We start from the raw sequence: 54,090 nt of genomic DNA, 5'->3' as shown, positions 1-54,090 counted from the left end.
AAGAAGTGGCGGACGCACAAATTCCGTCTTCGGATTACATCCCGATGGGAACCCACGTGGCTCCCAACGTGATCAAGCTGAAGCGGAACGGCGACTACATGGCGACCTGGCGTCTCGAAGGAATTTCCTTCGAGACATCAGACCCGACGGAAATCGCAATCCGCAAGGAAGGACTCAATAACTTCCTGAAGGCTCTCGGCGGCGGCCATTATTCCGTTTGGACCCACAAGGTGCGCCGTGTGGTTCGCGAGCGTCTGGGTGGCACTTTCGAAAATGAATTTTGCCGTGACTTCAACGAACGGTATTACAAGTCTTTCGATAATCATCGGCAAATGGCGACGGAGCTGTATTTGACGGTGATTTATCGGCCAACCACGTCGCGGGCTGGTAGCTGGTTCAATCGGATGACCGTCCGTTCGATCAATCAAATTCGTGAAAAGGAACAAGAAGACCTCGACGCGCTCGACGACATTTCCAAGCAAGTCGAATCAAGCTTGAAGCGCTACGACCCAGAGCGCCTTGGCACCTTTGAAAAAGGTGGAAAGGTGTATTCCGAAATGCTGGGTTTCCTCGGCTTTCTGGTCAATGGCGTGTGGGAAGACATTCCGATGCAGCGCGCAGACATCGGCGAATACCTCCCCACGTCTCGCCTGCATTTCGGCGACAAGAACGGCATGCTTGAAATCTGGCATCCGAAAGAGCACAAGTTCGTCGGGTTCATGGATTTTCAGGATTACCCGAAGCAATCCGAGCCGGGTATGAATAACGGCATCCTGTACGGTGATTACGAATACATTGAATCGCAAAGCTTTTCGATCAAGAACAAGCGCGATGCAATGGATGGGCTGGAACGGCAGCAAGGTCAATTGCGCGCATCGGAAGACGCTGGAACCGATGACGTTGAGCAATTGACGCAGGCCATGAAGGACGTGAAGAGCGGGGAGTACGACATGGGCGAGTACCACTACACGCTCGCGATCTTCGGCCAGTCCCTGGGCGAGGTCGCCAAGAACATGTCGGCCGCGCGCACGATCCTTCAGGACGACGCTGGGTTCAAGCTCTCTGTGATCGACGCGATCCCCGAGTGCGCCTGGTTTGCCCAATTGCCGGGCAATTGGACGATGCGGCCTCGGGAAGCACAAATCACGAGCCGCAATTTCGCGGCATTGAGCCCGCTTCACAATTTCGCGCGTGGCAAGCGCAATGGCAACCCTTGGGGGGAGGCATTGGCGCTGCTGAAGACGCCGAGCGGCCAGCCGTTTTATTTGAATTTTCACGTCTCGCCGGAAGACAAGGATTCGGTCGATGAAAAGTACGCGGGCAACACATTCATTTGCGGCACGACGGGCTCGGGTAAGACGACGCTGCAAATGGGCCTCATCATGTTCGCGACGAAGTATTACGGCCTTCGGGTTGTCGCCTTCGATAAAGATCGCGGTATGGAAATCGGCATTCGCGCAATAGGCGGCAAATATTTTGCCCTCAAACGCGGCGAGCCGACCGGCTTCAACCCATTCCAATTCGATCTGACGGAAGACAACATTTCCTTTTGCGAGCGACTGGTCAAACAGCTCCTGAAGGGCGACGACGGCGTGGGCCTGACGGCTCGGGAACAAATCGTCGTCAGCAATGCCGTTCGCACAGTGATGAGCGATCAAGTCACGCACCGCGTGCGATCGCTTTCGGCTGTCTATCAAGTGCTGACAGGGACGGGCGACAACAGCCTCCGGGATCGCCTCCAAAAATGGACACGCGGCCAACCTCTCGGCTGGGTGTTTGACAACGAAATCGACAATCAGGATTTCACGACGGCGAAGATTTTCGGATACGACTACACCGATTTTCTCGACGACCCGGAAGTGCGCACGCCAATCATGGCGTACCTGCTGCACATCACTGAGTCGCTAATCAATGGTCAGCCATTGATTTACATCATGGAGGAATTCTGGAAGCCGCTGATGGACGAAATGTTCAGCGATTTTGCGCTGAACAAGCAGAAAACCATTCGCAAGCAATCTGGCCTCGGTGTATTCGTCACACAGTCGCCCTCGGACGTACTAACGCACCGTATCGGCAAAACGATGGTCGAACAGAGCGTGACACAGATCTATTTGCCTAATCCTCGCGCGGACCGCGACGACTACGTTGAAGGCTTCAAGGTCACTGAAGCGGAATTTGACATTATCAAGAATCTCGGCGAAACGAGCCGCATGTTCTTGGTCAAGCAAGGCCACCGCTCGGCGATCGTGCAATACGACCTGGGCGGCATGGACGACATCCTGAACGTCATTTCCGGCACGGTCGAGAACGTCGAATTGCTCGACGACATCCGGGAAAAGGTCGGCGATGACCCGCAGGACTGGATTCCCATTTTCCACCGTCGTGTCAGCGAGCGCCGTGCGCTCGCAAAGTCGTAGGAGGCTACATGCTGAACAAACGCTTTTCGGGCGTCTTCGTCATTTCGGCGTTGGTTGCAGTCGCAGGCTGCACCAAGGTCGATTCCGAGGTCGTGCGGCGCACCGAAACCACCAACGAAAAATTCGAGTTCAAACCGCCTGTCGAGGCACCAGCCGCAGCGGCGTCAGCGCCGGCTGCGCCGGTGCCCGCTGCGTCATCGGCCAAGGGCAAGAACAAGGAATTTGAGTACAAGCCGAATCCGAAATATTTCCCGGACGCGGCAAAAAAGGCTGGAGGCAATTAAATGGGCATCGCTACCAAGCTTGAAGCCGCAATTGACCTGCTTCTCAACAATTATGTGACCAGCAAAAGCGGGGCGCTGATTGGCATTCTGACGCCCGTCGTGCTGACGTGCGTCACGGTCTACGTCCTGATGATGGGCTACGCAATCATGCGCGGCGAAGCGAACGACTCGCTCCACACCTTCTTGTGGAAGTCTTTCAAGATCGCGTTCGTTGCGGGAATTGCGCTGAGCGCTGGTGAATACCAGGGCACGGCAATTCAGATGATTCAGGGTCTGCAAGAGGGCATGACACAGGCCGTTGGCGGCGTGACCTCGATAGGGCAGCTCGTGGACAACATGTCGCAGCCTTACGAGGAATTGGGGCAGTCGCTGTGGAGTCAAGCCACGACTGGGTTTTGGCCCAACTTCAGTCTGATTGCTGCCGCTGCTTTGGTCGCAGTCGCCCAGGCGTTTCTCTTCGTTGTCGGCCTGGGCATGTATTTGCTCGCGAAGGTCGTGCTGGCATTGGTGCTGGCCGTCGGCCCGATTTTCATCGTGTGCGCGATGTTTCCAGCAACTCAGAAATACACCGAAAGCTGGATTGGGCAGTGCCTGCACTACGTGCTGCTCAATGTCCTGATCGCGGCAAGTATTTCGATGCTGACGGATTTCGCGAGCCAGTACGCGAATTCCATGAAGGGCAACGTAGACACGACCAACGTTATCCGCGATGCGGTTTCGCTGCTGCTCGTTTCCGCATCGCTGGCGGTCGTCATGTTGAACCTTAATCAACTGGCGAGTGCTTTGTCGGGTGGCGTAGCAATAGGCGGTATCGGTCGCGAAATCGGCAGAAAGCTGATGGACATGCTCTCGCGTGACAAGAAGCCTCAGCCCCCCCAACCACCAGGCGGCGGCGGACAAATCAGCGATGCGGGCGGGAGCGGCGGCGGCGGCTCTGGCGGTAGTGGTGGAAGTCGCTCAGGGAACGAGAGCGGCACTGGTGGTTCGGGAGGCTCCGGCCGCCCCCTCTACCAGCGCAATGTCGTTTCAAACATCCGTAGGTCATCAACACAGAGAGGTTAAGCATGAAAGTAGTCAAGCATTTCAAGAAGCTGATCGCGTCGATCGCGATCGCAACCGGCATGGTCGGTGTCACGGCGCCGGCGCATGCCGGCATCCCCGTGCTCGATGCGGCCAACCTGGCGCAGGCGATTCAGGAAGTGATCGCGTGGGGTGAGCAGTACAGCCAGATGGCTGAACAGATCACCACTATGAAGAGCCAGTTGGACCAGATGAAGCAGCAGTACCAGGCTCTGACGGGTAATCGCAACCTTGGTGACATCGCGAACAACCCGTTGCTGAAGCAAGCGGTGCCCGACGCGGCCTCGCTCATGGCTGCCTACAAGACGATCCAGTCGGGCGGGCTGAATGGGTTGTCGAGTGCCGGGCAGGCGCAGCGCCAATCGAGCCTGATCTACAACTGCGAAGGCCGCACGGGCAGCGATCTCACCTCGTGCCAATCGTTCCTGAACAACACGTCGCAGCTCTTGGCCAACGCGCAAAACGCGTTGGACCTTATCTCGCAGCGGACGGGCCAGATTCAGACGCTGCAAAGCCAAATCAACTCCACCAGTGATCCCAAGGCCATTGCCGAGCTGCAAGCACGTATCGCTGCTGAGAACACGCAGGTCGGCAACGACCAGAACCGCGTGCAGTTGATGAACCAGATGGCGATCGCACAGGACCGCCAGGCACAGCAGGCCATCAAGGAACGCGAACTGAAGACCCTTTCGCGCACCAACACGACGGCAGACACCTTTACCTACACGCCGCGCTGATCCGCGTGGCATTTGCAATCCGGGGAGTTCACATGGTTGACAAGAACACAGTCCAGGCGGGGGAGGAATCCCGCTTCTACAAGGCCGGCAGCGATTGGGAAGCCGATCGCCAGTCCCGCAGCGAGAAGTCTGAGCGCCGCGCTTGGATTGTTGCTGGAGCCTGTTTGCTGCTTGCCCTAGTGGCAGTCGGCGGTATGGCCACGATGGCGCCTTTCAAGCGCGTTGTGCCGTACATCTTTGCGGTCGACAAGGCGACTGGCAATGTCGAAATGGTGAGCGCCACGGATGATCGCGCAGCCGTCGGTTATCAGGAGCTGACGGACAAGCACTGGGCGCAGACCTACGTCGTCGCCCGTGAGTCGTATAGCTGGAAGCTGCTCCAGAACGACTACGACACAGTGCTTGCCCTCAGCTCTGACGAAGTTGGCCGCGAGTACGCGAAGCTGTACGAAGGCGGCAACGCGCGCGACAAGAAGTTCGGCCAGTCGGTCGAAATGCGCGTGAAGGTCCTGAGCGTCACGCTCTCGCGCGACGACGTGAGCACGAAGGCGGTGGTTCGCTTCGAGAAGGTCGCGAAGCGGCAGGAGGCCGACGTGGCCGATCCGCCGCAGTACTTCGTCTCGACGATGGCTTTTGAATACAAGCCGTCAATGTTCGGCAAGGAGAAGGATCTCATTGCCAATCCGCTGGGCTACCGCGTGGTGGCATATCGCGTCGACGCTGAAGCCGCAACGCCTCTGCCGACGGTCAAGCCCGCGGCGGTGCCGCAGTGAGGTCCGCCATGAAGAAGCTCTTTGCAAGCCTGTTGATGGCTCTGACCGCTGGCGCTGCGGTGCATGCCGCCGATCTGCCGGTGGCGAGTGACCTTGACCCGCGCGTGCGTTACGTCACCTTCAAGAAGGATGACGTGACGGTCGTGTCGACACGCCGTGGTGCTGTCACCCGCTTGATCCTCGCCGATGACGAAAAGATCGAGGTGGCCGCGACCGGCTTTCCGGCCGATTGCGCGAATCCGCAATCGGAGTGGTGCGTGCGTGCCGACGTTGGCACGAACCAGATTTGGGTGAAGCCCAAGGACAACGCGACGGCCAACAACCTTGAGCTGAAGTCGAACAAGCGCGACTACAGCTTCGAGTTCAAGGTGCTGAAGGATTCGCCAGCTGGTCGGGCCGGCAAGCTCGCTGCGGAACCCATGTTCCGCGTGATCTTCCGGTATCCGCTCGATCTGCCTCCGCTGGCGTCTGTGCTTGCATTGGCGGGTGCTCCTGCACCGGTCAATGACAAGGCTGTGGTCGACGAGCTGGTGAAGACAGCGAAGCCGGTGCCGCGCAACTGGAAGTACTCGATGCAGGTGCTCAAGGGCAGCGATGAAATCGCGCCGACGCTCGTTTTCGACGACGGCCGATTCACCTACTTCCAGTTCCCAGCGAACAGGGAAGTCCCCTCCATCTACTTCATCTCGCCGTCGGAAGAAGAGGGCCGCGTCAACTTCCACATGGAAGGTGATCTCGCGGTCGTTGAGCGGACGGGCCGGCGCTTCGTCCTGCGCCTCGGCGAGGCAACTGTGGGCGTCTGGAATGACGCATACGACCCGTTCGGCGTCGCACCGAAAGACGGTGTGACGGTCGAAGGCTTGAAGCGCGAAATCCGGTAAGGGAGAGAACATGGCAACAGACAACAACAACAGCGTGGGCGCGTCGAATGGCTCGCCAGGCGCGACCGGACAACAGGCTGACCTTGGCATCGTCTCGGTCAACTCGCGCGGCGGTTCATCGAGCAACATCCTGCCGAAGGTCATCTTCGTGGTGCTCTTGCTCGCAATCGTTCTGGTGGGCGGCTTGTTCGCGGTCAACAAGTGGCGGGCATTCGCCAATGCCCGCGATGCGGCAGCGTCGAAGGACGACAAGAACGAGAACCGCCCGGCACTGGTGGGCCTGCGCCGCAAGTTCGACAGTGATCCGCAGTTCGCGGAGAACGCGCCGAAGATCGACGCGAAGGGCGGTCCATGCGACGACGGCACGCCAGGCGTGGTGCTGGTCGGGCCCGACGGCAACGCCATGCTCGCGCCTTCTGGCCAGGCCATGCGGGTGTGCAAGGACGGTCGCGTAATTTCGCCTGGTGGCCCCGCGAAGGTGGTGCCAGATGTCAAGGGCGGGCAGCAAACGCAGGCGCAGGGCCAGACAGCGCCTCCGCCGAGTCGTTACGCCGGTGACGTGATCGTCCCAGCGCCAACCAAGGCGCTGCCTGGATCGGCGGCTGGCGGCCCGTCGGAACGGTCGATGCAAACGCTTGCGATGGTGCAGGACATCCTAGGCAAGACGACGGGCCAGCAGGCCGCAGGCGGCTTGGGTGGTGCGCCAGGCAGCACGGTGAACCTGGGCGGCGCCGGCGCCAGCAACGGCGGTGGCGCGGCGTCGAGCCCGCAAGGGTCCATCGGCAGCCTCCTGACGCCCTCGTCGACACCTATGGTGCAGGCAGGAATGCTTGGCGATCGCAGCATGATCTTGCCGAAGGGGCGCACGATCGACTGCGGTCTGTCGATGCGCCTCGTGAACGAGGTGGCTGGCATGGCCACCTGCGTCATCAGCTCGGACGTGTACAGCGACAACGGCCGCGTGCTGCTGCTGGAGCGCGGGTCGGAAGCGACGGGCGAATACATGTCCGCGATGCAGCAGGGTCAGAAACGCATCTTCGTGCTGTGGTCGCGGGTAAAGACGCCCCACGGCGTCGTGATGAACCTGAATTCGCCGGCCGCAGACAGCCTCGGCACGTCTGGCCTGGATGGCTACATCGACAACCACTGGTTCGAGCGCATTGGTGCGGCCGTGATGCTGTCGCTGGTGCAAGACGCGATCGCGTACAAGACAGCGGAAGCCAGCGGCACGAGCGGTACTGGTAACACCCAGGCGCAAGGCGGCACGGTGGTTCTCCAGAACAGCCAGCAGACCGGCAGCAGCTTGGCCGAGAAGATTCTGGCCAGCACGATCAACATCAAGCCGACGCTCTACAAGAACCAGGGCGACCGGGCCTCGATCTTCGTCGCGCGTGACCTTGACTTCGGGACCGTGTATGCGCTTCGACCCCGTTGAAGTGGGCAAGCCCGGCCAAGGTACTGCGTCTGAGCGGGTCGTTCAGGCGCTTCAGTCAGGCCTCATCAGCCGTTCGGCCGATGAGGTAATGCCGGTCAATGCCGCGCCGGCCTCTTCGCGCAGCAACGGCCTCCTAGGCCGTGATGCGATGGTGCGGGAGCTGATGCGGCCATTCCGGCAGTTCCTCGACCTGCCGGGCGCAACCGACGTTTTCGTCAATGAGCCTGGCAAGGTGATCGTGGTGGCTGGGGCGGCACGTCATCGCCTTGATGCTCCTGACCTGACCCTGAAGCGACTGGTAGCCCTCGCGCACACGATCGCGACCTTCACAGATCAGGAAATCGGTCCTATGAAGCCGATCATGTCGGCGCGGTTGCCCGACGGCGAACGGATTCAGGTCGTGCTCTCGCCGGCGGTCGAGCCGGAAACCATTTCGATCTCGATCCGCATTCCCGGTGAGACGATCAAGCCGCTTTCGGAGTACCAGGCCGAAGGCGCGTTCAATCGATTCCTCTGGGGGCGCTCGAAACAGCTTGACGCTCGGCGCGGCGACCTCTCGGCAATGGATCGACGGCTCATCGAGCACCTTGAAGGCAATCGACTGATGGAATTCTTCAAGCTCGCGGTCCGCGAGCGGAAGAACATCGCCGTAGTCGGCGATACCGGATCTGGCAAGACCACCTTGATGAAGGCGATGTGCCAGAGCATCCCGGCAATGCAGCGCATCGTCACGATCGAGGACGTGCGGGAGCTTTTCCTGCCCGGCCACGACGACAGGGTGCACCTTCTGTACTCGAAGGGCGGGCAGGGCGTGGCGAAGGTCACGCCCACCGACCTCATCGCCGCGAACATGCGGATGATGCCGGACCGCGTGCTGCTGGCCGAGCTGCGCGGAGGCGAAGCCTTCGACTTCCTGAAGCTGCTGACCACCGGGCACAGCGGCTCCATCACCTCGTATCACGCCGAGTCGTGCGCACTGGCCACGGAGCGCTACGTGTTCATGTGCAAAGAGCATGAGCAAGCCACGATCTACGACGCCGACGCATTGAAACGGTTGGTGGCGCTGACCATCGACGTGATCGTGCACATGGTGGCGCACGTCGAGTTCGACGACAACGACAAGCCGATCAGCAAGGAACGGTACGTTGCCGAAGTTCACTTCGACCCGGTTGCGAAGCTCGCGGCGCGGTTCGGCGATGCCACCGTGCATCGCGCCTGAAAGGCCAGCATGAACGGCAAAAAGATTGCGATCGCGTTTGCGGTGCTCGTGTACATCGTGCTGGGCTTCTTCCTGGCCCAGTACATCGCCGGCGCCATCTACTTCCTGCTCAACAAGACCGCACCAGAGGATCTATCGCTCGACACCTGGTGGACCTACTGGGGTTGGTACAAGGACGATCCTGTGCAGCACAAGAGGCTGCAACTGGCGGCCGGCGTGGCATTCGTGGCGGTGTATCTGGTGCCGCTTTTTGTCCTCGGTGCGGTTCGCAATGGCGCCCGTTCGCTGCACGGCGATGCGCGTTTTGCGACCTCAGGCGAGGTCCGGACGGCTGGTCTGTACGGTGAGGCGGGGATCATCGTCGGCAAGTATCAGGGTCAGTACCTGATGTTCGGTGGCCAGCAATTCGTGTTGCTGGCGGCACCGACCCGCTCAGGGAAGGGTGTCGCGATCGTGCTGCCGAACCTGCTGAATTACAACGGCTCGGTGGTGGTGCTCGACGTGAAGCTGGAAAACTTCAAGTTCACGTCGGGTTTTCGGGCGAAGCACGGGCATGAGGTCTTCCTGTTCAGTCCATTCGCTGAGGATTGCAAGAGCCATCGGTGGAACCCGCTCGACGGCATCAACCGGAACCGCAATTTCCGCGTGGGCGACATCCTGGCGATCGGACAGGCGCTCTATCCGGGCGACAACGCGAAGGATTCCTTCTGGAATGACCAGGCGCGCAGCCTGTTCCTTGGGCTCGTGCTGTACCTAATGGACACGCCCGAGCTGCCCTGCACGCTCGGCGAAGTGCTGCGTCAGTCTTCGGGCAAGGGCCGGCCGATCAAGGACCACCTGGGTGACATCGTGGCCGCTCGGTCGACCGGCGATGACGCATTGACCGAAGAGTGCCTGAACGCACTGAATCGCTTCTGCAACACCTCGGAAAACACGATGGCCAGCATCCTGGCCACTTTGAACGCCCCACTGACGATCTTCGAGAACCCGATCGTTGATGCAGCGACCAGCTATTCCGACATCGACCTGACGATGGTGCGCAAGAAGAAGATGTCGATCTACATCGGCATCCAGCCCAAGCGCCTGGCCGATGCCTCGCTGCTCATCAATCTGTTTTTCTCGCAGCTCGTGAACCTCAACACGGGCGAGCTGCCCGGCGACAACCCCGAGTTGAAGCACCAATGCCTGCTGATCCTCGATGAGTTCACCGCGATCGGGAAGGTTGGCATCTTGGCCAAGGCGGTGTCGTACATCGCCGGCTACAACCTGCGGCTGCTGCCGATCGTGCAGAGCATCGCGCAGCTCGAATCGGTTTACGGCCGCGAGGACACGCGGACCTTCGTCACGAACCATGCCCTGCAAATCGTGTATCCGCCGCGCGAGCAAAAGGATGCAAACGAGTATTCGGAAATGCTCGGCTATCAGACGGAGAAGGCGACTTCGACGGGTGTCAGCAGGCCCCGCGCTTGGGGCGGCAACGGCGCTTCTACGAGCGAGAACGTGTCCGACCAGCGCAGGGCGCTGCTGCTGCCTCAAGAGCTGAAGGAGCTTGGCCAAAGCAAGGAAATTGTGATGGTCGAGAACTGCAAGCCGATCCTTTGCGAGAAGGCCAGGTATTTCAATGACGACAACTTCCTTGACCGGCTGAAGTCGGTCAGCCCATCGCTTGCAGCGCTGGGGAAGAAGCGGCCGACCCAGCAGCAGCTCGAAACGGCCGCGTTGGTCAAAGGTGAACTGGCCGTCGCGATTCCACTGCTCGACATCGACCTGCACAAAGCAAAGATGGAGCAGCGCGTGCGGGTCGCAGCGCCCGGCGAACGCATCGACTTGGCGAAGCTGGCGATCGATGTCGATGCGCTGCCGACCTTCTCCGACCCGGAGAACCCTTCCGCCGACGAGGTGGAGAACCTGGTCGACGCCTTCTTCGGCGAGTTGGATTTCGCAGACGCCGAAGGCGTCGAGGTCGACCCGAGCGAAGGGGCCGACGGCGAGCAGGTGGAGCCCGTCGATGTCTCTCATCTGACTGTCATCGAAGACGACGAGGGCGCGTCGACATCAGGCGGCGGTGGGAACGAGCTGGCCCCGGCCAGCTCGGCACCAGGCGATGACGAACCGCCAGACGACTACTTCGACGGACCGGGCGACGTGATCGCAGCCCGATCGGCGCCAGCGGCTGCTCGCCGCAAAGCGTCGGTGAAGCGCGGCGCAATTGACTTGTCGGTTCTCGACAAGTGACCTGTAACTAGCCCGACTAGACGTTTGGGCACTGAAGGGAGCTAACGATGTACATGGACGAAAAGAACCAAGACGACAAGGACATGAAGCCTGCCAAGACGCCGCGCAAGCCCTCGGCACGGCTTCAGGCTGCTTCCGCGGCGGCCGACAGGGCCTCACCCGCCAGCTCGGCCGGCAGAGCACCTGAAGCCGCGCCGGCATCTGCGCCGGAGCAAGCACCGCGTGCGCAAGCGCAGCAGCAGTCTCCTGGCCAGCAAGGCCAGGAACCCGGCAAGCGCCGGCTGCACGACGTGCGCGAGGTGCCGCATGCCTTGCGTCAAGAAGCGCAGGCGAAGTGGGGCACCAGCGTGGAAATCAGCGCATCGCGTGAGAACGGCCGCTACACCGGGCCGGTCTTCACGAGCGGCGACTACCTCGCGCAGAAGGTCGGCGAGCGCAGCGTGGTGGTGCACGAGGTCAGCGCCGTCGACTTCACCACCAGCGACAACATGAAGCGTCGAGCCGATGAGAAGCGGCTGACCGACGTGAACATGCAAATCAACTACCAGGGCGAGAAGGGCGCGGCGCAGTTCCACGACCCGAAGCGCGCTGCGATCGAAGAGATGTTCAGTCGCATCCATCGCACAGCGAAGGAAACGCTGGGTCAGGACTACACGCCTTTCGCACGCGACCTCGATGTCGTCAAGACGCGAATGGTCGAGCAATACCGCGAGTCGAAGCAACGCCAGTTCGACGCACGCACCCAACAGCACGCGCCCCAGCGCGGCCATGACCAACAGCGCAGCGAACGACCCGCAGCGCAACACGATCGATAAGGAGCGAAAGAGCATGAAAAAGACACTTATTGCATTGACGGTGGCCGCGACTCTCGCGGGTTGCGGTGGTCCGCCGAAGGTGGCGATGCCCAGCGGCAGCGACCGCACGCCGGTCAACAGCGAAGCCCGCATCGAGGACTACAAGGCGAGAAATGCCGAGGAACAGACTGCGTATCGCGAGCGCAGTGCGCTCGCTCGTCAGGTCGAGAGCATGAAGGCCGAGCTGGCCGCTCTGAAGTCGTATCTCGTTCTTCAGAGCATGGAGGCGGCGACAAACCGCCCAAAAGCGATGCCGGTGCCGCAGCCCTCGCAGGGCCGGGCACCGGTGGAAGCGCCGGCAACCTCGCCGGCGCCGGCGATGCTGCAGGTTTCGACGGCAAAGCCCGTCGCGCTCAATGAAACCGAATCGGTCGAGGTCCGTGGCCAAGCGGTTGTTTTTCGCGTGAGCCATCCCTTCGCCAAGACGGATTTCAAACCGTCGGACGTGATGCAAGAAGAACTGCTCAAGGCGGCTCGCAGTGGGAAGCGCGTGGAAATTCGTGGCCGCACGGACGCCGAGTTCGACAACCCGATCGACCGCGACATCGCAATGCTGCGTGCCTTGAAGGCTCGGCGTTTTCTGGTCAGCAACGGCGTGCCGCTCTCCAAGATCCACATGACCTACCTGGCGGCAGGCGGCTTTGCCGTCGACAACAGCACGCCAGAAGGCAAATCCATCAACCGTCGCGTCGAAATCGAAGCGATGGACCTCGATACCGCAGCGTTCGCTTCAACCGGCGCCGCACTCAAAGTTGGGAGCACGCAATGAGCGACAAACCGGAAGGCACCTCGCGCGATCCGTTGACGGCCGAACTCGACTTCGGCGGGACAGAGCCCGGCCCTGCCGGGCTCGGGAAAAGCGGCGTCGTTGACGCCGCACTGCCTGGCACGGACAAGACCGTGGGCGGCCCTGCCGCCGAGTTGGGGGTGGATGACCCATTGGCGTCCTTGCGGACTGGACGTGAACAAGCCCTTGCGTGGCCGAAGGACCACTTGAAGACCGAGCCCGCGGCGGAGCTGGCGAAGGTCGACATCGAATTTCTCAGCAAGATCGACGACCCCGTAAAGCGGGCGGAAGGCGCCGCTGCGATTGCAGCGGTCGCGGAGACGCAGGGTGCATACAAGGAAGCGCTGATTGCAAATCATCGTGCCGAGGCCCTAGAGGTCGCGGCGCATGCACGGTTCACCGTCCAACTGGAGGCGGCGGGAAAAGGGGCGGAGGTGCTTCACTTCTCCAACGATCCGGCCGAGTCGATGGAGCGCTTTGCGCAGGAGGCGAAGCGTGATTTCATCAGCGCGCAGCCGGCCGGCACGTCGGTTTCCCTCACTGACTCGGCATCGAAGCTGGATGCAGCACGCACCAGCGAAGGCAACGGCGCGTTTCGAGAGCAGTTCGGCAAGGACGAAGGCCGCGAGGCCTTCGCCGCAGCGCAAGTGTCGATCGAGGCTCGCACGTTGGCCGAAAAGGCGCAGCCTGCCGTGCCCGACCTGGTGATCGAAGATCGGGACATGGCGCGGGTGGCGTCGACGCGGGAGCGGGACAGCGCGGCTGCGCGCAAAGACCTCGGCGTCGGCGAGTCCGAAGCGAACGAGCGGTTTGTGCAGGAGCTGGATTCGCGCATGGCGAAGTCGGAGCTGGAGGAACTGGGCTGGCGCGATCGCACGGACCTTTCCGACGTGATGCGTGACCTTGAAACCCTGGCCGGCCGGGACTGGCAGACGGCGGCGAAGCTCTGGGACAAGTACCGTCCGGGCGACATCGACAAGCCTATCTTCATCGACGGGGATGATGTCGATGTGGTGAAGCCGTCGGCGAAAACGCCGCAGCAGGTGACGGATGAGCGTGCCAACACCGTCGATCGCGAACGCAGTCCGAAGGACCAGGACGACGAGAAGAAGGAGTTCGTGACGCCCGAGTCATTGCGCAAGCGCTACTTGCAGGCGGACACGAAGTTCTACTTTCGTGATGACGAGAACCGCCTGGCGTTCGAGGACAAGGGAAAGCGCCTGGCCACGGATCACAACGACCCGGCGATCGCGTTGTCGATGGTGGAGCTGGCTCAGGCGAAGGGCTGGAAAGCCCTGAAGCTGAAGGGCGACGACGAATTCATGCGCGCCGCTTGGTTGCAAGCCTCGCTGCGTGGCATGGAGGTTTCGGGCTACGAGCCTCGCGACGTTGACCGGGCGAAGCTGGCCGACATGCGCAAGGAACCGGCGTATGCGGCATACGCCGCGGACAAGCCGGCCGACAAGGCGCTCAACACCATCGAGCAGGGCACTGCCAAGGCAAAGGCTGTGGAACAGCCGGAGCGGGCTGTGGCAGCGCCAGAACGGGCCGCAGTGCCCGAGAAGGCGGCGGTGATTGACGAGCATCACCGCACGCTCAGTGAGCCGCAGCGCATGGCGGTCGAAACCCTGAAGGGTCTGCTGCGGGCACGGGGCGACTCGGAGAAGGCCGTGGACATGGCCGCCGAGCTGGCGGCCGAGCGCTTCCAGAACAACCGCGTCCACGTCGGCAAGGTGTTGGAGCACGGTGCTGCGCCGTACGAGCACAACAAGGACAACGAACAGAGCTACTACGTCAAGCTCCAGACGCCAGCAGGCGACAAGACCGTGTGGGGCGTCGACCTTCAGCGCGCCATGTCTGAAAGCAAGTCTGTCGCCGGCGACGAGGTGGCGCTGGCGTACCAGGGCAAGCAGGCTGTGACCGTTCAGGTCAAGCAGCGCGACAGCACGGGCAAGGTGACGGGCACCACTGACCTGGTGACGAACCGCAACGCGTGGGACGTGAACCGCCTCGAGAACGTGCGCGAAGAGGTCAAGCAGCGCTTGACCGAAGCAGCACAGGCGACGGAGCGGCAACCGCTGGTGAAGGTCTACGACCGGAACGCGCAGCGGGCCGAACCGAGGGTGGAAGTGGTGCGCGAGCCGGTGCGCGACCCCGAGCGGGCGAGGGGGTAAGCACGCATGACGAAGTTCCTTTGGATTGCGGAGAAGAAAACTCTCGCCGAAGCGGTGGCCAAGGTTCTTCCGGGAACCTTGGCCGACCACGGCACGTACCTGGTGAAAGGCGATCACGCCTTCGTGGCCCTCTCCGGCCACGCCTTCGAGCAGGCTAAACCTGACCATTACCTGGGCGACGACGTGCCGATTTCTGCTGCGACGGGGCGGAAGGTCTGGCGCATGGTCGATCTGCCAGTCGTGCCGGATCAATGGGTCATCTTCCCGATGGAGAAGAACAAGGCCCGTCTCGGCAAGCTGGCCGAGTTGCTGCGCTCTTGCGAAGTCGTCTACCACCTCGGCGACCCTGGCGCCGAAGGGCAGCTGCTGGTCGACGAAGCATTGCATTTCTACGGGAACACCAAGCCCGTGAAGCGAGTGCTGGTCAACGACTACAACGAGTCGAAGGTCAAGCAGGCGGTGGCCAACGCACGCGCCAACGACGAGGCCAAATTTCAGGGGTGGTATCGCTGGGCGCTGGCTCGCAGTCACTATGACTGGCTAGTCGGGTTGAACGGTACGCGTGCGATGACCATGCGCGGTCGTGAGCTGGGCTACGACGGTCTTCTGCCTGTCGGCAGCGTGCAGACGCCACTGCTCTACATCTGGGTGGAGCGCGACAAGCTTATCGAGTCATTCAAGCCGATCCCGTACTTCACCCTATCGGCGGCCGTTGCGCATGCCAACGGAGTCTTCCGGGCGAACTGGAAACCGTCGGAGGACCAGGCCGGCCTCGACGAAGAGGGCAGGCTGACGAATGCGGCCGTGGCGGAGTCTTTGACATCCCGGCTGACCGGCAAGCCTGGCCGGATCACGGCCTACGCGAAGACCAAGAAGCAGGAGCGTGCGCCGCTTCCCATGTCCCTGAACGAGCTGCAAATCGAAGGGTTCAAGCACTTCGGCTATTCCGGCGCTGAAGTGCTCAAGGCCGCGCAGGAGCTGTATTCGACCTACCAGGTCACGACGTATCCGCGCAGCGAAAACCGCTTCCTGTCGCTGGCAGCGCATGCGGATGCGCCGCGCGTCATGGCTGCTGTGTTCAAGGTTCGGCCGGACCTGTCTGGCCTGTCCAGCGTGCTCGACGCGTCGCGAAAGTCAGCGGCTTTCGATGACGCAAAGATGGACGGGCAAGACCACCACGGCGTGATCCCAGCGGTGCCGGAAGGCGCGGTCGACCCGAAGGGCTGGACCGATGCCGAGCGCAACGTGTACGACCTGATTGTGCGTAGCTACCTGGCGCAGTTCGCGGCACCTTACGAGTTCATGCACACGGTCATCGGCGTCGATGTCGATGGCGAGAAGTTTTCCGCGACCGGCAAGACGCCCGTGGCCGAGGGCTGGAAGGCGGTGTATGCCGAGGTGGTCGATGAGGATGCCGCGGCGGCCGACACGAAGGGCGACGACAAGCAGACGCTGCCGACGATGACACAGGGGGATGGGGTGACATGCACGAAGTGCGAGTCGACCAGCCGGAACACGACGCCGCCACCGCGCTTTGATGAAGCGCTGGCGCTGGCGGCGATGGCGAACATCTACAAATTCGTGGATGACCCTGAAGCCAAGCTGCGCCTCAAGCTCGGGACGGTCGAAGACAGCGACGATGCTGGCGAGGGCGTGGGTGTCGGTATCGGCACGCCAGCGACACGCGCCAGCATCACGGCCGATCTGCGCAAGCGCAACCTCGTGATCCCAGTGAAAGAGGGCAGCAAGAAGGAGATGACCTCGCCGGCCGCGCGCACCCTCATCGAAGCGTTGCCGATGTCGGTGAAGGACCCGGCACGCGCTGGCATCTTCAAAGCCACGTTGGACAAGGTTGCCTCGGGCGAGCTGTCCTATGAAGACTTCATGCGGCAGACCGTCGAATGGGTCACTGACGTGGTGGCGCAGGCACGGACAGCGACGATGAAGCTGCCGCTGGCGGCCGGTGCGACGCTGTGCCCGAAGTGCAAGTCGGGTGTGCTGAGGCGCAAAGAAGGCGAGAAGGGCGCGTACTGGTACTGCGGCAACTGGAACCACGCGACGGACAAGTGCGATGCGCGGTATCAGGACGCCAACGGCAAGCCGCTGACGGCGGAGATCAAGTGTCCGACGTGCAAGGACGGACACCTCCGACGCAAGGTCGGCGCCAATGGCGCGTACTGGTTCTGCTCGAACTGGAATCGTGATCCGAACAAGTGCGAAGCGAAGTTCGAAGACAAAGCAGGGCGGCCGGACACGGCGCCGAAGCCTGTCTACAGATGCCCGACCTGCAAGGAAGGCGCGTTGCGCAGCCTGAAGGGGAAAACGGGTTTGTTCTGGGGTTGCAGTCGATACGAGCAGGGGTGCAAGGCCACGTTCCCCGACAAGGCGGGCAAGCCCGACACAGCGCCGAAGCCTGTCTACAAGTGCACGAAGTGCAAGGTGGGCGAACTGCGATCGATCCCTGGCCCGAAGGGAGCGTTCTGGGGTTGCACGCGGTTCAAAGAGGGTTGCAAAGCGACCTTTCCGGACAAGGCTGGCAAGCCTGATCTAGCGGCCAAACCACGAACGCCTGCCTAGCGCAGCCATCCCATGAAAACTCAAATTTCGACCGCGGCTGCGGGGCCGCGAAGCTTTGCTGTTGCCGACGGAACGCTGGAAGCCCTGAAATGGAGCGCTTTGGTGCTCATGACGGGCGACCACGTGAACAAGTATTTGCTCGGGGACCGGGTGCATTTGCTGTTCATTTTGGGCCGCCTGGTCATGCCGATCTTCGCCTTCGTGCTGGCCTACAACCTGGCGCGGCCGGGGGTGCTCGAAGCCGGTGCCGCACGTCGAACTGGCGTCCGGCTGCTGGCTGTCGGCGTGCTTTCGACGCCGGCCTTTCTGGCGCTGAACACGCTGCTAGGTGGCTGGTGGCCACTGAACATCATGTTCATGTTGCTGGTGGCGGTCCTCGCGATCGCGCTGCTCCACAGGGGCGGTGCGATCGGCATCGCCAGCGCTGCGTTCGTGGTTGCGATCGGCGGCAGCTCGGTCGAATTCTGGTGGCCCGCCGTCCTGCTTTGCGTGGGCTTCTGGCTCTATGCGCGTCGACCTGGTGCAGGTTCCCTCGTACTCATCGTGGTGTCGTGCGCTGCCCTCTGGGTCATCAACCGCAACCACTGGGCGCTTGCTGCGCTGCCGCTGGTCCTGCTTTCCCACAAGGTGACGCTGCACGTCCCTCGCGTTCGGTGGGCCTTCTACGCCTTCTATCCGCTTCACCTCTCGGTGATCTGGCTTCTCAGTAGGTACCTCCATGGGTGACGCCTTTGCCATGACGCACGGCTATGCCGTGTGCACGTCACCAGCCAATTCCGCGACAGCGTTTTCCGACGCCCTGCTTTCGCGGCCTTACGCAATGGGCGTCGGATCTTGTCTCCAGGTGCATCACGCGTTCAACGGCAGCACCAAAAACTTCAACTCAGGGATCAACAAATGAAATTCAAACTCTCTCACCTCGCCGCTGCGATCGCGGTTATCTCGATGCACGGCGTGTCTTTCGCGCAGGTCGTCGGAAGCACTACAACTCTCGGTACCACTGTCGGCGTGGGTGCCACCGCAGACATCAATGGAACCTCTGTCGGCGTTTCGGCTTCTGCTGGACTCCAGGCTGTGGCCGTCGGTGGTGCAGCGACCGCCAGCGCGAAGGGTTCTGTTGCGGTTGGTGGTTGCTCCAACACCACTTGCCAAGATGCGGCAGGGAATTTCGTCGTCATCCCCCTGCCGGTCGGCGAGCAATCTACTGCACTGGGTGCGGCGACCAGAACGTCCGGCACCGCGGCGACGGCGGTTGGCTTTGGGGCGAATGCCTCCAATGCCAATTCTGTGGCTCTGGGTGCCGGCACGCAGACAACGCGCGACAACAGCGTGGAAGTCGGCGGCCGTCAACTGACCGGGCTTGGGGCAGGCACGGCGGGCACGGATGCGGTCAATGTCGACCAGTTGAACGGCGGCTTGGCATCGACGTTGAGCCAGGCGAATGCGTACACGGATTCCAAGACGGGGCAGGCAGTGAATCAGGCCGTGACGCAAGCGAATTCGTACACCGATGCGAAGTCCACCACGACGCTGAACCAAGCCAATTCCTATACCGATGCGTCGTCGGCGAACACACTGAACCAGTCGAAGGCGTACACCGACGCCACGGCCATCACGACGCTGAACCAAGCCAATTCCTATACCGATGCGTCATCGGCGAACACGCTGAACCAGTCGAAGGCGTACACCGATGCCACGGCCATCACCACCCTGAACCAGGCCAACACCTACACCGACGGCAAGACGAAGTACTTTCAGGCGAACTCCACGGGCGCGGCCTCGGTGGCGAGTGGCACGGATTCGGTGGCCGTTGGACCCGGCACCGTCGTCTCCGGAAACAATGCAATTGGTGGCGGCAAGGGTGCGGTTGCCAGCGCCGACGACACCGTGGCTTTCGGCTCTGGCGCCCAAAGCTCGGCCGCCGGCGCGGTGGCGGTAGGAGCTGGCTCCAACGCCAGCGGTGCGTCTTCGTCTGCATTCGGTCAGGGCGCCAGCGCGGCCGGCGAAAAGAGCACCGCGCTGGGCTATCAAGCCACGGCGACGAACGCTGGCGACGTGGCGATCGGTTCAGGTGCGACGGCAACAGGTCAAGCCGGCGTCGGCTCTGCGGTGGCCATTGGTGCTGGCAACAAGGCGACTGGCGCCGGCGCGGTAGCCATCGGTGATCCGAGCGTGGCGAACGGCACTGGCGCCGTTGCAGCCGGCTTCAATTCGATCGCCACATCGGATGGCACAGCAACAGGTGGCGCGGCCAATGGCGCCATTGCCATGGGCAATGCGTCAATCGCGACAGGGCAGGGCTCTGTTGCCCTCGGCAACACGTCAACGACTGGTGGTGCTGGTGGTGTGGCCATCGGCGACACCGCCAAGGCGGCACAGACGAACGGCATTGCACTGGGTTCGGGCGCGTCAGCAGCCAATGCCAACGATGTCGCCCTGGGCGCTGGCTCGACCACTGCAACGGCGGTCGGCACCACGGGGACCACGCTCAACACCATCGCGTACAGCTTCGCCGGAACTGCGCCTACGAGCACAGTCAGCGTGGGTGCCGCAGGCAGCGAGCGGACCATCACGAATGTGGCGGCCGGGCGGCTTTCCTCCACCAGCACCGATGCGGTGAATGGAAGCCAGCTCAACGCGACGAACACGGCGCTCAACGCGCTCGGGAACAACGTGAACACGCTTGGTGCATCGACGGCCGCAAACTTCGGCGGCGGGTCGACCTACGACTCGAAGACTGGCACTGTCTCCGCGCCGGGTTACACCATCAACGGCGTCACCTACAACAACGTTGGCGGTGCTTTCGGCGCGATCGGCAATACGCTCGCATCGACGAACCCGAACAATTTGCCGCCCGCATCGGCCACGGGGTCGAACTCGGTTGCCGTTGGCGCGGGTTCGGTGGCTGATCGCGACAACACTGTCTCGGTCGGAAGTGCTGGTGCTGAGCGGCAGATCACCAACGTTGCACCTGGTGTGGCGCCGACTGACGCGACAAACCTTGGCCAAGTCACCTCGATGGTAGATCGCAGCTCGAATGCTGGCCGGGCCTACACGGACATGCGCATCAACGCGCTCGACGCCAAGACGCAACGGCATATCGCTGGCGTCGGTGCTATGGCCATGGCGGCCTCGGCGTTGGTGCCGAACGCGAGGGCTGATGGCGATTCGAGCGTCAGCGCTGCCGTTGGCACATATGGTGGTGAGAACGCGATCGCGGTCGGTGTGAATCACTACGTAAGCAACAACGTTTTGGTAAACGCCCGCATTTCGTGGACCAGCTCGGGCAGCTCGCGGGTTGGCGCGGCCGTCGGTGTGACTTGGGGATTCCGGTGAACGGGGCCGCACGCATTCTTCATAGGCCTGGCCTGTCTCTGCTGTTCGTCCTTGCTGCGGCGAATGCTGGGTGCGGCGGTGGTGGAGGCGGCGGAGGCGGAAGCCCGGCGATGGGTATGCTGCCGGTTGCGAACGCCCCGGCGCCGGCATCTACGCCTTCGGCCGCGGCCACGTCGACGCCGGCCGAAGCGCTGCCCAGCTCGGACACCGGACCTGCCGATTGTTCGGTGACGCTATACGGGGATTCGGTCCTGAATGGCGGCACGAACATCGACGGCGTTGGACCTGCCCATATCAAAGAACCGCCAGCCATGGGTTTGGTGCGACTGCGCCCCTTGGTGACGGTCACGGATCGGTCTGTGCCAGGTGATTTCGCGCTGAAACGGCTTCCCTTCCTCCTGAGCGATCCGATCACGACGCGCTTTGTTGTGATCGAGCATGGCCTGAACGACGCTGGCAACGGCTTCGAGTACGAAAAGCCGTTGCGATCGATGGTGCAGCGGGTCAAGGCATTGGGAAAGGTGCCGATCGTCACAGGCCTGTCCCGAGTGAAAGAGGGGTGGGTCGATCAGCGTGATGCCTATGACGCCATTGCAAGCCGCGTAGCGAAAGAAGAAGGAGCAACCTTTGCGAACTGGGGAGCCGTCCCTTTCAGCCCTGATGACATGGCTGATGCTGTCCATCCTGCGCAGCCTTACTCCACACGGCTGACAGAACAGCTCGCACGCACGGTCGATGGCCTCGCGCCGGAGTGCAACCGGTAGGGTAGGGCGGCCAAGCGCGATGCCAAAGGCCAAGCCGGCTTCCTTCGGGAAGTCGGCTTTTTTCGTCGACCATCGCTGGTGATGGCGATGCTGCAGGTGGATTTTCGACCGGAACGTGACGGCATGAACGAGCCACCAGGCGCAGAGACTCGCCAGAAATGGCGGTACTCGAGCAGGGTGGCCACCATCGCCAGGTCGAGCGATGCTTGCCGGCGCATCGTCGGAAATGGCGTTGCAAGATCCTGCGCGGTTTTATCCACGGGCTGCACCTGTGGGAAACCCACTGCAACCTCGCGGATTGCACGAGGTGGGTTTTCCACAGGCGCCGCAGTCAGCGGCGGGCGGTGGATAAGGCCGTCATTGGGAAGAGGGGGCCGATCCCGCGTGATGCTGCATGGCGATTAAGCCGAGCCGACATCAGGAGAAGCTTCCTTTTTCTTTCTGCGAATCCGGCGCAATGGATCGGACCATGGCTCGGATCGAACGTCGGTCATTGCGAGAATATCGCTGACCAGTCGTACGTGTTTTGGGCTCAGGGACGGCAGCTTGCGACGTAGCTCATGGAGCAGCAAGTACACGTCTTGAGGCGCATCGACATCGATCAGAAGCTTCCGTTGAGAAGCTTCGACGGCCACTCTGACTTCATCGGCCTCTACCGCCGTCAGCGGCAATGCCGCGATCAGCTTTTCCACGAATTCGGGGGTCGGCGGCCCCTTCAGACCAATCTCCAAAGCCGACACATAGCTTTGCTCGTAGCCCATAAGCGCGGCCAAGTCCGCCTGGCGCACGGTATGTCGCAGGCGTAGTTCATGGAGCAAATGCGAGAAAGGACTACTCATCGATCATCGTGCCATTGCGCCATGAATTCATCGTGAGCGCGGTTGTAGCCAACGAGCCAGGCGTGGGCCTTCAACGAGATTCGGAACGGGCACCGCGGCCGGTTTGGGGCGCTCTTTCCGTGGGCCAGATGATCGGACAGGCGACCAGCGATCCGTTGAAATGCCGCCTCGCCCGCAGCGACGGCTTCTGGGAAGCTCATGGTCTGATCGGTGATGGCAACCATTTGCCGCAGGACATCACGCGGGGAGAAACCAGCGCTGAAAGGCTTCCAGCACGCGCGGATCGACATCGGCGATCGGTACGCTCGTGCTGCGCTCGATCGTCATCGCGGCCCACAGGTCTGCCATTCGGTTTGCGTCAGGGTGCATCTTCAAATCGGTGCCCTCTGGCGGATGAGCTGCCATGCAGCGCGATAGCGCCTGGTCCAGCTCGACGAAGGTGAGCTGCTGCGGGTGCGGGTCGACAAGCACGGCGGACATGGCGCCGGCTCCCTCAGTGGAACAGAGGGTAGAGGACGACCCGGATCAGGCCGTAGGCCACGCAGCCCACCAGAGCCAGGCCGAGCGCGCCGAGGAAGGCCGCACGGACAGTCCGGAAGAAGCCACGGCCGACGGCCGTAGCGAACCGGAATGGTGCGGTCAACACCGCGAGCACGAAGGCGAGCGTGTGCTTGGCCTTCACGAGGGAAGTCCCGAAGTCGGGGTCAAGATGTAAAGTGGCACGGTTCATTTTGTACTCTCCCTTTCGATGCCGGCTAGCAAATCGAAATGATCGCGTTCAGCCGGTCACAACACTCCTGAAAATCGGCAAGCGATACCTGCCCTATGGGATGCGGCCTCGCAGTCCGAGCGCGCCAGTCGAAGGATTTGGGCTGGTGCGCCAGGACGTACGAAGCTTCCGTCCCTTTCTTTACCGTCAGCTTCACCGCGAACGGATTGCTCTCGTTCATCGGCGAGTGCGTCATTGGCAAGCCAATGACGATGCTCGTCCTGTCGTTGAAGGCCTTGGTGGACAACACCAGCATCGGATGTTCTCCGGGCATTTCGTCTCCCATGTGTGGGCTGTGGTCGATGTAGATCACGTCACGACGATCAGGCACCCACAACACTCCCGCCATCAAGCGACCTCGTGCGCACTGGAGGCGCCAGCCTCGACGCCGATCGGCGCGAAGGCCATAGCCTCGCCACCATGCACTGCCGGGTCAAACTTCTTGAGCATCTGCGACAGCGACAGCTTCGGCTCGCCGAGGCGGCGCAGCAAGATGCCGTCTTCGACGACCTCGACCACGACCGGTTGACCGAGCTTGAAATGCGCGGCCTTGGCCACGGGCGACGTGATGCGGACGGCGAGGCCATTGCCCCACTCCTGCACCTTCTGCTCGACAGCGACGAGAGCTGCTTTGTTCGGCATGCTTGACTCCTAGAAAATGTTGAGACAAGTATAAACTTTTCCGCCCAATGTAGCAACGCGTAGATACGGCGACGTGATAAAATCGCGCTCAAACTACCGTCATGGAGGACGTTATGGGCACGAAGGCAGAACGCCAGTACGCGATGACTCAGGCGCTCGCGAACACTCGCATCGAGGGGCACAAGCCGACCCCCGAATTTCTCGCTGATGCAGCGGCCGTCGTCGAAGGCAAGCTGACGTACGACCAGGCGGTGAAGGCAAGCGCTGCGCGCGCGACGGGCCGCACCCACTCCCGTGAAGACACGCCGCCACTGGCGGCAGCTCGCCCGAAGGTAGCCACCGCTCGGGGGCGCTGATCGTGCGGGAGTTCGGCGACCCGTACAGCTACCCCGGAACCCGCGTTCTTCGCAACAAGCAAGACATCCGCGACGATGCAAAGCTGACTGAGTTCGAGTACGAAGCCACCGCGCTTCGCGCTGCTGAGCTGCGAGAGAAACCGATCAGTGGCAAGCACGACCTGGCGCAATTGCAGGCCATACACAAACACCTGTTCCAGGACGTGTACGAGTGGGCCGGAGAGCTACGAACGGTGAACATCGCCAAGGGCGGCTCGCAGTTTGCGCAGCCCGCGTTCATCGAGAGCCAAGCGCGCTCGCTCGCAAAGGACTTGGAGAAGGAGAACGGCCTTCGCGGGCTCGAAAAGCCCGAGTTTGTTGATCGACTGGCTCATTACTACGCTGAGTGGAACGCAATCCACGGTTTTCGCGAAGGCAACGGCCGCGCCACGCGCGAATTCATTGGCCAGATTGCCCGCGATGCTGGATACGAGCTGGACCAGACTCGGATCGACAACGCGAAGGGCCAGTGGAACGAAGCGGCGAAGCGCAGTTTCCACGGCGACCTCGAAGGCGTGAAGGAGATCTTCTCTGAGGCGATCCGACCGGCGCGCGCGGTGGCATTCGAGCACCTGCCACCGGCCGAGGCCGTGGCCAAGCACCCCGAGCTGAAGGGCACATACGCAGGCTTGGCGACAGTGCAGGACGCGTACTCGCAGCGATTCCCCGGTGATGGATCATTGCAGAACAAGTATTTGACACAGGCGCAGGGCGCCGTGGCCAAGGCGCTCGACGCCGGCAAGATACCCGAGCCGAAAGCGGAACGCGCTTCACCTGTGCAGCAGCAGCCAGAGCACAAGAACCCCGCGGAAGCGGGGAAGCAAAGACCACCGACGCCAGAGCGGTGAATTCTCCGGGCTTCGCGTTGTTTCCACTGTTTCCACGCCACTCTCACGCGCGCATTTGACGCATACTTCGCTCGGGACGCGCATGTTATGCGCTACCGGGCGAAAGCCGCGACCCAATTTCGGCGGCTGGGAAGTAGGGGAGAGATAGATGTTCGGATTCTTCAAGAACGCGAAGCTCAAAAAGCTCGAAGTGCTTGCGACGACTCGTGGTGACACCGGAGGGCTCTTTAAGCGGATTGACGAGAACCGCGAACTGCTCGAAGTGCTTTTCCGCGAGGCACCTGGCTTCATGCAAAGCCACCCATGGGTCGAGGGATGGATCAAGGGCAATGACGCCTTCTTTGAAAGCGTGAGAAGCACTCTCGAAATCGAGCTGCATGAACTCCACCCATTCTTAGCGGACCGAGTACCTCGGGATTGGCCCGAACCATTACCGGAACGCGTAGCGGGATTGCCCGCCCCTGATTGGAAGACGCACGCTTACCCGCTCCAACAGGTCACAATCAAGCTTCAAGGCACTCGACTGAGCAACAGGGCCGCCATCGTCGGCCAGCTCGATACCGTACGCGCGCGACTGCAAGTTGGCGAGCAAAACGGGCATGACCACGACGACGATTTCGGGTACTCATTTCGGTATGACCGTGCCGTCGACGGGCCATCCTTCTTCGATGGCCCTTGAGCGCGAGTGACGACGATGAGATTCCGGCACTCAGATTCGCTCGCTGCCGTGGTAGCCCTCAAGCGTTTCACGCGCCGGTACAAGCACCCAAGTCTGGGCGTAGTCGACTACGCCGCCGATACCGTCTTCGATGCGCTCGATGCCGCCGTAGCTCCACCAGTCGACGTGCATTTCAATGGGCGCGATATCCCACAGCTCAGGGGGCGGCTTGTCGTGGCGCTCCTGCATGTGCATGCGCCCGACCTTGAGGTAGCGATGCAGGGCAGGGATATGCACCGTCGTGATGGTCAGGAGGCCCCGGAAGGGCCGCAATCGGCCGCGCTGCCACCCTGGGATGACGACCCCACGTTCGCGCGAGCGAACCATGTCCATAACCTGCATTCGGCTCATACTGGACAAATATACAGTACACAGGAATGAACATGGACAACGCAACTACTGCTGTGGCCGGAGAGTACCTATGGGCCATGCGCTACGCGCTCTTGCTGATCGCTGCCTACTGCCTGCTGAAGGCAGGCACGAATGCATACCTGGCTGTCTTTCTCTGGCGCAACCGCAACATTCGAATGTCCGCTGAGATTGAAGAAGTGATGAAAGACGTGAAGCCACCTCGCTATTCGCTGATGGCTGTTTGCTGGCTCGTGTGCGCAGGCCTTTTCCTTAGCGGGGCCTTCGCGACATAACTAACGAAAAAAGGGAGTACTACATGCGCAAGCTGATTTCTAAGTTGATCGGCATCTTCCGTAACCCGGTTTGGGACAACCCTCGACGCTTCAAGACGGTTGCCCGCAACAAGTCGGGCGTCATCATCGGAGCCATAGATGGCCATCCACTTATCGATTCGAGTATGAGCCCAGTCGCCGTGCTCGGCCCATGCCGCAGTGGCAAGGGCGTCTCGATCCTTGTCCCGACGCTATTGACGTGGCGGGAAAGCGCGGTCGTGTTGGATGTGCAAGGGGAGTTGTACAACCTGACGGGGCACTGGCGACGTACAGGTGCGAACAACGAGGTGCGCCGGCTTGCCTTCGGTGAGTTGGATAGCGCCGACACCTTCAATCTTCTGGATGCCATTCCCCGTGATACGGCGGATGAGCTTTTGGAAATTCAAGCGTTGGCCGCAGACTTGTTGGACAACGGCCAGGATGGCGGGGGCTTCTGGGGTTACCGGGCTCGGTCGCTGCTGACTCTGTTCATCATCGCCCAGCGGCGCAATTTGGGCTCCAGTCTGGGCGAGGTACAGCGGGCGATGGCCGATGATCCCGTCTTCCAGGCAACCCTCGCTACGTACTCCACACTGATCCCCGACAACGAGCTGGGTCACGCGGCAAGGACCGCAGCGACGGAGTACATGGAGCTGTCCGAGACGACTCGCGCATCCGTGCGAAACGTGGTCGGCGACAGATTGGCCTTCTTCGCTTCACCGGACGTTGCCCGCAACACCAGGTGCAGTTCATTCGATCTGTCTGCGCTTTGCGGCGGCAAGACCCCAATGACGATCTATGTGACGGTCGCGGCCCGCGACATCGGCCGGTTGCTGCCATTGCTTCGATCCTTTCTGGCTTTGGTCATCCGCCACGGCACAGTCCCGCACGCGCAAGAGGCCACCCACCCACTCCTGCTGGTCCTCGACGAGCTGACGGCCCTGGGCCGACTCCGCTTCCTCGAAAGCGCGCTGGCGTATCTCCCGAGCTACGGCATAAAGCCGTTGCTGGCCATCCAGAGCCTGCCCCAGCTCAATGGTGTCTACGGCAAGGAGAACCGCGTATGGGCGCAGTGTGCGATCCGCACCGTGCTGCCGATCAGGGACAGTGCCACGGCGTCGACCATTGCAGAGGAAATCGCCAGCATCGTCGCGCAGTCTGACCAAGCCGGTGCAGAACGACGCCAGACGATATCGGCCGACAAGCTGCGGAGCCTGGGTAAGCGCGATGCCGTCATCCTGGGCGCTTCGGCAAAGCCCATGCTTGCGCAGATGCTCCCTTACTTTGAAGACCCCAGCTTCAAGGTCAGCGTCAGTTCCGGAAATCCTGAACAACCGGGAAGGGTTGAGTCGTGAAGCATCTCAAGCTCTTCATGCATTACTTGGCTGCACTGGAATCGTGGTGGTATTACCACCAGCACCCGATTCCTCGACTGCTCGATGAAGCGCTGCTGCAAGGGAAGAAAAAGGCCCGATCTGAAATGATGGATCGGCTCCTGATTTCTTCAACAACGTTCGGCTGGACGAAGGAACGCATGAAGTGGGAGATTCAAGAGCAGCGACGAATCCACGGCATACGAGAAATGACCGTCATGGACCGTGCCTGCGCGTCGCTGGCCAGGCGGAACGCAAAGACCGAGAACGAGGAAACCACCAATGGCTGACCACGACTCCACAGGAACACTGTTCCCCCGGCTTGGCCTGTCCGATTTTCAATATACGCCTGTCCGAAACACGACAATGTGCCTTATGTTAAATCGTTATTGTTAATAACTACTTTCAGGGAAGCAAGATGACCAATGACACACGCTCCAGTGAACAGGCCAACGGCCTGAGCGAGAGCGCTGGCGCGCGGGCGCCGGAGTTCAAGACAGACGCCGCTAGCGTCGACGAAGCTGTTGCGGATGTGCTCGTACGACTAGATGCTGTCGCGGCGAACGACATTGAAGCGATTTCCGATGAATACCATTTTGGCGCGATGCGATTCGATGTCGATCAGACCGCGCTCGAAGAGGGCGTGGCGACAAGCGGGTATTGGCGCCGGCGTCTAGCTCCGCTGCTCAACAACGTCACCACGAAGATTTTCATCCGCGGCGACGACCAGGTCGGCCGAGACGGAGAGTAGGCATGCAGTTGAGCTCGGATTCGACGAGGGCTTGGCCGATTCCGGCCGCAGTTGTTACCTGGGGGCAGCACTACCGCATTGCTGATCGCCTGCCAAGCGGCATCACAGTGCCGGCCATTGTTCATATCGACGTGAATATGGCTGTCACAGACCTAGGAAGCACGCTGCTTCACCTAGCGTTGACCAATGCGCCTTTCCCGGACGCGGAAATCTGCATGAAGGTGTTGCGATATCTGATCGTCGACTGCGACGCAGATGTCAATCGCGCAGACAACTACGGCCGCACTCCGCTCACGATGCTCGTTGCACATGCAACGGCATTGTGGAGTGACAACCCCTACTACAAGGGCCTCAGTGGAGGCCCCGCCTATGGCGTCGAGCTGTTGACGCTTATGTTCGCTCGCGGCGCTGACGCCGATGTGCTGTTCACGCCGGCTGTCCCGCAACAGGCCGGCTGCACGAAATGGCGCCTCGTTCACGAGTGTGCATACGGTCAAGGCCGGGCGTATCTCCCTTTGGCGATGCGCGACCTTCTTGCGGCCAGGTGGAATGCGACGCTGCCTGATTCCGAAGGCCGCACCGCTGGTGCCGGCGAGACATTCGATTTGTTCGCTGGTGCGTACGAGCCGTCGCCGCACATGGGGACACACAGCCGACTTGAGAGCGAAGCTGATCGCAGAGAGTTGGTATCCCCCACGGAAGGCCGCAAGCGCCTTCAGACTACTTTCAGGGAAGCAAGATGACCAATGACGCAAAACCCAGTGGCCTGGCCAACGACCTGATGCCGTTCACGTCGGTCGAATTGGAAGCGACGGTAACCGTTCTTCTGCGAAAAAATGCGGACTTGGAAGCGCGTCTTTCGATGGAACGCCAGCATCACGAGAGCGCCGAGACCAGGGTCCGATTTCGGCAGGTCGAGTTGCTGACCCGTGTTCTTAGGAGTCATCGCATTTTCTTGGTTCACGCTGGCCCACCAGGCGACTTTAAGGGCGCAATTTCACAGCTCGAAGAACAACTCCGCGAAGAAGGGGGCGCACAGATTGCAGAGCAGGTCCGCCATCTTGCTGATGTCGTATCTGACGTGGCCAGACATCGTGCACCTGATGATCGAGCCTTCAGGGCGGCGAGCATCGAGCAGTTGGAGTTGCACGTCATCCGTAACATGGCGTTGGTCGGAGAAGAACTCTGCCGGCGTGCAGATCTAGTGGGAAACCACCTTGGCGAAAAATTCAAGCTTGGGGCGGTAGCTCGCCTATTTGATGACATCGAGCATTCAGCGCAGTACGCGCTTGAAGGTAGCTCTGTGTCATTCCGCGCCTCCGTCATGATGGCTGACATCGCACACATGGTGCGATTGCTCAGGGAGCGTGCCAACGCCGGGCGCTGGAGCTACGGTGCTTTGCCGTCACCTGGCGACCTGCAAAGCATCTACGAAGAATGTGAAAGGCGCGGAGGATCGTTGGAGGGCCGTGAGGTACCGGAATTTTCTGGATGGGGTCCAGCCAGTATTGCAGATGGTGTCGAGGACCCTCGGCCGCAACAGGCGCCCAAGCTGACGATCTTGGGTATCCCTCTTCCGAAGAAGCTCGCAGAGGCCATCCGTTTAACGGAAGGTCGTGCAAGCCTCCAGAAACGCCCCTAGAAGCCACGATTCCCTGCCGGAGCACTCTCTCCCCTCCTCCCTCCCCGCTTCGGCAGTTTCAGGCCTCCCTTGGGAGGTCTTTTTTTTAACTTGCGGCCGAAGACTTCGATTCCCACAGCCTGGCAGTCTGGATGCACGTCAGGCTTCTCCGTGGAGACGCGCGCGGCGATCACCTTGGGATGGGCCAACACGTCGATGAGAATCGCGTCAAAACGACGGCGCCGAGGCGTCGGCCACCACCTGTGACAAGGACGCTGGAGATAGGGGGCGGGAATCCAGTATTCATGGCCGCCCATTGTGGAGCATCAGCGCTCGACGTCTTTCTCTGGCCTGCCAGGCGTGCTGCGGATCGACTCGTTGCGACGCTCTTCCGCCAGCCGTTCCACAAGTCCGACGGCTAGCTTTCGGTCCTCGACATCCGGCGACGAGGCAAGGGCCTTCGTGATCTGCCGGTAGCGGTTGGTGACCTTGGCTTCAGTGCGCTTGGCCTTCGCGATCCGCTCCGGGCTCGCACTCCCCTTCCCTACCCGGTCCAAGCTGGCGCCACGTTCGCGCATCTGACGCACCGGCTGCTTTTCGCCTCTGTCTCGCTTTAGGCGCTGCTGACGATTCGTCGCAGCCGCCTCTACGCCGTGCTCGCGCAAGGCTTCTGCGAAGCCTTCCCTCCAGCGCTGCAAGTCCGCCTTGCGTGGGTTGAGGCGCGTGCCGTCCGCAGCTTGGGCCTTCACGGCTAGGTGAACGTGAGGGTTCTTGGAAGGCTTCGGATCAGGGTCGGTGGCAAATGTGTGTAGTGCCATCACGTATTGATGCCCCTCGAATTCCTGGGCCGCGAAGTCTCGCGCTGCCCGCTTGACGGCTAGCTCGTCGGTGCCGGCAGGCATCGACAGAACGATGTTGAACGCTTCGCGGACATCACTCTCATCCGCAATGCGACTGCCACCGTCTTGCCATTCTTTCCGCAGCTCGCGTAGATCCTCAATACCAGTGAGCACATCGCCCTCTTCGTTCTCGAGTTCGATCTTTCCATTCCGAGAGATGTAGTCGAGATGCGACTTGATGTGACGCATGCCCTTCCCTCCCCCGGAAATCTTCACCATGACCTCGGGCGCCTTCTTTGCGATCGAACCTAGCTTGCTGCGGATGGCCTTGGCGTCAGCCTTCTGCATTGCGCCACCGCTCTTCCCCTTCTTCTTCGGTTTCGGCCCCAACGGAACGCCCGTGAGCCCCTTCTTTGCGCCTTTGGCGCCACCGATGGGAGTCTGGTTGAAGAGCGAAGCGCCCCAGTCGACCAGCATGCCGTCGACGTATGTCTTGGTGCTCATTCGATTCTCCAGCGCTTCGAGTTGGCCGCCATGGCCTTGGATACCTGGGTGGTGTGTTCGGCTATCAACGCCCTCGCCTCTTCGATGACGTGGACTTTGTAGGCGGCTCGGGTTTCAGGAGCTGCATTCAAGGCCTTGGCGATCTGATTCAGATTCCGCCCCATGGCCAGGAGCAGCAGATTCGATTGGGTCAGTGCCTCGATGTCCGACTGGCCGAGCTGAGGTGTGCTGGTCAGCCTGGCGCGGATCGTGGCAACGATCCAGCGGGCTGGCGAGAAGCCATCGACGGCCGCCTGCCTTTCAATCGCATCCCATTCGGAGGGCGTCAGGCTGACTTTTCTTTTAACCGTGGGCTTTTCGGGTTCGTCGACAACGACCGAATGCGGCACTTGGCCAGCGCCCTGACCCGTCAATTTCGCCACGATTTGTCGAAAAGCATCACTAGGCGTCGTTGAGCGCGCTCTGCACCAAGCGAGCCAAGGCTCGCGCAGGTCGCGTAAGTCGACCTTCAAGCGCTTGTCAGACCCCTCCATTTGCCCACCCCAATCGCCACGGAAAGTGAAAACCCCAGCATTGATTCCAAAGGAGTTTTTCACTAATGGTGTCGCGACTGCGTTGAGCCGCGACACGGTTGGTGAAAGCTTCCCGATATCTCGCCACGGAAAGTGAAAATTTCCCGCAACGCCTGACCCGTCGTGAGCCGGCACGTGCGACTGTGTTCATCGCCGGCAATCCCCACAAAAAAGGTTTCGGCCGTCGGTCTTGACCGCCGTCTGTCTACCGCACCAGCTGCAAAAGCGGCGCCAGCCTGGCGCTGCGAGGCCCCCCTTCCTCCGCCCCTGTTGGCCGGGGGCGTTTGGGGTGGCGGTCCCCGTAGGACTGGCGACGACGGTCGTTTGCATGGCCTCTCTCCTGACATTCCACATTGAGCCCACCAGACGGCCTACGAGGCCGTTTTGCCGGAAGTTTTCACTATCCCTGGCGGAAGTTTTTCAAGTACCTGGCGGGCTTTTCACTAATGGTGGCGTCCGACCAAGCAATCAACAACATGGGGCAGTATGGCCCAAAACGGCACCTCGTGCCTATCCTGCAATAGTCTCCCCACTCCCCATTTCTTGAAATTATCAAGAGTTCTCGACGCCCCCTCCCCCCGCCGAGGTCGATTGTGGATTGCACAATCCACAACCGAGCGAGGCGCTAGGGGGAGAAGCGTCACGCCCTGCGTGACGCGGCCCCAAAGCCAGCCATCAAGGCAGGCTTCGCCTGACTTGCGCGCCCTGCGCGCCTGTTGATTCTTCGATCGCGGTCAGCGATCAAACATCGTCAGTGCTGGCGATGCTGCAGCTTGAATTTGAACCCTGCCCTGTGGATGCCGATCAAGCTTGTCCCGGTGAACGTGACCTGTTGCAGCAGCAACCCTCTCCGATCGATCAGGATCGCGAAGGCGATCATGGCGACATTAGCGGCCAGAAAGACAAACCACCCGTACCGGGAAATTTTGAGATTGAGGGCGAGCAGCAAAGCGCCCGCGATCCCCAACAGTGACCCGGCCCACTCGCAGATGTCAGCGGGATTCATGGTGCGTTACCGCTTGCGAGTGCCGCCACCGCTAGGCGTCTTCGCGCTGCCATCAGCGCCAGGCTGCGCACCGCCAAGGGCTTGCAGCAGCTCGGCACGATTGGCTTCCATTGCTTCAAGACGGCCGCGGAGCGTAGCTGCTTCGCGTGTCGCTTCGGCAGCTCTTGCGTTGGCGGCATCGAGCGCCGCTTGCGCCAGATCGGCGTTGGCAGCGATCGCATCAAGGCGACCTCGGAGGTTTGCTGCTTCCTGGGCCAATTCGCCGGCTTTGCCGTTGGCGGCGTCGAGCCCGGCTTGAGCCTTAACAGCGACCGCGCGATCGGATGCCGCATTGGCCTTTGCGGTGGCCAGGTCGGCGGCCAAGCCCTCCAGCTTGGCGACGGATTCGACGTGCTTACGGCGTTCGGTTTCCAACTCGGCCACAGCGACCTTCGCTGCATCTTGAGCGGCGGAGAGGGCGCTGTTGAGACGGGTGATTTCGGTGTCTGAGCGCTGGCGGGCCTCATGCGCATGGTCCAACTCGACCCGGAGGTCATCGGCCCGGCGCTCGATTTCGACCGCTCGCGCTTCAGCCGTGGCGGCACGTTCGGTCATCGCTGTGAGCGATTGAGTCAACTCGGCCAGGCGCGTCGCTGATGCGGTTGCCTGTGCTTCGAGGGTGAGCACCGAACCGCGCACCGCCTCCAGCTCGACGGCTTGGCCGTCGAAGGCGGCCGAGAGTTCCGCACGTACGGCGTCCGCTTCGGCTCGTTCCAGATCCCAAGCTGCCTGGGCAGCGTGGAGAGCCTGGTTGGCAATGTCTTGGGCCTCGGCCCATGTCTGGGCGAGGGCGGTTTCGTGCGCCAGGCGCAGGCGGTCGGGCACCGCGATAGGAGCAGTGGACGGCGTGGCCGTCTGCTGCCGGCGCCAATCCTTCATGACGATCGAGGCGTCATTCATGTTGACCTTGGCCATGCGGCGCACGTCGTCGACGCGGGGGAAGTCAACCCGGCCACCTTGCTCGTACAGCGTATTGGCCGCCGCGATGACTCGCTCGCGGATTTCGGGATTCAGGTCCATGTCCGGGCTCCTTTGGTAATAAGAATAATAATCGCATTCTTATTATTATTTGTCTAGTGCCTTGTGGATTGCACAATCCAAAAGTCACGGCACAATATGGATTGCACAATCCAGAAACAGGGAGAGATATGCAGCCCACTCACGAGGCGTATTCCGAGCTGGAAATGGCGTACGACCATTTCAACGACGCGCTCTACGAAGGCCAGTTGCCGAAGTGCCTTCTGACGTTTCAGCGCGATAAGAGGTCCTACGGGTATTTCGCGTCAGAGCGTTTCGTCAACAGCTCGGGGGTGAAGACCGACGAGATAGCCATGAACCCGGCCATGTTCGCGGTGATCCCTGCGGCTGAAATCATGCAAACGCTGGTTCACGAAATGGCGCATCAATGGCAGTTCCACTTCGGCAAGCCAGGCCGGCGCAGCTACCACAACAAGGAGTGGGGCGCGAAGATGGAAGCGATCGGGCTGATGCCGTCGAACACTGGGGAGCCAGGCGGCAAGAAAGTCGGCGAGCAGATGATGGACTACATCATCGAAGGAGGTCCGTTTGAGGCCGCTTGCAACGAGCTGCTGTCGAGGCTCGCCATCACATGGCGGGATCGGCTACCGGTCCAGAAGCTGGTTGACCAGGTGATGGCTGGAACCGTCGAGGGCGTGGAAGCTGCCGACCTGATCGCAATGGGAGTCGAACTGGAGACGCCAGCGTCGAAGTCGAATCGCCGGAAGTACTCGTGCAGCAAGTGCGGCGTGAACGCGTGGGGGAAGCCGAACCTCAACCTGATGTGCGGGGACTGTCAGGAACGCTTGGAGGATGTCGGCCCCTGAGAGGGGAGGGCGTTGTCGTAGACCTCCACCCAGTCGACAAGCGATTTCAATCGCGCCTGGCGCTCTGCGCTCAGGGCGGCCAGGGCCTTTTGCACCTGGTCGTAGAACTCATCACGGGGCACGTCGAAGGTGTGCCCCTCCGAGCGGAGCAAGCCGGCCGCCAGACGCAGGCGGTGCTTTGCACGCTCGGGGAGGGCTTTGGCGCTCACACCTTGGAGTCAGTCAGCAAGGTCAGAACGACATCGCTGATGTTGACCTCTTCTTCGAGGTTGCTGTCTTCGAACCTGATGAAAACGAGCCCGGCCGACGTGGGGCGCTTCTTCAGGACAACCATGACTTCCTTGTCGCCAAACTTGGCGAGCAGCAGTGGCTTCTTGAGCTTGTCCGGATCGCCTGGGCCAGGCGGATCGCTTTCGAGGTCCGGGTTGTGCGGTGGAATGTGCTGCACGTCCGGCCCGTCAGTACCGGGGTCGTCGGTGGAATCGTGGCCAGAACCGCCTTCGTTGCCGCCGCTGGAGCCCTCGGACTCGCCCTTGATATTATCAAGAGGATCTTTCAAAGCGCCGCCTTCGGTGGACCCTGTGGTGGCCGGTGGTTTCGAGGGCGCCACCTCTTCTGAGAGAGCGGCCAGGAACGCGCGGTCGATTTCCTCGGCTGCTGCCGTCCGGTTCTCCACCAGCTCAGGATTTTGCGCATGCAGATTGCGCAGGGTGTACAGGTACTGGGCAGTCCGGCACTTGCGGCTGTGATACAGCTCCAGCAGGAAAGGCGGGGCATCAGTGAGCGCAAGCAGATGCGTAACAGCGCTTGGGTCGATCTTCAACTTGCTGGCGATCGTCTTTTTCTTGTCGCCAGCTTTCAGGCGCTTTGCAATGAAGTTCGCCAGTTCCAGCGGTTGCAACCCTTTGCGACGTTCGTTCTCGCTGACCTGCGCGTAGTCGTCGAGCTGGCGAGGATCTTCCGTGACCACATAGGGCAGATCGGCGAGCCCGATGCGGGAGCCGGCGCGAAAGCGACGGGCGCCGAAGCGGATCAACAGCTTGCCGTCGGCCTGCTCGACAACAACCAGCGGCTGAAGAATTCCGCGTTCCTTCACGTCTTCGCAGAATTCCTCGAATTCGGCATCGTCAAACTCGGTGCGCGGCTGGTCCTTGTCTTCGACGAAGAGGCCGATCGGCGCGCGAGGCGGGGTCTTTGCCTGCTTTTCAGGCTTGGCTTTGGATGAAATGCCTACGGGCTCTTCATCGAGTGCGGATAGGTCAAGTGCCATTTCGTTTAAACCTCAAGAGCCATACGTTTTGCAATCACCTCGAACGACGGCTTGATTTCTCGCCAAGCGTCGCGCGCGGAGGTTTTTTTCATGTCGGCCAGGTATGCGCCTTCGGCCTGCGCCTCGGCAATGGCCGTCCGGGTAGGGATGTACGCGAAGCGCTTCTTTTCAGGATCGATCAGGATCAGCAGTTGGGAGAAATGCTCCACCAGTTGCTTGAAGTTGCCCTTTTGGAACGGCGTCGGCTCGACCAGGTTAGGCAAGATGCCGATCAATTCGAGTTGGGTGTTGATCGCGGCCTTGATCTTCCGGTAGCCGTAGCGCTTGTGATTGAGCAAGCCGCCGATGCCGTCGATGGCCTCCTGATTCAGCTCGATAGGGGAGAGCAGAAATTGCCCGGTGATGAGGGCCGCGGCATAACGAATATCAGGATTCGGATTCGTGTCGATGATGCACACGTCGAACTGGCCATCGACCTTCTCGAGAAATGCTTTCAAGGCGTTGACGTAGTTGTTGTGTTCGCCTGGCTGACGCTCCAAGCTGCTCAGTACGTCGTCGCCCGGCACCAGCACGAACGGCGCGGCTGGCAGCGCATCGAGCTGCCCTCCGAGCAATGCGCTCGAAGTGAGTTCAGCCGAAGTGACCTTGCCATTCTTGGCCAGCGCCTTCGACGAGTTCATTTGATGATCGAGATCGATGAACAGAACGCGCTTACCTTGCTGTGCCAGGTAGTACGCGAACTGGCAACCGATGGCGCTTTTACCGACGCCGCCCTTTTGATTCGCCAGAACCAGTGTTTTCATTCAATACCCCTAAAAATTTGCTGAGTTCGCTGTCCGTGAAATTCACTTCGTTTGCTCGAAGGAATTCGCTGACCTGCGCTTGTGAGTAACCGTGATTGACGAGCTGCTTGATGTCGCTCGCGAACGGCTCCAGAACAGAAACACCTTCCGGCGCCACGGCCGCCATGAATTCGGAAGTGGGCAGCTTCACTGCCTTTGCCTTCTCCATCTTGGCCAGGAATCGGCGCCTCAAGGTGTTCACGTTTTGTGGCTTCATCCCGTAATCTGTCGCCACGTCTTTGAGCCGCTTTTGATCGACCAGCAAGGCCCGCACTGCTTCCAGTGAACGAGCCTCCCAGCGACGACAATGCAGCAGCTTCACCCGATCGAACTCGGTGGCGGTCACTGCATCGCCTGTCATCAATCAGCCTCGCTGCTGCTGCGAAAGCTTCTGGCGCTTCGTCTCGCCAGGTGCGCCGAACTCGAAGTCGTCGACGATGAAGCTGAAGCCGTATTCCGTCTCGCCCTGGACCTCGCGATCGTTGTTGACCAGGCGGTACTCGACGACGAGTTGATCGCCGACGTAGGCATGCTCCGAAATCGTCTTGGCCCGCGAGCCGAAGATCGTGAACGGAATCGCAACCTTGCGCTCTTCGCGGGCATCGCCCGTCACCTCGTCCTTGCCAGCGTACTCGTTGCGGATCAACGTGAAGAAGCAAACCGGCGTGCGACCACCATCACGGAAGACCGGGGCCTTAGCAATGCGGCCGACAAAACTACCCTTGTTCATGATGAATTCCCTGTGCTTGATTGATGAAGTGTCAGAAGGTCTGACGGGTCAATCATAACACGATAACACAAAAATAACACAACAAATAACACGATATTTTGATCGACTAATGCGCTCATTGAGCGTATACTTTCAGGCATGGATGCAGCCTTTGTGTCCACCGCGCCTCGGGACTCAGGGGCTGGAGATTGAAGATGTCAAAACCGATGACCATGAGCGAATACGCTGAACGGGTGAAGACGCTGCTTCGCACGCAGCCTACCGGCACCGGACTGAAGGACGGCGACACGGACAACGAATTTTTCATGGACGGCGAGAGCCTGTTTTGGGCCGACCTGGTAGGCAACCTCCGTGACGCGGGCGACCTCGACAAGAGCGCGTGGGACAGCGCGCGCGGTTGCTGGGATGGCAGCACACCCGAGGCCACCATGGCCGTGATCGAATCGCCCGTGTTCTTGCCCGCGCGTCGAAGTACTGACCTTCGCGTCGAATGGGAACGCGATGTCACTGATGCCGTGGCCGAGTTGTGTGAGTGCGGCAACAGCGACGCGCAGGCCATCGTCGAAGGGCAGGGCGCTATCCTCGAATCGTGCTGGCTGCTGTGCAATACCGCCGCCGACACGGCCACTCAAATCGCCGCAGGGAGCGCGGTATGAGCGCACAGCACACGCCGGAGCGGCTGACGCTTCGCAAGCTTATCGAGCTGGTCGGTCCTGATTTTCTTGACGCTGAACTGAGCGTTACCGTGTCCGGCGCAACCGGGCGAAACTCGGTGTGGGTTCCACTGCCGACCGACCTTTACGCAATGCCCCGCGTCGAGGCGAACCCTCGCACTGGCGAGCCGGCACGACTGACGTTCAGCATGCGCACGAGCGACGTGCGATTCGTGAAGGCAACCGGGCGCGGATCGTGACCACGCAACCACCACCAGGCGCATGGACACATGCCTAACCATCCAAACCGAGGCCCGAAAGGGCCTTCTTCAAATCCTTCGCCGACGGACATTTGCACGGCACGCGAAGCAACCGGCCTGACACAAACGCAGGCCGCAACGCTCATTCACAGCTCGCTGCGGACCTGGCAACAGTGGGAGGCCGGCGACCGGCGCATGCACGCAGGGTTGTGGGAGCTTTTCCGCATCAAGGCGGGCCTCGTCGACCTCGCCAAGTAGCCCGACCTGGCACTGCATCACCGCCCCTGGCGATACGGCACCAGGCTCAATGCCCCCTTCCTGGCAAGCCGGTCTTTCACGGCAAAGCCCCGCAGGGCGGGGCGGCAAGTCCACGCAGGCCGTTTAAGGCCCTCGGGCCGTTAAACGTGGGGAGTCCTGTCCTTTTCCAGAAAACGCCTCCAGCGGCCTTTGCGCCCCTATGGCGGCCCCATTCATCCCCGACCTGGGAACCCCCTTCTCTGAAGAACAATATGCGGCCGTCGCATGGCACAGAGGATTTTCGAGGGCATGCAGGTGCGTAGCCCGACAGTCCGGGGGACTGTCGGGTGAGGCGGTAGGAGCCGGCCCGGTAGGGCTTCGATCCGCCTGAGCGGATCGAACTCCGTATCCCGCCGAACACATGCCCTCGCGCGGAGCCCTCGCACGCCCTGGATGGTTTTCTTGTCTGTGGCTGAGGCGAAGCCTACAGCCGGCTGTTCGGGGGCCAGGGCAACCCCGCAAGGCGGGGTCACTTAATGGGGCGAAGCCCCTTCGTGGCTGTTGCATGCAAGTCAGCTCCGTAGGAGCTGCGCAGCAGGCCATTTCATGGCCCGAAGGGCCACGCGAATTCTTCCCCCCGCGGCCGAAATCGACGGCGGACTTATCCACCGCGCGCGGCCCTCAATTACCGGTAAAAGTAGAGGAAAAGGATACGGGAACCTTAAAGGCAACCTTACAGGTTTAGGGGAGGGCCAATACCGCGCGGGCTAGGGTGCCCGATCCTGCGAGGGTTGAGGGGGCCAATACCGCGAGGGTAGGGGGGCCAATCCTGCGAGGGTTGGGGGGTCCGATACCGCGTGGATAACTCCACTGTCCACAGGCCAGGCGGGGGGGGTCTGATACCGCGCACAGTCCACCAGAGGCGGATTGTGGGCATGCATGCCTTCGCATTCATGCCGCCACGAGCTGGACGGCCCGGCCAGGCACCGAAAGGCGATGAGAGAGGGGGGGCCGATTCCGCGCACGCTTAGCATGAAATGCTCGCATTTCACGCTCATGAGGCGCAAAAAGTGCGAGCTTTTCATGGTGATGGCCACAAAAAAGCCCCGCACGAGGCGGGGCAGGAAGCGGCTTCGAGCCGCAGGGAGGATTGAGTGGCTACAGCCGTCAGGGCTTGTAGGGGATAGGAGGGGGCGAGGCCATCAGCAGACAGCCGCCAGTGACCTGTTTGACCTTGGCAAAGGGGTACACGGCGAGCACGTCGCGCAGCGCGCGCAAGAACTTCTTCTTGAAGTCCTTGTCGGCGTTGAGCCCTTGATACTCCTGGCCGAACTGCTCGCGAAGGTTCGCCCAATACAGCATCACCGGGCGGCCAGTGATCCGGTGCAGTCGGTCAGCCAAGAACGTGTAGATGTCCATCGAAAGGGCGGAGCCCTTGAGCATCGCGAAGGCGCGAACGTCGATCGGCACCGCGTGCTTCTTCAGCGTCGTGTAGTAGTCGTCCGAGAACGTCACGACACCGGGCCACAAGGGCCGCTGTTCGTCTGTCGCCTGTAGCCATGCCTCAAACTGCTTGATGGGCTTGCCTTCGTACGTGTAGGCCTTGCCGTCAGCATTGAAACCCAGCGTCATGCGGCAGGCGGATAGCGCCTGTACCTGCTTGCGGAACATCGTGAAGGTGCCCTTCTTGCCCCCGCTGGTGTCCTTGCCGAGCATGCGAAGGAACTGGCTGGCGCTGTCGCCAACGGGAATCTGCGGAGAGCTTTCACGCACGGCGTAGGTGTTCATCCATGCGAGCATGAGGCGCGGCAGAGTCCCGTAGGGAATCGGCTGCTGCACGAACTTCTCGCCGTCCCAGAGCTTGCCGGCGCCGATGCTCAGTGCGGCGCCGCCGCACTTGCGCTCGAATTCGGTGCCTTCGACCTTCGATCGCGGCAAACCGACCTGGCACATGATCGCGTGCATGAACTGCATTTCCTCGCCTCGGGGCGGGGCAGCAGCGATCGCGGCGCCGGTCTTGATGATGCGTTCGTCGAGCAAGCGGACCGGCTTGGGGGTCGCGACGGGCAGGGCAGGCAACACCTCTTGCGGTGCGATCTGTTCGGCGAACAAGTCGCCTTCCAGCGCCTTGGCCTTGGCCACGGCGCGTTTCTTGGCGACAGGCACCGCAGGGGCCAGGCCGCGAGCCTCGGCTGTCTTGCGTGCCGTCTTGCTTGCGCTCGATGGCTCGATGCCGCCCGCGATCAGTTGATCGCGGAATGAGATTTCGTCGAATGAGGATTTATCCATTGCCATCGCATCAGCTCCTGTCACGTTGCAAAACCGACTCGGCCGCGAGGCGGCCGAACTCGTCGGCGTACTGTTTGGTCAGAGCAGGCACGCCGAAGAAAATGTTGAAGTTCTCGGCGTTCGATTTCGCCGGGTCGACCTTCCGGCCGCCCATGGCGGCCTTCGTGAAGTTCGCGCTGCCGAAGGCGGTGCGGTCGTCGTCGACCACGATGAACTTGTGATGCATGACCGCGTGGCGGTCATTCATCCAGACAGACACGCCGGCATTGAGCAGGTAGGTCGCGCCGCTGTATTGGGCGTCACGGAACTGCGAGGAATCGAGCACCACGCGAACGTCGATGCCTCGGCCCTTCGCTTCGCGTAGCGCTTTGCCGACCTCGGCGTGGGTGAAGTAGTAGCCAGCAACCCAAACGCGACGCTTCGCGCTGCGGATCAGGTCCGCGACTGGGGGGCCGATTTCATCCTGGGGAGCGAAGTAGACATCGACCGTCGCGCCAGTGAGGGGAACGCGCTGTGCAGCAGGCGCATGCGCTGAGGCGAAGGCCACGGCGAGAGCGAGGCCGATTGAAGTAAGATTCTTCCGCGTCATGAATGAGAGTCCCGTAAGTATCGATTTTGTGACGACGCCCCGGCTTTACCCCCCGGGGCGTTTTTCTTTGTGCCGCGCCTCGGCGCGATGGTACACGCGAACCCTGCCAAAACGGATGTTTTGGCAGGGGCGCGCAGAGGGCGCTAGCGGCTTTTCTCCGCCATGCAGGAATCGCAATCGCAAGGCGCGACGATGCGGAGCTGAGCCAACATGGCCTTTACGGTCGGCTCGATCAACGTATGGCAAGCGTCGTCGCTCATGGACCAGCCAGGCCGCAGCAGCACGTCGTAAGCGAAGCCGCCGTCTCGGTCCGTCGCGTATCCATAGCCGGCGTCGACCTCGACGACCTGGTGCGCGTGTGCATCGCACCAGCGGCGCAAAGTCGCCGGTACGTCTCCGCTGTAGCGCACCGTGAGCGGTGCCGCGTTTTGCTTTTGCTCCATACGTTCTCTCCTGTAGTGACGTTCAAAAATGCTGCTCATGAGAACAACCCCAGTTGCTCGGCGCGTTGTGCGACGATTTCGCGGGTTGCATTGGCCATTGCGTCGGCTGTCGCTGCTGCCTCGGCATGGTCTGCCTCTGCTTCCTCGTCGGCGAGCGCTTCCGTGGCGTCCAGCTCGGGCTCGATGTGCGCCGGGGCCGGCTCGGCTGCGCCAAGCAGTTCGACCGCCTGGCGCTGCGCTTCAGCGCGGCGCAGGCGGGAATCCCACCCGCCGAAAACGTGCATCGGCGTAACCCAGTGCCCGTACTCCTTCAGCGTCAACGCGTTGCCGTGGATCACGATCGCTGGGACCCCGTACAACGACAGTTGCAGGTAGGCCATATGCACCGCTGTCGCGTCGATGTCGATCGCGGTCGCGTGCATGTGCCGCGTGGGGTCGAGCTGCTGCGCAGAGAGCGCATCAGCGCACGCGATCAGCATCCCGGCCGCGCCGCACGCGGGCTCGTTGAAGGTGATGAATCCTTTGCGTGCGATCTGGTCAGTCGCATTGCCGATGGTCAGGGCGGCCATGAGCGAAGAGACAGAGTAGGGCGTGAAGAACTGGCCCTTGAAGTTGTCGCCCAGCTCCAGCGACATGAACAGGTCGCCGAGACAGTCCGAAAACCCACACGAGAGCCAGTCGACCAGCACCGCGAACATGATCGGGAAGCGCTCGACTTCCTCGCGCTCGTAGCACCCAACGATTTCGAGATACCGCGCCTCGCGCTTGTCGAACTGGAGCTTGTCGACCCTGTTGCTCACGGTCAGCGCTGACAGCTCTACGAAGTCGCTGAAGACCCTCGACAAACGATGTCTGCGCGCGTTGTCGCGCAGAAGCGATGTCAGTTCCTTTTTGTGGGCGCCCGGCCCGATAAGATTCGGCTTAGCCATATTCGCGTTTCCTCCCTGCGCGCGTGTGGTTAGAGGCCCGACCGCTGTTGACGCAGCGGCCGGGCTTCGCTTTGTGGGATCAGTCTTCCGAGGGCTGAAGAATCGTGATGACGGGCTCGCCGTTATCGCCACCGCTGCAAACCATCTTCAGGTCGACCAGCTGGGGCGTGATGCTGTCGCCATCGCGAGCAACGCGGCGAAGCTGGTAAGTAAGAACGCCCGCGCTTTTGTTGCGTCGCGCCGCGTACATCGCGATGCACAGAACATCCCAAAGGCGGCCGGCCACGTCCTGAACGGCGCCCGTGCGCTTCGTGTCCAACGGGAACCACTCGACGCAATCCGCCCATACCGCGCGCGTGAGCGCCACAGGGATCTTGAAACCAGCTTCCTTCGCAACGGCCGACACCTCCACGAGTTCGCCCATTTCGATCAGGTCAGCACGAGTGACCGTGTGGATCGGTTCGCCGAAAATCTCGATCAAGCTCGCCATTTCTGGCGGTGCTGCAGGTTTGTCAGCGGGCACGGCGCCGGCGTTCTCGCTGGCCTTCGCTTCCTCCCACCGGGCAATCATTTCTTGGGCCGACTTGATCGCGTTGCGCGCATGGTCGATGTCGTGGGCGAAACGAGCGGCAACGTGTGGGAGCATCGTTTCCACCTCGTCGATGCGCCTTTGCAGTCGGCCGCGAACGTCAGCCTGTAGCCACTCCGAACGCGTCGAACCATGCAAGTCGCAACGGCTCCAATTCAACGTGCTGACCGCCCCGCGAAACTCTGCAATCTTGAATTTCACAACGCCTGCCGGTTGGTGAGTCTGGGGTGCGAGGAACTGCGCTTCGGCAGTGTTGTTGGAGCTGTGTGTGTTCGTTGCGGTCATGGAGGTGTCCTCGTTGGTGGTTGAAAAAATCTGCCGTTATGGAGCCGTCTGACGCATAAAGAGACCGGCCAGGCAGGGCAGAGGGGCACGCACTGAGGCCGCATGCCCGCAGCGCAGCGGAGGGACCGGGGGAAGTGCGTGAGCGAAGCGATACCCGGCGCCCTGACTGGTTGGGCTATGCGTCGGAAAAAGACGGGTCCAGAACGGCAGACGACCACCGGCGACCTCGACCGGGAGAACGTGTTTCACACAGCGCAAACAACACGCGCCAGCCCGAAGGGTTGGCGATCTATCGCCGCGGGTGCGGCGCTGGTCAATGCACCGCCGCGGCGGTGCAGCGGCCCGCCCTGCGGGCCTTCAACACATGGGGCATCCGGCTTCGCAGAAGACGGCTTCGCCTGCTTGCGCGCCCTGCGCGCCTGGTCGTGGTCTGCGGTACCGTATCGCCGGAACGAGCGATGGGGCCCCTGGGCTGTGCATCGCCGTCTGAGGCGATGCTGGATCTGGAGTGCAGGGAGGGGAGCCCGATCCCGCGTGCGGACTCTTCGAGGCTGGGCTGGCCAGCCTCGCCCGATCTGACGATGCTGCAGGTTTTCGGGGCACAATGACAACAGCCAAAATCTAGGTTTTGGCCGCGTCGTGGTCTTGCCAGATACAGGAGCGAAAGATGACCCCTCAGAAAAGAAGTCCTGCGGCAGTTGCTGTCATTTACTTTGCAGTGCTGCTCTTTCTCATCGCATTTGCGAGCTTCACCTGGTTCGAGCTGTACAAGCTGGTGGTGAGAGCTGGATTCAGCGAGGCGAAAACTGTGTGGCTCCAGCTCGGGATCGCAGTGATGTGGTTCTTCGTGGTGGCAGGTGCACGGCCTTTTGCACAGGCCGTGGCCAACCCGGAGGGGGATGACCCCGCACTTCCCAACGAAGTGACTGAGTGAACGGGATGTAGGGCTGCGGCGAGTAGCCGAGGACCGTGCCTATGCGCCGGCCTGCCAGCAATGGCAGGTCGGCGTTTGCATTTGGACGCGGGCCGTGGCGAACGCATCGGTGCCGCATCGCCAGATGCGGCGTGCCTGCTGGTCTTCAGCAACCGAAGGGCGCAGGCGCCGGGTGTGCCTGGAAGGGTGCCGGCTTGCCGGCAGTCCCGAAGGGACCAAGCGCGAAGGCGCGCGCCCTGGAATGGTCATCCCGGTTCCGCGCAGCGGAAAGCCAAAACGTGCATTTTGGCTATTCGGATTCCTTGACAGCATCGCCATTTCCGGCGATGATTGGTGCCACGGTCGGAAACGTGCCGTAAGAGGCGGCGGTAGCAGGTGCGGGAACACCAGCCACCGCCTAACCACACTCAACCTGTCATGGAGATTGGTATGGCTGGACGAACTCTAGCAAACACACCTCACGAAGAACGGCCGGCGAAGCGCGACGCCATCACGCCACAAAGCGCACTGATGACCACCGACGAAATCAAGGCGAAGGTGGGAGAGCGAGTGACCGAAGCCGAAATGGTGGCCATGCTCAAGTCGAATCCGATCGGCACCTCGCCCAACGACGTGCGAGTGCGAAGCGGAGTTCTGTCGTTCTCGTTCGGACCTCAAGGCGTCCGGCTGACAGGCGCCGAAATCCGTACGCCTCTGCCGATCAACCCGAGTGCCAACGGGCTCGAGAACTGATTCGGGATGGGCTACCTGAATCCATTGCTGCGACTGCCAGCAGGAAGAGCGTTGCTCAATCTGCCCAAGGAACAGCGCGCACCACTCGAAGCTGTCTTGCGAGAGCTTCGATACCAAGCCGACCAACAAGCCGAACTCGCATGGAAGAGGCGGAAGGGGCCGATGGCGGCATATTTTCGAGCTGTGGCAACCTATGCGCGGCATCTGGCGCATGCACTTTCGAGGGGAGAACGACATGGGAAATAACGTGAAAAAGCGCTCGCCGTACAGGACGGAAGAGGCCTTGGTGTGCGCGTGGCTGGCGCTGGTGATCTTCGCCGGGACGTGCGAGCTGTGGTCGCGGCATGTGGTCGCGAAAATCAACGCGAAGGCCGAGGCCGAGATGCAGAAGCTGAAGCCGCAAGGACTGAAGCTGAAGACAGCAGCGCTGGCCGACCAGGCCAGCGCCATCAAGTAACACCGTCAGGGAGATAGACATGGGAATTTTGAGCAAACTCATCACGCAGATCACTGGTGCGCTTCACGATCTGATCGACAAGAACAGCGATGCCGGCCGCACGGCCCGCCAGGGCGTGCGCCAGTTGGACGAACAGATCAAGAAGGCCGAGGAAAGCGTCGCCGACGTGTCGGCCGAGCTGCGGCTGATGGCGCACAACCGCTACAAGGCGAACGGCGACGCCAGCAAGTGGGGGGCGATCGCGAAGACGGCCGCGGCCGACGGCAACGAGGCCGAGGCCGTCAACGCCGTGCACCGCCAGGTGCAGGCGGAAGAACTGGCTGCGTCGTTCGAAACGCATGTGGCCAGGCTGAGCCCGATGGTCGACCAGCTCAAGGGCCGGCTGGAGGGCTTGCGCAAGGTCAAGATCGAAATGCAGAACAAGACCAGCGTGCTCGACGCGCGAAGCAAGGTCGCGCAGGCCGAGAGTCGCGCGGCTCGCGCGCTCGGCAACATCGGCACCGCAGGTGGCGGGGTGGACTTCGACCGGCTCGAAGAGAACGTCGATCGCGAAGAAGCGAAGGCGGCTGCGCTTGCGGAGCTGGCGCACGAGAAGAGTGCTGGCAATCCCGATGCGAAGCTCGCTGACTACGCCAGGCGCGAAGCGATCGGCGAGAAGCTGAAGGCCCTGGGCCTTCAGCCTACGGTCGCACCGGTGGAGGCAAGGACGATTCAGGGGGAAAAAAATGCGAGCTAGGACCATCCTTGCCCTCTTGGCGCTGCCGGTGACTGCGGTAGCGCAAAGCCAAATTCAAGGGTTGTCGACCGCAGTCGACACATTGGCATCGGGTGTGATCTTGCCTGTGGGCATTGCATTTATTGCAATCATGGTCGCCTGGGCAGTTTTCAAGGCGATTTTTGAAGGCGACGCCAGCAAGGCCGTGGGAGCGCTGGGTGGAGCGGCTGTCGTCGGCGTGGCAGTGATGATGGCCACGGGGATGAGCAAATTGATGAGGGGAACGATCCCTGAGCAGCCCTCAGAACCCGTGAATAGCGAGCCGGGCTGGTTTTCTCAGACGCTCGATTGGATCGGCGCGCACGGCCTGCCGTTCGCGATTGGAGCTGGTGCGTTGCTGGGTGTCGGGGCGTACCTGATGGTGCGCAGCAGGCAGAAGGCCGCGCAAGCGCGGCTGAATGGCGACCGCGCCGCACTCCTTGAAACGATAGAACGTGCCGACGTGCTTCAGAAAATGATGGCGATCAAACCGACAGGGGTGATCGACAAATTGAAGTCGGCCGCGATGGCCAGCTTCAAGCGAGGTCTGCCAGGCCGAGCACCGGCAATGACGGAAGAGAAGCTTCAAGGGGCCATCGAAAGCTTGATGGTGATGCTGGGGCAGGTCCACGACGAACGTCGCGAGCTGGATGAAACGCAGCGCAAGTCGCTGGAGACGATGCGCAGCGAGTTGAACGACATGGCGGCACGCATGTCGGCCGACGCGGAAGAAGCACCGGCGAGCCGGGCGCCGATCGCGGAACGGAAGAGTAGGGCAGCGCCAACGCCGCAGGCGGTGCGCCAGGCCGTCGAGGCGAGGGCGCCAGCCATTGCCGCCAGCACGCCGGCGCCGTCAGGTGACGGATTCATGAGTGGGTTGCTTCTGAACCCGCTGTTGAGCCCGCTCAGTCCCCTGAGCCCATTGAGCCCGATTTCGGTATGGCACGGCCAGCGGAGTGAGGGCCAGGCGGGGCGCAGCGAAGAGAGCCGGCAGGCTTTCGCCGACAGCAGCGCGCCCGCTCCGGCGCCAACATGGCGCAGCGAGGACCAGTCGTGTCCTGCACCTGCACCAGAGCCCGCGCGGAGCTACGAAAGCAGCTCGTGGTCGAGCGATTCGGGCTCCAGCAGCTTCGATTGCGGCACCAGCGACAGCGGTTCCTCAAGCAGCAGTGATTGATTCGGAAGTACCACCAGAATGCTTTTCCTTCTTGCGCTGATCCTCGTGGTTTCCTACGCGATCGCGTCTTTCTTCAGCTTGCCCCGCACTGCGCGCGGTCTTCGGATCGGCATGGGCGCGGTGGCAGTTCTGACGGCGCTGACTTTTGTGTTTGCCACCGATCTTTTTGCCAGGCTCTTTTTTCACGGCGCAATCGCTGGCGACGCGATCAACTGGACACCGGTTTTGGCTTTTTCAGCAGGTATCGGGGCACTGCTCGTGTTCTCGTACGAGTCCACTCTTTGGGCGCATGCCGGATCGCAGTGGGAGGCCGATCCGCCCCTGGCAAAGGGGCGACGGATTCTGAGCGGCGTAGGGATCGCGCTGGGGATCTATTTGGCGTTCACGGCCGTCGATCACTGGTGGTTCTTCCGGGGCGATGACGCAGGGTTCGCGGCGGCTGATTTCGTGGGCGCAGACGAAGTTCCTTGCGAGGTCGCACTGGTGCGCGTCGACGGTGATGCCCTGGCGTTTCGCTGCCCAACAGCGTTGGCGTTCAATGTCTTGTACGGCGCTCCATTCGTTCCGTGGCCTGAATACACCAGTGGGCGAAGCGTGGAGTTCAAGAACAAGATTGACGCAATGATGCGCGAAGCGACGAGGCCGTAGATGCGTTATCCAGGTGGCAAAGGCGGCTCGGGCGCCTATCAGACGATCATCAACAACATTCCGCCCCACGATGTGTACATCGAGACGCACCTGGGCGGCGGCAACATCTTCGAGCGCAAGAAGCCAGCCGCGCGAAACATCGGCATCGACATCGATGCCGATGTGATCGCGAAGTGGACCGCGCGCCAGGTCGAAGGCTTGGAGCTGCACCAGGTCGACGCCGTGGCATTCCTCAAGCGCTTCAAATTCACCGGACGTGAGTTCGTCTACGTCGATCCGCCCTACGTGATGGGAAGTCGGCGTGGCGGCAAGCTGTACCGGCACGAGTACACGGATGACGATCACAAGCGGCTGGTGGAGGCGCTTGCGTCGCTGCCGTGCAATGTGATGGTGTCCGGCTACGCCTCGGCGATGTACGAGAGTTCGGCGCTCGGCGCGTGGCGGTCTGAAGAGTTCACCGTGATGACGCGCGGCGGCCCGGCCGTCGAGCGAATCTGGATGAACTACGACAAGCCAGAGTTGCTGCACGACATGCGGTATGTGGGCGTGAATTTTCGCAAGCGCGAGCAGATCAAGCGGAAGAAGGCGCGATGGCTCGGCAAGCTCCAGAAGATGGAGCCGCTGGAGCGCGCAGCAATCATGGAATGTCTGCGCGAGCTGGAGGCCTCAGAGTTGGCCATGGCGGGCCAACAATGACTGCTGGACTTGGTGCGCACCGTGCGCTGCGCATGCTGGAGGTGGTCGGACACCAGCTTCCCGGCATCTGGAAACGACATGCGACGCTGCGCGAGCAATTCATGGCCGAAGTCGCGTGGGAGCCATGGTGCTATGCGCCGATGGCTGTTGCATTGTCGATTACGGGTGAGCGGCCGGTGCTGGCAGCGAAGCTGACGGCACTGGCAGCGTGGCGGATGACACAGGGCATTTATCGCGTCGACGAGACGCTGCTGGACGCACTGATGCAAACGCCGCTGGATGCGGCTGTCCCGGTGGAAGTACTCCGGCGCCTGCCTGAGTGGTGCGTCTACATCGAGCTGCCCGGCATTGACACATTCAAGGGCGTTGCCCGTGGCGTATGGGTGCTGATGGAGTCGGCAGGGAAGCACAATGGCGGCGCTGTCTTCTTGACAATGCTTTTCGACACGGACCGGGACTTCAGCCAATCGCTCGACGAATCGACGATGCTGCCCCTGACGATCAAGCTTTCTGGTGAATCGCTGCTTGCAGCGATCGAGATTACCTACCCGGCCGCGAGCGGGCTTCACGGCTTTTTCGAGAGAGCAGCGAAGCCGGTCCTGTCGATCTTGCTTTACCTCTGCTCGGCGAATGTCGAGCTGACACAAGGCGGGGTGCCAACGACGCCGATACCGCCGAAGGCGGTGAGGACGCGTCGAGACGGCTGGCGGGTCTTCCCGGCACCTGGGCCGGTGAACTGGGAGCTTGGCGTCCGCATGGGTGCGGCGCTACGCGCCGCTTTTGCGAGTGCGGCGGTCGGTGGCGTGGCCACCGGCCGGACACTGACGCCGCACGTCCGCGCCTTTCATTGGCATACGTTCCTGAGCGGTCCCCGCAAAGGGGTGCCGACGGAGAAGCGCCAGCGCGATATTCGCTGGCTTCCCCCGATTGGGGTCAACGTCCGGGAACCTGGCGAGCTTGTGCCGGTAGTCCGGCCAGTGAGACAGTAGGAAAGCCATGCAGTTTTCAACCGACCAGCGGCACGCCGCTACGCTCGACTTCCTCGCAGAGGTGCGCGAGTATTTGATGCGCTGGCCACCGCATCCGATGAATCGCGAAATGATTCAGCGGATCGAGGCGCACCTGGCCGATCCGACCCACAAACTCATTCGTTCGCAGAGCTACACGCGCTCGGGGGGCGCGTACACGCCCATGGGGATGTGCATTGTGCGAGTCAGTGTTACGGGCACCCTAGCGACCGTCAGCCTGCCAACTGGGACCGACGCGGCGCCGGAGAACATCCTCCTGCGCGCGCTGAAACGCGGCCAGGAGGTTGCCTTGAAAGTGAACAAGATATGAGTGACTACGAACCGCCACGGCAGGCCCGCCATTTGTCGCGCGAATCCGAGGAACGCTGGCACAGGGCGAACGAAGCCTACGCGGCAGAGTTCGCGCGCGCGATCCGTGACCCGCGCCTCTGGCGGGCGCAACTTACGGTGACGGCTGCGCTTGCCCTGCGATTCTTCTGTGTCCCGCTTGCGTGCGGTTGCCTTGGCGGGGCCATCGCATGGGCAGTGGGACTTGATAGTGGCGCCTTCGCGGCCGTCGGATTTACAGCGGGGACCGCGATCGCGGGGGCGATCATGCTGTTTAACCCGACTTTCGCGTGCCGCAGCCTATTTCATGAACGCGCCGACGCGGCCTTCGATGCCTCGCTCAAAGAATCCCGGCGCACGCAGACAGGCCCCCTGTGAAAAAGCGAACGATTTACGTCGGGCTCGCGGTCTTCGTGATCGTGACTGTGATGGGTTCGCTCATCGGCAGATGGGCCGGTGAGTCCATGGCGAAAGAGATCAAGGCGCGGCTGTCCCTGTTGTGGCCGGACGTGATGGGCTTACCGGAACAGGATCGCGCACTTCTGGCGGTTCTCGCCTACGAATGCCGACTGCAAGACCAGGCAGAGGGCAGGAGCGCCACGATAGCCTGCCTTCGGTCTGCGACGAATGCAGACAGGGTCAAAAAGGTCAGTGCCGATCCGGCCGCGCACCTTGACAAGCTGCTTCAACAGGCCCGCGGGTAAGCTGGAATATTTGTACGAAAGGGATGCAATGAAAAAGAAGCGCACTGACCGAGGGCTGAACATCAATCGTGTTCTGTTCCCAAGGTCGACCAAACGAGTTACCAGAGCAGCGCTGATTCGTGCCTTCAGCTCGCCAGGTCAAAAGCGCGGCGCAGTCATGGCCGTAGTTAAGCAATACATGGGCGATAGCCAGGAACCACCAACGTGGTCGAAGGCCTCTGTCCTAGGAACTTTCGGCAAGCGGATAGCCCGGCAATGGGCTCGCCACATCCGACACTTGGCACCTGCGGGAAACGTGTTCGTGCAGACCTTCTACGACTTCGGAATGTCGCCAGAACAAGCAAGGCAGGCGAGTGCGCGCATGGAGGGGCAATCGGACGATTCGGTGCGGGCACCAGTGCCCGCACCGCTGCTCTTGCTTGATGAGTTCCATCGCGCTTTTGCCCCTGAAGTCGATCTGAAAAACGCGATAGCGATGAACGGCGGCACGGTCAATGTCATCGCAGGAGGGTTGAACGACGAAATGCGCGCGACATTGAATACCGCGATCGCTGGCGTTGGCGGCAAGTTGACTTGGATTTGAAAGAGCGGCCGAATGAGTGCCGGCGAGCATCGCCGTTCTCGGCGATGCCGCTGGCTAGCGGCACTTCCCAGCAAAGTAACTCGGCCTGGCCGACAGCTCACGCTCGGCGAACTCATCGGCAAACAGTGGCGCCGTCGCTTCGATACGGCGCACGAGGTTGCGCCGGCGCGTCTCCGCCTTGCGGCCATCGCTCCATCGCTTGATCGTCAGCGGTTCGAGAAAGTCGATGCTGACGGCGTAGCCGGTGCCTGGCGTCCAGCGCTCGGCCACCTCGGGCGGGCACGGTGCGCCGGCCGCTACCTCTGCCGCCACCAGCTCGACCGGACCAGGACAGGGGCGATGGGGCATCGCCCACCGCAGGGAGTAACGCCACATTCGCGACATGCCCCCCGTTAGTTGATGCGAGCGATCGCGGCCGGATCGGCCAGCGAAAGCAGCATGCCGTTGGCGTGTACCTTGTAGCCGCGCGACATGCGCACGGCACGGGGTGCAGGCTGGCCAGTGGAGCGCAACCACGCACCCACGAGCCAAGCCATGGCGGCCGGGCTGCTCTCCATGTAGGGACACTCGGCCAGTGCTTCGTCGCCTTCGCAGCGCTCGGCAGAAAAGCCATCTTGGGCGAAAGGGGTGAGGTCGACGGACGATGACATGAAAACTCCTAGCTCGATTGAATGGTTGTCGTGAAGAGGCCAGCGGCGCCGACCTGCCATCCCGTGCCGTGGTTCGCACCATTGCAGGAACAGTCGCAAGAAAATCCGCGTGCGTGCTGGCACGTGGCGTTGCACTTCACTTCCGGCCGCAGGCTGGAAGTCAGTTTTCCGTAGCTCATGGCCTTGCCGCATCCGCCGCAGATGCCCAGCGGATCGCCGCCGTAGACCGTGGGCAGGCCGCCACCAATGCGATCGATCCAGACACCCGACGGGATGCACTTGCCGGCCTCATCGATGCGGGAAGCATGGCCATTGATTGAGCCCTTGATGCGGGTGTACTCGACGCGACGGCCGACCCGGCAGGACTTGCAGTTGTAAATGACGGTGACAGGCACCGTCTCTCGGGAATTCCGGTCCACGGTGCGCCTCTCAGTGGGTGATAGGCTGGCCGGCCTTCATGATCTTGTCGGCGGCGCCGAAGATCTTCTTCGCACTCTTCTCGGGCAGCTCGGCACCGGCAAGCCAGCCTTGGATGTAGGCGCGGCTTTCGGCTTGGCCCGGCAGGTCCAGCAAGGTGCAGAGGATGTAGGCCACGCTTTCGGCCTCGGCTTCCATCAAGCTGCGCGGTGTTTCCGGTCCGTCGATCACGTCGCCTTCGGCGGTATGGCCGAGCACGATGTGGGCGAGTTCGTGGAAGCGCGTCTTGTGCTTGAGGTTGTTGAGCGGGCTGATTGCGATGGTGCGATCCGCAGTCGCATAGCCCAGGCGGTTGCCCAAAAGCTCATCAAAGCGCACTTCGCGGATGTCCAGTGCCGCCATGGCGGTTGCGGCGTCCCACATGGGCGTGACTTGCTCGGGCGCGAAGTCCTCGCCGTGCGTCTGGTCCAGCGAAAACCAGTTGGCGCGCAGCATGAACACATTGAACGTCCCGCCTTGTGCATCGTCAGAATCGGCGATGGCGGCCGCCGCGCTGCTCTTGGCGCGGGATTTCACCGGCACCGGCATGAACAGTGAAATTGCCTTCTCGCCCTTCTTGACCGAACGACCCTTTTCCTTCCACGCGTTGAAGCTCGCGATCGGCGACAGCGGCAGGCCCTTGGCCGAGAGCTGGATGGCCGCAAGGATCTGGTTTCCGATGCTGTAGTTGCGGAATGCCCGATACGCTTCGTTCACGATCCCCGGCTTCGTCAAGGCTTCCTGAAGGATGTGGCTGAATTCGGTCCCCACCTTTGCTGCTGTTTGGTGAGTCTGGGGTGCGAGGAACTGCGCTTGTGGGGCGTTGCTGGCGGTGGGGGTGTTGTGTGCGTTG

General features: G+C 61.6%; 65 protein-coding genes and 1 pseudogene (1 of these 66 only partly in view). 40 read left to right on the top strand and 26 right to left on the bottom strand.

Features of this window, described 5'->3' with window-relative positions; translation table 11 throughout:
- The 16 genes from ACGLHS_RS31855 to ACGLHS_RS31780 all read left to right on the top strand — a co-directional run.
- Positions 1–2,417 carry the 3' portion of a VirB4 family type IV secretion/conjugal transfer ATPase gene (locus ACGLHS_RS31855; RefSeq protein ID WP_394485924.1) on the top strand. It extends 22 nt beyond the left edge of the window, so the window shows 2,417 of its 2,439 coding nt (coding positions 23–2,439); its start codon lies off the left edge, out of view; it ends in the stop codon at positions 2,415–2,417.
- Positions 2,418–2,425: 8 nt separating this feature from the next.
- Entirely contained in the window at positions 2,426–2,701 is a 276-nt protein-coding gene (locus ACGLHS_RS31850; RefSeq protein WP_394485922.1) for a hypothetical protein, read from the top strand.
- A complete protein-coding gene (locus ACGLHS_RS31845) occupies positions 2,702–3,763 on the top strand; it encodes a type IV secretion system protein (RefSeq protein ID WP_394485919.1) in 1,062 nt (353 codons plus the stop codon). It begins immediately after the preceding gene.
- A 2-nt stretch (positions 3,764–3,765) separates the two neighbouring features.
- A complete protein-coding gene (gene virB5 / locus ACGLHS_RS31840) occupies positions 3,766–4,518 on the top strand; it encodes a P-type DNA transfer protein VirB5 (protein ID WP_394485917.1) in 753 nt (250 codons plus the stop codon).
- 32 nt (positions 4,519–4,550) lie between these two features.
- The gene (locus ACGLHS_RS31835; RefSeq protein ID WP_394485914.1) at positions 4,551–5,291 is read left to right on the top strand and encodes a virB8 family protein; all 741 of its coding nucleotides are present in this window, start codon (positions 4,551–4,553) and stop codon (positions 5,289–5,291) included.
- A gap of 8 nt (positions 5,292–5,299) precedes the next feature.
- Positions 5,300–6,172: a TrbG/VirB9 family P-type conjugative transfer protein gene (locus tag ACGLHS_RS31830; RefSeq protein WP_394485912.1), complete on the top strand. Its 873-nt coding sequence runs from the start codon at positions 5,300–5,302 to the stop codon at positions 6,170–6,172.
- A 10-nt stretch (positions 6,173–6,182) separates the two neighbouring features.
- Complete coding sequence (gene virB10 / locus ACGLHS_RS31825; RefSeq protein WP_394485910.1) at positions 6,183–7,607, top strand: type IV secretion system protein VirB10; 1,425 nt, start codon at positions 6,183–6,185, stop codon at positions 7,605–7,607.
- Positions 7,588–8,826 carry a P-type DNA transfer ATPase VirB11 gene (virB11, locus tag ACGLHS_RS31820; RefSeq protein WP_394485907.1) on the top strand — a complete coding sequence of 413 codons (1,239 nt, stop codon included), beginning with the start codon at positions 7,588–7,590 and terminating at the stop codon, positions 8,824–8,826. Before virB10 ends, virB11 begins: the two co-directional genes overlap by 20 nt.
- A 9-nt stretch (positions 8,827–8,835) precedes the next feature.
- On the top strand, positions 8,836–11,061 hold the full coding sequence (locus ACGLHS_RS31815; RefSeq protein WP_394485904.1) for a type IV secretory system conjugative DNA transfer family protein: 2,226 nt from the start codon (positions 8,836–8,838) through the stop codon (positions 11,059–11,061).
- Positions 11,062–11,108: 47 nt separating this feature from the next.
- Positions 11,109–11,876, top strand: a complete 768-nt coding sequence (locus ACGLHS_RS31810) for a hypothetical protein (RefSeq protein ID WP_394485900.1) — start codon at positions 11,109–11,111, stop codon at positions 11,874–11,876.
- Positions 11,830–12,684: an OmpA family protein gene (locus ACGLHS_RS31805; protein WP_394485898.1), complete on the top strand. Its 855-nt coding sequence runs from the start codon at positions 11,830–11,832 to the stop codon at positions 12,682–12,684. The genes ACGLHS_RS31810 and ACGLHS_RS31805 overlap by 47 nt, the downstream gene beginning before the upstream one ends.
- Entirely contained in the window at positions 12,681–14,876 is a 2,196-nt protein-coding gene (locus ACGLHS_RS31800; protein ID WP_394485896.1) for an LPD7 domain-containing protein, read from the top strand. Before ACGLHS_RS31805 ends, ACGLHS_RS31800 begins: the two co-directional genes overlap by 4 nt.
- 6 nt (positions 14,877–14,882) lie before the next feature.
- Positions 14,883–17,453: a DNA topoisomerase gene (locus tag ACGLHS_RS31795; protein ID WP_394485894.1), complete on the top strand. Its 2,571-nt coding sequence runs from the start codon at positions 14,883–14,885 to the stop codon at positions 17,451–17,453.
- Between the two features lie 12 nt (positions 17,454–17,465).
- Positions 17,466–18,179, top strand: coding sequence for a TraX family protein (locus ACGLHS_RS31790; RefSeq protein ID WP_394485892.1), 714 nt, complete (start codon positions 17,466–17,468; stop codon positions 18,177–18,179).
- Positions 18,180–18,350: 171 nt separating this feature from the next.
- Entirely contained in the window at positions 18,351–20,789 is a 2,439-nt protein-coding gene (locus ACGLHS_RS31785) for a YadA family autotransporter adhesin (RefSeq protein WP_394485889.1), read from the top strand.
- 110 nt (positions 20,790–20,899) lie between these two features.
- Positions 20,900–21,553 (top strand): GDSL-type esterase/lipase family protein, encoded by a 654-nt coding sequence (locus ACGLHS_RS31780; protein ID WP_394485886.1) that lies wholly within the window; start codon positions 20,900–20,902, stop codon positions 21,551–21,553.
- Positions 21,554–21,954: 401 nt separating this feature from the next.
- Here the strand turns inward: ACGLHS_RS31780 and ACGLHS_RS31775 are convergent, their stop codons facing one another.
- From ACGLHS_RS31775 to ACGLHS_RS31750, 6 genes are read right to left on the bottom strand one after another with little or no spacing between them, the layout of a single operon-like run.
- Positions 21,955–22,392, bottom strand: coding sequence for a helix-turn-helix domain-containing protein (locus ACGLHS_RS31775; protein WP_394485884.1), 438 nt, complete (start codon positions 22,390–22,392; stop codon positions 21,955–21,957).
- Complete coding sequence (locus ACGLHS_RS31770; RefSeq protein WP_394485882.1) at positions 22,389–22,616, bottom strand: hypothetical protein; 228 nt, start codon at positions 22,614–22,616, stop codon at positions 22,389–22,391. The genes ACGLHS_RS31775 and ACGLHS_RS31770 overlap by 4 nt, the downstream gene beginning before the upstream one ends.
- A gap of 13 nt (positions 22,617–22,629) precedes the next feature.
- Positions 22,630–22,872 (bottom strand): DUF3717 domain-containing protein, encoded by a 243-nt coding sequence (locus tag ACGLHS_RS31765; RefSeq protein ID WP_394485879.1) that lies wholly within the window; start codon positions 22,870–22,872, stop codon positions 22,630–22,632.
- Between the two features lie 13 nt (positions 22,873–22,885).
- Positions 22,886–23,122 (bottom strand): hypothetical protein, encoded by a 237-nt coding sequence (locus ACGLHS_RS31760; protein ID WP_394485877.1) that lies wholly within the window; start codon positions 23,120–23,122, stop codon positions 22,886–22,888.
- Between the two features lie 25 nt (positions 23,123–23,147).
- Positions 23,148–23,474: a type II toxin-antitoxin system PemK/MazF family toxin gene (locus ACGLHS_RS31755; RefSeq protein WP_394485875.1), complete on the bottom strand. Its 327-nt coding sequence runs from the start codon at positions 23,472–23,474 to the stop codon at positions 23,148–23,150.
- A 35-nt stretch (positions 23,475–23,509) separates the two neighbouring features.
- Positions 23,510–23,803, bottom strand: coding sequence for a PbsX family transcriptional regulator (locus ACGLHS_RS31750; RefSeq protein WP_126025927.1), 294 nt, complete (start codon positions 23,801–23,803; stop codon positions 23,510–23,512).
- A 113-nt stretch (positions 23,804–23,916) separates the two neighbouring features.
- On the opposite strand from ACGLHS_RS31750, the gene ACGLHS_RS31745 reads away from it, so the two are divergent.
- The 3 genes from ACGLHS_RS31745 to ACGLHS_RS31735 all read left to right on the top strand — a co-directional run bounded on the left by ACGLHS_RS31745 (position 23,917) and on the right by ACGLHS_RS31735 (position 25,725).
- Positions 23,917–24,159 carry an antitoxin VbhA family protein gene (locus tag ACGLHS_RS31745; protein ID WP_394485872.1) on the top strand — a complete coding sequence of 81 codons (243 nt, stop codon included), beginning with the start codon at positions 23,917–23,919 and terminating at the stop codon, positions 24,157–24,159.
- A gap of 2 nt (positions 24,160–24,161) precedes the next feature.
- Positions 24,162–25,046 (top strand): putative adenosine monophosphate-protein transferase Fic, encoded by an 885-nt coding sequence (locus ACGLHS_RS31740; RefSeq protein ID WP_394485870.1) that lies wholly within the window; start codon positions 24,162–24,164, stop codon positions 25,044–25,046.
- 148 nt (positions 25,047–25,194) lie between these two features.
- Positions 25,195–25,725 (top strand): hypothetical protein, encoded by a 531-nt coding sequence (locus ACGLHS_RS31735; RefSeq protein WP_394485868.1) that lies wholly within the window; start codon positions 25,195–25,197, stop codon positions 25,723–25,725.
- A 30-nt stretch (positions 25,726–25,755) separates the two neighbouring features.
- Here ACGLHS_RS31735 and ACGLHS_RS31730 read toward each other — a convergent pair whose 3' ends face one another.
- Positions 25,756–26,097, bottom strand: a complete 342-nt coding sequence (locus ACGLHS_RS31730) for a hypothetical protein (protein WP_394485865.1) — start codon at positions 26,095–26,097, stop codon at positions 25,756–25,758.
- 44 nt (positions 26,098–26,141) lie between these two features.
- Here ACGLHS_RS31730 and ACGLHS_RS31725 point away from each other — a divergent pair, with 44 nt between their 5' ends.
- The 6 genes from ACGLHS_RS31725 (at position 26,142) to ACGLHS_RS31700 (ending at position 30,192) form a co-directional block, all read left to right on the top strand.
- The gene (locus ACGLHS_RS31725) at positions 26,142–26,408 is read left to right on the top strand and encodes a hypothetical protein (protein WP_394485862.1); all 267 of its coding nucleotides are present in this window, start codon (positions 26,142–26,144) and stop codon (positions 26,406–26,408) included.
- 23 nt (positions 26,409–26,431) lie between these two features.
- Entirely contained in the window at positions 26,432–27,781 is a 1,350-nt protein-coding gene (locus tag ACGLHS_RS31720; protein ID WP_394485860.1) for a type IV secretory system conjugative DNA transfer family protein, read from the top strand.
- Entirely contained in the window at positions 27,778–28,089 is a 312-nt protein-coding gene (locus ACGLHS_RS31715) for a hypothetical protein (RefSeq protein ID WP_394485857.1), read from the top strand. Before ACGLHS_RS31720 ends, ACGLHS_RS31715 begins: the two co-directional genes overlap by 4 nt.
- Before the next feature lie 128 nt (positions 28,090–28,217).
- Positions 28,218–28,550, top strand: a complete 333-nt coding sequence (locus tag ACGLHS_RS31710; protein ID WP_394485855.1) for a hypothetical protein — start codon at positions 28,218–28,220, stop codon at positions 28,548–28,550.
- Positions 28,551–28,552: 2 nt separating this feature from the next.
- A complete protein-coding gene (locus tag ACGLHS_RS31705) occupies positions 28,553–29,293 on the top strand; it encodes a hypothetical protein (protein WP_394485853.1) in 741 nt (246 codons plus the stop codon).
- Positions 29,290–30,192, top strand: a complete 903-nt coding sequence (locus ACGLHS_RS31700; protein ID WP_394485849.1) for a hypothetical protein — start codon at positions 29,290–29,292, stop codon at positions 30,190–30,192. The genes ACGLHS_RS31705 and ACGLHS_RS31700 overlap by 4 nt, the downstream gene beginning before the upstream one ends.
- 98 nt (positions 30,193–30,290) lie before the next feature.
- Here ACGLHS_RS31700 and ACGLHS_RS31695 read toward each other — a convergent pair.
- From ACGLHS_RS31695 to ACGLHS_RS31675, 5 genes and pseudogenes are all read right to left on the bottom strand, one after another.
- Positions 30,291–30,383: pseudogene (locus ACGLHS_RS31695) on the bottom strand (dihydroneopterin aldolase); the annotation flags it as partial.
- A 114-nt stretch (positions 30,384–30,497) separates the two neighbouring features.
- A complete protein-coding gene (locus ACGLHS_RS31690) occupies positions 30,498–31,514 on the bottom strand; it encodes a relaxase/mobilization nuclease domain-containing protein (RefSeq protein WP_394485847.1) in 1,017 nt (338 codons plus the stop codon).
- Entirely contained in the window at positions 31,511–32,143 is a 633-nt protein-coding gene (locus ACGLHS_RS31685) for a hypothetical protein (protein WP_394485845.1), read from the bottom strand. Before ACGLHS_RS31685 ends, ACGLHS_RS31690 begins: the two co-directional genes overlap by 4 nt.
- A gap of 694 nt (positions 32,144–32,837) precedes the next feature.
- On the bottom strand, positions 32,838–33,092 hold the full coding sequence (locus tag ACGLHS_RS31680; RefSeq protein WP_394485843.1) for a hypothetical protein: 255 nt from the start codon (positions 33,090–33,092) through the stop codon (positions 32,838–32,840).
- Positions 33,093–33,098: 6 nt separating this feature from the next.
- Entirely contained in the window at positions 33,099–34,151 is a 1,053-nt protein-coding gene (locus ACGLHS_RS31675) for a DNA-binding protein (protein WP_394485841.1), read from the bottom strand.
- 128 nt (positions 34,152–34,279) lie between these two features.
- Between ACGLHS_RS31675 and ACGLHS_RS31670 the strand changes: the two genes are divergently transcribed.
- The gene (locus ACGLHS_RS31670) at positions 34,280–34,975 is read left to right on the top strand and encodes a SprT-like domain-containing protein (protein ID WP_394485838.1); all 696 of its coding nucleotides are present in this window, start codon (positions 34,280–34,282) and stop codon (positions 34,973–34,975) included.
- Here the strand turns inward: ACGLHS_RS31670 and ACGLHS_RS31665 are convergent.
- Genes ACGLHS_RS31665 through ACGLHS_RS31645 form a run of 5 tightly spaced genes read right to left on the bottom strand, consistent with a single transcriptional unit; the run spans position 34,945 to position 37,817 of the window.
- Positions 34,945–35,184, bottom strand: coding sequence for a hypothetical protein (locus ACGLHS_RS31665; protein WP_394485835.1), 240 nt, complete (start codon positions 35,182–35,184; stop codon positions 34,945–34,947). The genes ACGLHS_RS31670 and ACGLHS_RS31665 overlap by 31 nt on opposite strands.
- Positions 35,181–36,245, bottom strand: coding sequence for a ParB/RepB/Spo0J family partition protein (locus ACGLHS_RS31660; RefSeq protein ID WP_394485832.1), 1,065 nt, complete (start codon positions 36,243–36,245; stop codon positions 35,181–35,183). Before ACGLHS_RS31660 ends, ACGLHS_RS31665 begins: the two co-directional genes overlap by 4 nt.
- A 5-nt stretch (positions 36,246–36,250) precedes the next feature.
- A complete protein-coding gene (locus ACGLHS_RS31655; RefSeq protein WP_394485830.1) occupies positions 36,251–37,048 on the bottom strand; it encodes a ParA family protein in 798 nt (265 codons plus the stop codon).
- Positions 37,005–37,433, bottom strand: coding sequence for a hypothetical protein (locus ACGLHS_RS31650; RefSeq protein WP_394485827.1), 429 nt, complete (start codon positions 37,431–37,433; stop codon positions 37,005–37,007). Before ACGLHS_RS31650 ends, ACGLHS_RS31655 begins: the two co-directional genes overlap by 44 nt.
- A gap of 18 nt (positions 37,434–37,451) precedes the next feature.
- Complete coding sequence (locus tag ACGLHS_RS31645) at positions 37,452–37,817, bottom strand: single-stranded DNA-binding protein (RefSeq protein ID WP_394485824.1); 366 nt, start codon at positions 37,815–37,817, stop codon at positions 37,452–37,454.
- 194 nt (positions 37,818–38,011) lie between these two features.
- Here ACGLHS_RS31645 and ACGLHS_RS31640 point away from each other — a divergent pair, with 194 nt between their 5' ends.
- Positions 38,012–38,473, top strand: a complete 462-nt coding sequence (locus ACGLHS_RS31640) for a hypothetical protein (RefSeq protein ID WP_394485821.1) — start codon at positions 38,012–38,014, stop codon at positions 38,471–38,473.
- Complete coding sequence (locus tag ACGLHS_RS31635) at positions 38,470–38,730, top strand: hypothetical protein (protein ID WP_394485818.1); 261 nt, start codon at positions 38,470–38,472, stop codon at positions 38,728–38,730. Before ACGLHS_RS31640 ends, ACGLHS_RS31635 begins: the two co-directional genes overlap by 4 nt.
- Positions 38,731–40,134: 1,404 nt before the next feature.
- Here the strand turns inward: ACGLHS_RS31635 and ACGLHS_RS31630 are convergent.
- The 5 genes from ACGLHS_RS31630 to ACGLHS_RS31610 form a co-directional block, all read right to left on the bottom strand.
- Positions 40,135–41,280, bottom strand: a complete 1,146-nt coding sequence (locus ACGLHS_RS31630; RefSeq protein ID WP_394485816.1) for a replication protein RepA — start codon at positions 41,278–41,280, stop codon at positions 40,135–40,137.
- Positions 41,267–41,845 carry a phospholipase D family protein gene (locus tag ACGLHS_RS31625; RefSeq protein ID WP_394485814.1) on the bottom strand — a complete coding sequence of 193 codons (579 nt, stop codon included), beginning with the start codon at positions 41,843–41,845 and terminating at the stop codon, positions 41,267–41,269. The genes ACGLHS_RS31630 and ACGLHS_RS31625 overlap by 14 nt, the downstream gene beginning before the upstream one ends.
- Positions 41,846–41,988: 143 nt before the next feature.
- The gene (locus tag ACGLHS_RS31620; protein ID WP_394485812.1) at positions 41,989–42,288 is read right to left on the bottom strand and encodes a hypothetical protein; all 300 of its coding nucleotides are present in this window, start codon (positions 42,286–42,288) and stop codon (positions 41,989–41,991) included.
- 35 nt (positions 42,289–42,323) lie between these two features.
- Complete coding sequence (locus ACGLHS_RS31615; protein ID WP_394485810.1) at positions 42,324–43,217, bottom strand: N-6 DNA methylase; 894 nt, start codon at positions 43,215–43,217, stop codon at positions 42,324–42,326.
- Between the two features lie 79 nt (positions 43,218–43,296).
- Entirely contained in the window at positions 43,297–44,091 is a 795-nt protein-coding gene (locus ACGLHS_RS31610) for a DUF6573 family protein (RefSeq protein ID WP_394485808.1), read from the bottom strand.
- Between the two features lie 667 nt (positions 44,092–44,758).
- On the opposite strand from ACGLHS_RS31610, the gene ACGLHS_RS31605 reads away from it, so the two are divergent.
- The 12 genes from ACGLHS_RS31605 (at position 44,759) to ACGLHS_RS31550 (ending at position 52,131) form a co-directional block, all read left to right on the top strand.
- Complete coding sequence (locus ACGLHS_RS31605) at positions 44,759–45,025, top strand: hypothetical protein (RefSeq protein ID WP_394485806.1); 267 nt, start codon at positions 44,759–44,761, stop codon at positions 45,023–45,025.
- Positions 45,026–45,535: 510 nt separating this feature from the next.
- A complete protein-coding gene (locus tag ACGLHS_RS31600) occupies positions 45,536–45,757 on the top strand; it encodes a hypothetical protein (RefSeq protein ID WP_394485804.1) in 222 nt (73 codons plus the stop codon).
- Positions 45,758–45,950: 193 nt separating this feature from the next.
- Positions 45,951–46,214 (top strand): hypothetical protein, encoded by a 264-nt coding sequence (locus tag ACGLHS_RS31595; RefSeq protein ID WP_394485802.1) that lies wholly within the window; start codon positions 45,951–45,953, stop codon positions 46,212–46,214.
- A gap of 19 nt (positions 46,215–46,233) precedes the next feature.
- Positions 46,234–46,950: a PspA/IM30 family protein gene (locus ACGLHS_RS31590; RefSeq protein WP_394485800.1), complete on the top strand. Its 717-nt coding sequence runs from the start codon at positions 46,234–46,236 to the stop codon at positions 46,948–46,950.
- Positions 46,951–47,011: 61 nt separating this feature from the next.
- Positions 47,012–48,145 carry a hypothetical protein gene (locus ACGLHS_RS31585; protein WP_394485798.1) on the top strand — a complete coding sequence of 378 codons (1,134 nt, stop codon included), beginning with the start codon at positions 47,012–47,014 and terminating at the stop codon, positions 48,143–48,145.
- 18 nt (positions 48,146–48,163) lie between these two features.
- Positions 48,164–48,793 (top strand): hypothetical protein, encoded by a 630-nt coding sequence (locus ACGLHS_RS31580; protein WP_394485796.1) that lies wholly within the window; start codon positions 48,164–48,166, stop codon positions 48,791–48,793.
- Positions 48,794–49,489: a DNA adenine methylase gene (locus ACGLHS_RS31575; RefSeq protein ID WP_394485794.1), complete on the top strand. Its 696-nt coding sequence runs from the start codon at positions 48,794–48,796 to the stop codon at positions 49,487–49,489.
- Positions 49,486–50,478, top strand: coding sequence for an AcrVA2 family anti-CRISPR protein (locus ACGLHS_RS31570; protein ID WP_394485792.1), 993 nt, complete (start codon positions 49,486–49,488; stop codon positions 50,476–50,478). Before ACGLHS_RS31575 ends, ACGLHS_RS31570 begins: the two co-directional genes overlap by 4 nt.
- A 7-nt stretch (positions 50,479–50,485) precedes the next feature.
- The gene (locus ACGLHS_RS31565; RefSeq protein ID WP_394485790.1) at positions 50,486–50,827 is read left to right on the top strand and encodes a hypothetical protein; all 342 of its coding nucleotides are present in this window, start codon (positions 50,486–50,488) and stop codon (positions 50,825–50,827) included.
- On the top strand, positions 50,824–51,222 hold the full coding sequence (locus ACGLHS_RS31560) for a hypothetical protein (protein ID WP_394485788.1): 399 nt from the start codon (positions 50,824–50,826) through the stop codon (positions 51,220–51,222). Before ACGLHS_RS31565 ends, ACGLHS_RS31560 begins: the two co-directional genes overlap by 4 nt.
- On the top strand, positions 51,219–51,548 hold the full coding sequence (locus tag ACGLHS_RS31555; protein ID WP_394485786.1) for a hypothetical protein: 330 nt from the start codon (positions 51,219–51,221) through the stop codon (positions 51,546–51,548). The genes ACGLHS_RS31560 and ACGLHS_RS31555 overlap by 4 nt, the downstream gene beginning before the upstream one ends.
- Before the next feature lie 28 nt (positions 51,549–51,576).
- Positions 51,577–52,131, top strand: a complete 555-nt coding sequence (locus tag ACGLHS_RS31550) for a hypothetical protein (RefSeq protein ID WP_394485784.1) — start codon at positions 51,577–51,579, stop codon at positions 52,129–52,131.
- Positions 52,132–52,185: 54 nt separating this feature from the next.
- On the opposite strand, the gene ACGLHS_RS31545 is transcribed toward ACGLHS_RS31550, so the two are convergent.
- From ACGLHS_RS31545 to ACGLHS_RS31530, 4 genes are all read right to left on the bottom strand, one after another.
- Positions 52,186–52,479 (bottom strand): theronine dehydrogenase, encoded by a 294-nt coding sequence (locus tag ACGLHS_RS31545; RefSeq protein ID WP_394485782.1) that lies wholly within the window; start codon positions 52,477–52,479, stop codon positions 52,186–52,188.
- A gap of 44 nt (positions 52,480–52,523) precedes the next feature.
- A complete protein-coding gene (locus ACGLHS_RS31540) occupies positions 52,524–52,781 on the bottom strand; it encodes a hypothetical protein (RefSeq protein ID WP_394485780.1) in 258 nt (85 codons plus the stop codon).
- 8 nt (positions 52,782–52,789) lie between these two features.
- A complete protein-coding gene (locus tag ACGLHS_RS31535; protein ID WP_394485778.1) occupies positions 52,790–53,200 on the bottom strand; it encodes a hypothetical protein in 411 nt (136 codons plus the stop codon).
- Between the two features lie 10 nt (positions 53,201–53,210).
- A partial coding sequence (locus ACGLHS_RS31530; RefSeq protein ID WP_394485775.1) for an ArdC-like ssDNA-binding domain-containing protein occupies positions 53,211–54,090 on the bottom strand: 880 nt, incomplete at its 5' end.

This window comes from Variovorax sp. VaC1 (assembly GCF_043658315.1).
Taxonomy (GTDB): domain Bacteria; phylum Pseudomonadota; class Gammaproteobacteria; order Burkholderiales; family Burkholderiaceae_C; genus Variovorax.
The sequence above is the reverse complement of the archived record's forward strand: the minus strand, read 5'-3'. Positions and strand labels throughout refer to the sequence as shown.

Bases quoted from the DNA above. Each gene is read 5' to 3' on its own strand.
- ACGLHS_RS31700 (WP_394485849.1), top strand. From the start codon at position 29,290: ATGACCAATGACGCAAAACCCAGTGGCCTGGCCAACGACCTGATGCCG.
- virB10 (WP_394485910.1), top strand. From the start codon at position 6,183: ATGGCAACAGACAACAACAACAGCGTGGGCGCGTCGAATGGCTCGCCA.
- ACGLHS_RS31575 (WP_394485794.1), top strand. From the start codon at position 48,794: ATGCGTTATCCAGGTGGCAAAGGCGGCTCGGGCGCCTATCAGACGATC.
- ACGLHS_RS31795 (WP_394485894.1), top strand. From the start codon at position 14,883: ATGACGAAGTTCCTTTGGATTGCGGAGAAGAAAACTCTCGCCGAAGCG.
- ACGLHS_RS31775 (WP_394485884.1), bottom strand. From the start codon at position 22,392: ATGAGTAGTCCTTTCTCGCATTTGCTCCATGAACTACGCCTGCGACAT.
- ACGLHS_RS31750 (WP_126025927.1), bottom strand. From the start codon at position 23,803: ATGCCGAACAAAGCAGCTCTCGTCGCTGTCGAGCAGAAGGTGCAGGAG.
- ACGLHS_RS31780 (WP_394485886.1), top strand. From the start codon at position 20,900: ATGGGTATGCTGCCGGTTGCGAACGCCCCGGCGCCGGCATCTACGCCT.
- ACGLHS_RS31610 (WP_394485808.1), bottom strand. From the start codon at position 44,091: ATGACCGCAACGAACACACACAGCTCCAACAACACTGCCGAAGCGCAG.
- ACGLHS_RS31600 (WP_394485804.1), top strand. From the start codon at position 45,536: ATGACCACCGACGAAATCAAGGCGAAGGTGGGAGAGCGAGTGACCGAA.
- ACGLHS_RS31645 (WP_394485824.1), bottom strand. From the start codon at position 37,817: ATGAACAAGGGTAGTTTTGTCGGCCGCATTGCTAAGGCCCCGGTCTTC.
- ACGLHS_RS31845 (WP_394485919.1), top strand. From the start codon at position 2,702: ATGGGCATCGCTACCAAGCTTGAAGCCGCAATTGACCTGCTTCTCAAC.
- ACGLHS_RS31660 (WP_394485832.1), bottom strand. From the start codon at position 36,245: ATGGCACTTGACCTATCCGCACTCGATGAAGAGCCCGTAGGCATTTCA.
- ACGLHS_RS31720 (WP_394485860.1), top strand. From the start codon at position 26,432: ATGCGCAAGCTGATTTCTAAGTTGATCGGCATCTTCCGTAACCCGGTT.
- ACGLHS_RS31675 (WP_394485841.1), bottom strand. From the start codon at position 34,151: ATGGACCTGAATCCCGAAATCCGCGAGCGAGTCATCGCGGCGGCCAAT.
- ACGLHS_RS31570 (WP_394485792.1), top strand. From the start codon at position 49,486: ATGACTGCTGGACTTGGTGCGCACCGTGCGCTGCGCATGCTGGAGGTG.
- ACGLHS_RS31605 (WP_394485806.1), top strand. From the start codon at position 44,759: ATGACCCCTCAGAAAAGAAGTCCTGCGGCAGTTGCTGTCATTTACTTT.
- ACGLHS_RS31540 (WP_394485780.1), bottom strand. From the start codon at position 52,781: ATGTCATCGTCCGTCGACCTCACCCCTTTCGCCCAAGATGGCTTTTCT.
- ACGLHS_RS31805 (WP_394485898.1), top strand. From the start codon at position 11,830: ATGACCAACAGCGCAGCGAACGACCCGCAGCGCAACACGATCGATAAG.
- ACGLHS_RS31545 (WP_394485782.1), bottom strand. From the start codon at position 52,479: ATGCCCCATCGCCCCTGTCCTGGTCCGGTCGAGCTGGTGGCGGCAGAG.
- ACGLHS_RS31745 (WP_394485872.1), top strand. From the start codon at position 23,917: ATGGGCACGAAGGCAGAACGCCAGTACGCGATGACTCAGGCGCTCGCG.
- ACGLHS_RS31655 (WP_394485830.1), bottom strand. From the start codon at position 37,048: ATGAAAACACTGGTTCTGGCGAATCAAAAGGGCGGCGTCGGTAAAAGC.
- ACGLHS_RS31725 (WP_394485862.1), top strand. From the start codon at position 26,142: ATGAACATGGACAACGCAACTACTGCTGTGGCCGGAGAGTACCTATGG.
- ACGLHS_RS31710 (WP_394485855.1), top strand. From the start codon at position 28,218: ATGACCAATGACACACGCTCCAGTGAACAGGCCAACGGCCTGAGCGAG.
- ACGLHS_RS31815 (WP_394485904.1), top strand. From the start codon at position 8,836: ATGAACGGCAAAAAGATTGCGATCGCGTTTGCGGTGCTCGTGTACATC.
- virB5 (WP_394485917.1), top strand. From the start codon at position 3,766: ATGAAAGTAGTCAAGCATTTCAAGAAGCTGATCGCGTCGATCGCGATC.
- ACGLHS_RS31580 (WP_394485796.1), top strand. From the start codon at position 48,164: ATGCTTTTCCTTCTTGCGCTGATCCTCGTGGTTTCCTACGCGATCGCG.
- ACGLHS_RS31800 (WP_394485896.1), top strand. From the start codon at position 12,681: ATGAGCGACAAACCGGAAGGCACCTCGCGCGATCCGTTGACGGCCGAA.
- ACGLHS_RS31590 (WP_394485800.1), top strand. From the start codon at position 46,234: ATGGGAATTTTGAGCAAACTCATCACGCAGATCACTGGTGCGCTTCAC.
- ACGLHS_RS31760 (WP_394485877.1), bottom strand. From the start codon at position 23,122: ATGAACCGTGCCACTTTACATCTTGACCCCGACTTCGGGACTTCCCTC.
- ACGLHS_RS31765 (WP_394485879.1), bottom strand. From the start codon at position 22,872: ATGTCCGCCGTGCTTGTCGACCCGCACCCGCAGCAGCTCACCTTCGTC.
- ACGLHS_RS31680 (WP_394485843.1), bottom strand. From the start codon at position 33,092: ATGAATCCCGCTGACATCTGCGAGTGGGCCGGGTCACTGTTGGGGATC.
- ACGLHS_RS31785 (WP_394485889.1), top strand. From the start codon at position 18,351: ATGAAATTCAAACTCTCTCACCTCGCCGCTGCGATCGCGGTTATCTCG.
- virB11 (WP_394485907.1), top strand. From the start codon at position 7,588: ATGCGCTTCGACCCCGTTGAAGTGGGCAAGCCCGGCCAAGGTACTGCG.
- ACGLHS_RS31835 (WP_394485914.1), top strand. From the start codon at position 4,551: ATGGTTGACAAGAACACAGTCCAGGCGGGGGAGGAATCCCGCTTCTAC.
- ACGLHS_RS31595 (WP_394485802.1), top strand. From the start codon at position 45,951: ATGCGCGGCATCTGGCGCATGCACTTTCGAGGGGAGAACGACATGGGA.
- ACGLHS_RS31640 (WP_394485821.1), top strand. From the start codon at position 38,012: ATGTCAAAACCGATGACCATGAGCGAATACGCTGAACGGGTGAAGACG.
- ACGLHS_RS31550 (WP_394485784.1), top strand. From the start codon at position 51,577: ATGAAAAAGAAGCGCACTGACCGAGGGCTGAACATCAATCGTGTTCTG.
- ACGLHS_RS31635 (WP_394485818.1), top strand. From the start codon at position 38,470: ATGAGCGCACAGCACACGCCGGAGCGGCTGACGCTTCGCAAGCTTATC.
- ACGLHS_RS31565 (WP_394485790.1), top strand. From the start codon at position 50,486: ATGCAGTTTTCAACCGACCAGCGGCACGCCGCTACGCTCGACTTCCTC.
- ACGLHS_RS31560 (WP_394485788.1), top strand. From the start codon at position 50,824: ATGAGTGACTACGAACCGCCACGGCAGGCCCGCCATTTGTCGCGCGAA.
- ACGLHS_RS31730 (WP_394485865.1), bottom strand. From the start codon at position 26,097: ATGGACATGGTTCGCTCGCGCGAACGTGGGGTCGTCATCCCAGGGTGG.
- ACGLHS_RS31625 (WP_394485814.1), bottom strand. From the start codon at position 41,845: ATGACGCGGAAGAATCTTACTTCAATCGGCCTCGCTCTCGCCGTGGCC.
- ACGLHS_RS31810 (WP_394485900.1), top strand. From the start codon at position 11,109: ATGTACATGGACGAAAAGAACCAAGACGACAAGGACATGAAGCCTGCC.
- ACGLHS_RS31690 (WP_394485847.1), bottom strand. From the start codon at position 31,514: ATGAGCACCAAGACATACGTCGACGGCATGCTGGTCGACTGGGGCGCT.
- ACGLHS_RS31850 (WP_394485922.1), top strand. From the start codon at position 2,426: ATGCTGAACAAACGCTTTTCGGGCGTCTTCGTCATTTCGGCGTTGGTT.
- ACGLHS_RS31735 (WP_394485868.1), top strand. From the start codon at position 25,195: ATGTTCGGATTCTTCAAGAACGCGAAGCTCAAAAAGCTCGAAGTGCTT.
- ACGLHS_RS31670 (WP_394485838.1), top strand. From the start codon at position 34,280: ATGCAGCCCACTCACGAGGCGTATTCCGAGCTGGAAATGGCGTACGAC.
- ACGLHS_RS31620 (WP_394485812.1), bottom strand. From the start codon at position 42,288: ATGGAGCAAAAGCAAAACGCGGCACCGCTCACGGTGCGCTACAGCGGA.
- ACGLHS_RS31830 (WP_394485912.1), top strand. From the start codon at position 5,300: ATGAAGAAGCTCTTTGCAAGCCTGTTGATGGCTCTGACCGCTGGCGCT.
- ACGLHS_RS31705 (WP_394485853.1), top strand. From the start codon at position 28,553: ATGCAGTTGAGCTCGGATTCGACGAGGGCTTGGCCGATTCCGGCCGCA.
- ACGLHS_RS31770 (WP_394485882.1), bottom strand. From the start codon at position 22,616: ATGGTTGCCATCACCGATCAGACCATGAGCTTCCCAGAAGCCGTCGCT.
- ACGLHS_RS31615 (WP_394485810.1), bottom strand. From the start codon at position 43,217: ATGGCTAAGCCGAATCTTATCGGGCCGGGCGCCCACAAAAAGGAACTG.
- ACGLHS_RS31790 (WP_394485892.1), top strand. From the start codon at position 17,466: ATGAAAACTCAAATTTCGACCGCGGCTGCGGGGCCGCGAAGCTTTGCT.